47 protein-coding genes and 2 pseudogenes are annotated in these 57,671 nt (G+C 64.5%); 18 read left to right on the top strand and 31 right to left on the bottom strand.

What is annotated here, in order from left to right:
- Positions 1–206: 206 nt before the first annotated feature.
- Positions 207–443 (bottom strand): sigma factor-like helix-turn-helix DNA-binding protein, encoded by a 237-nt coding sequence (locus PMI02_RS04460; RefSeq protein ID WP_157222369.1) that lies wholly within the window; start codon positions 441–443, stop codon positions 207–209.
- On the bottom strand, positions 412–1,314 hold the full coding sequence (locus tag PMI02_RS04455; RefSeq protein WP_007679341.1) for an ArdC family protein: 903 nt from the start codon (positions 1,312–1,314) through the stop codon (positions 412–414). The genes PMI02_RS04460 and PMI02_RS04455 overlap by 32 nt, the downstream gene beginning before the upstream one ends.
- Before the next feature lie 418 nt (positions 1,315–1,732).
- Between PMI02_RS04455 and PMI02_RS04450 the strand changes: the two genes are divergently transcribed.
- Positions 1,733–1,990, top strand: coding sequence for a hypothetical protein (locus PMI02_RS04450; RefSeq protein ID WP_007679340.1), 258 nt, complete (start codon positions 1,733–1,735; stop codon positions 1,988–1,990).
- 142 nt (positions 1,991–2,132) lie between these two features.
- Positions 2,133–2,423, top strand: coding sequence for a hypothetical protein (locus PMI02_RS26920; protein WP_007679339.1), 291 nt, complete (start codon positions 2,133–2,135; stop codon positions 2,421–2,423).
- Between the two features lie 56 nt (positions 2,424–2,479).
- Here the strand turns inward: PMI02_RS26920 and arfB are convergent, their stop codons facing one another.
- From arfB to pabB, 4 genes are all read right to left on the bottom strand, one after another.
- Positions 2,480–2,887, bottom strand: a complete 408-nt coding sequence (arfB, locus tag PMI02_RS04440) for an alternative ribosome rescue aminoacyl-tRNA hydrolase ArfB (RefSeq protein WP_007679338.1) — start codon at positions 2,885–2,887, stop codon at positions 2,480–2,482.
- Positions 2,880–3,593 (bottom strand): RluA family pseudouridine synthase, encoded by a 714-nt coding sequence (locus tag PMI02_RS04435; RefSeq protein ID WP_007679337.1) that lies wholly within the window; start codon positions 3,591–3,593, stop codon positions 2,880–2,882. Before PMI02_RS04435 ends, arfB begins: the two co-directional genes overlap by 8 nt.
- Before the next feature lie 125 nt (positions 3,594–3,718).
- Positions 3,719–4,885, bottom strand: coding sequence for a pyridoxal phosphate-dependent aminotransferase (locus PMI02_RS04430; RefSeq protein ID WP_007679335.1), 1,167 nt, complete (start codon positions 4,883–4,885; stop codon positions 3,719–3,721).
- The gene (pabB, locus tag PMI02_RS04425) at positions 4,885–6,729 is read right to left on the bottom strand and encodes an aminodeoxychorismate synthase component I (protein WP_007679333.1); all 1,845 of its coding nucleotides are present in this window, start codon (positions 6,727–6,729) and stop codon (positions 4,885–4,887) included. Before pabB ends, PMI02_RS04430 begins: the two co-directional genes overlap by 1 nt.
- A gap of 123 nt (positions 6,730–6,852) precedes the next feature.
- On the opposite strand from pabB, the gene PMI02_RS04420 reads away from it, so the two are divergent.
- Positions 6,853–8,451: a helicase HerA-like domain-containing protein gene (locus tag PMI02_RS04420; protein WP_036502203.1), complete on the top strand. Its 1,599-nt coding sequence runs from the start codon at positions 6,853–6,855 to the stop codon at positions 8,449–8,451.
- A gap of 154 nt (positions 8,452–8,605) precedes the next feature.
- A complete protein-coding gene (locus tag PMI02_RS04415) occupies positions 8,606–11,251 on the top strand; it encodes a M1 family metallopeptidase (protein ID WP_007679329.1) in 2,646 nt (881 codons plus the stop codon).
- Positions 11,252–11,255: 4 nt separating this feature from the next.
- Here the strand turns inward: PMI02_RS04415 and PMI02_RS04410 are convergent, their stop codons facing one another.
- From PMI02_RS04410 to PMI02_RS04390, 5 genes are all read right to left on the bottom strand, one after another.
- The gene (locus PMI02_RS04410) at positions 11,256–12,695 is read right to left on the bottom strand and encodes a HAMP domain-containing sensor histidine kinase (protein WP_007679327.1); all 1,440 of its coding nucleotides are present in this window, start codon (positions 12,693–12,695) and stop codon (positions 11,256–11,258) included.
- On the bottom strand, positions 12,695–13,441 hold the full coding sequence (locus PMI02_RS04405; protein ID WP_007679325.1) for a response regulator: 747 nt from the start codon (positions 13,439–13,441) through the stop codon (positions 12,695–12,697). The genes PMI02_RS04410 and PMI02_RS04405 overlap by 1 nt, the downstream gene beginning before the upstream one ends.
- 32 nt (positions 13,442–13,473) lie before the next feature.
- Positions 13,474–14,178 carry an EF-hand domain-containing protein gene (locus tag PMI02_RS04400; RefSeq protein WP_007679323.1) on the bottom strand — a complete coding sequence of 235 codons (705 nt, stop codon included), beginning with the start codon at positions 14,176–14,178 and terminating at the stop codon, positions 13,474–13,476.
- A gap of 209 nt (positions 14,179–14,387) precedes the next feature.
- A complete protein-coding gene (locus PMI02_RS04395; RefSeq protein WP_007679321.1) occupies positions 14,388–14,789 on the bottom strand; it encodes a cupin domain-containing protein in 402 nt (133 codons plus the stop codon).
- Positions 14,790–14,804: 15 nt separating this feature from the next.
- The gene (locus PMI02_RS04390; protein ID WP_007679320.1) at positions 14,805–16,625 is read right to left on the bottom strand and encodes an aminopeptidase P family protein; all 1,821 of its coding nucleotides are present in this window, start codon (positions 16,623–16,625) and stop codon (positions 14,805–14,807) included.
- Positions 16,626–16,676: 51 nt separating this feature from the next.
- On the opposite strand from PMI02_RS04390, the gene PMI02_RS04385 reads away from it, so the two are divergent.
- Together PMI02_RS04385 and PMI02_RS04380 are read left to right on the top strand one after the other, a co-directional pair.
- Complete coding sequence (locus PMI02_RS04385; protein ID WP_007679318.1) at positions 16,677–18,758, top strand: S9 family peptidase; 2,082 nt, start codon at positions 16,677–16,679, stop codon at positions 18,756–18,758.
- 7 nt (positions 18,759–18,765) lie between these two features.
- Positions 18,766–19,167: a thioesterase family protein gene (locus PMI02_RS04380; protein WP_007679316.1), complete on the top strand. Its 402-nt coding sequence runs from the start codon at positions 18,766–18,768 to the stop codon at positions 19,165–19,167.
- On the opposite strand, the gene ald is transcribed toward PMI02_RS04380, so the two are convergent.
- The 5 genes from ald to PMI02_RS04355 form a co-directional block, all read right to left on the bottom strand.
- A complete protein-coding gene (ald, locus tag PMI02_RS04375) occupies positions 19,164–20,279 on the bottom strand; it encodes an alanine dehydrogenase (RefSeq protein ID WP_007679314.1) in 1,116 nt (371 codons plus the stop codon). The genes PMI02_RS04380 and ald overlap by 4 nt on opposite strands.
- A gap of 93 nt (positions 20,280–20,372) precedes the next feature.
- Complete coding sequence (locus PMI02_RS04370) at positions 20,373–22,142, bottom strand: cation:proton antiporter (protein ID WP_007679312.1); 1,770 nt, start codon at positions 22,140–22,142, stop codon at positions 20,373–20,375.
- Positions 22,143–22,247: 105 nt separating this feature from the next.
- Positions 22,248–22,682, bottom strand: coding sequence for a hypothetical protein (locus tag PMI02_RS04365; protein WP_007679310.1), 435 nt, complete (start codon positions 22,680–22,682; stop codon positions 22,248–22,250).
- Positions 22,679–25,063: a DNA translocase FtsK gene (locus PMI02_RS04360; RefSeq protein ID WP_007679308.1), complete on the bottom strand. Its 2,385-nt coding sequence runs from the start codon at positions 25,061–25,063 to the stop codon at positions 22,679–22,681. Before PMI02_RS04360 ends, PMI02_RS04365 begins: the two co-directional genes overlap by 4 nt.
- Before the next feature lie 93 nt (positions 25,064–25,156).
- Positions 25,157–25,717: a thiamine phosphate synthase gene (locus PMI02_RS04355; protein ID WP_007679305.1), complete on the bottom strand. Its 561-nt coding sequence runs from the start codon at positions 25,715–25,717 to the stop codon at positions 25,157–25,159.
- Here PMI02_RS04355 and PMI02_RS04350 point away from each other — a divergent pair.
- Complete coding sequence (locus PMI02_RS04350) at positions 25,716–26,378, top strand: YggS family pyridoxal phosphate-dependent enzyme (RefSeq protein WP_036502199.1); 663 nt, start codon at positions 25,716–25,718, stop codon at positions 26,376–26,378. The genes PMI02_RS04355 and PMI02_RS04350 overlap by 2 nt on opposite strands.
- Positions 26,378–26,926 (top strand): sugar O-acetyltransferase, encoded by a 549-nt coding sequence (locus PMI02_RS04345; RefSeq protein WP_007679299.1) that lies wholly within the window; start codon positions 26,378–26,380, stop codon positions 26,924–26,926. Before PMI02_RS04350 ends, PMI02_RS04345 begins: the two co-directional genes overlap by 1 nt.
- 161 nt (positions 26,927–27,087) lie before the next feature.
- Here the strand turns inward: PMI02_RS04345 and pyk are convergent, their stop codons facing one another.
- Positions 27,088–28,518: a pyruvate kinase gene (pyk, locus tag PMI02_RS04340; protein WP_052025426.1), complete on the bottom strand. Its 1,431-nt coding sequence runs from the start codon at positions 28,516–28,518 to the stop codon at positions 27,088–27,090.
- Between the two features lie 151 nt (positions 28,519–28,669).
- On the opposite strand from pyk, the gene PMI02_RS04335 reads away from it, so the two are divergent.
- On the top strand, positions 28,670–29,005 hold the full coding sequence (locus tag PMI02_RS04335) for a DUF1244 domain-containing protein (RefSeq protein WP_007679295.1): 336 nt from the start codon (positions 28,670–28,672) through the stop codon (positions 29,003–29,005).
- A gap of 184 nt (positions 29,006–29,189) precedes the next feature.
- Here the strand turns inward: PMI02_RS04335 and PMI02_RS04325 are convergent.
- The 3 genes and pseudogenes from PMI02_RS04325 to PMI02_RS04315 form a co-directional block, all read right to left on the bottom strand.
- A pseudogene (locus PMI02_RS04325) lies at positions 29,190–29,411 on the bottom strand (DDE-type integrase/transposase/recombinase); the annotation flags it as partial.
- Between the two features lie 96 nt (positions 29,412–29,507).
- Positions 29,508–29,909 carry a type II toxin-antitoxin system VapC family toxin gene (locus PMI02_RS04320; RefSeq protein WP_007679293.1) on the bottom strand — a complete coding sequence of 134 codons (402 nt, stop codon included), beginning with the start codon at positions 29,907–29,909 and terminating at the stop codon, positions 29,508–29,510.
- Positions 29,906–30,250, bottom strand: coding sequence for a type II toxin-antitoxin system Phd/YefM family antitoxin (locus PMI02_RS04315; RefSeq protein ID WP_238538983.1), 345 nt, complete (start codon positions 30,248–30,250; stop codon positions 29,906–29,908). The genes PMI02_RS04320 and PMI02_RS04315 overlap by 4 nt, the downstream gene beginning before the upstream one ends.
- A gap of 564 nt (positions 30,251–30,814) precedes the next feature.
- On the opposite strand from PMI02_RS04315, the gene PMI02_RS04310 reads away from it, so the two are divergent.
- Entirely contained in the window at positions 30,815–31,051 is a 237-nt protein-coding gene (locus tag PMI02_RS04310; protein ID WP_007679276.1) for a DUF2312 domain-containing protein, read from the top strand.
- Positions 31,052–31,090: 39 nt separating this feature from the next.
- On the opposite strand, the gene PMI02_RS04305 is transcribed toward PMI02_RS04310, so the two are convergent.
- From PMI02_RS04305 to PMI02_RS04290, 4 genes are all read right to left on the bottom strand, one after another.
- Positions 31,091–31,807: a CPBP family glutamic-type intramembrane protease gene (locus PMI02_RS04305; protein WP_007679274.1), complete on the bottom strand. Its 717-nt coding sequence runs from the start codon at positions 31,805–31,807 to the stop codon at positions 31,091–31,093.
- Between the two features lie 1,158 nt (positions 31,808–32,965).
- Positions 32,966–33,799, bottom strand: coding sequence for an FkbM family methyltransferase (locus PMI02_RS04300; RefSeq protein WP_007679271.1), 834 nt, complete (start codon positions 33,797–33,799; stop codon positions 32,966–32,968).
- A gap of 298 nt (positions 33,800–34,097) precedes the next feature.
- The gene (locus PMI02_RS04295; protein ID WP_007679268.1) at positions 34,098–37,103 is read right to left on the bottom strand and encodes a glycosyltransferase; all 3,006 of its coding nucleotides are present in this window, start codon (positions 37,101–37,103) and stop codon (positions 34,098–34,100) included.
- Positions 37,104–37,160: 57 nt separating this feature from the next.
- Positions 37,161–37,823, bottom strand: coding sequence for an ABC transporter ATP-binding protein (locus PMI02_RS04290; protein ID WP_007679264.1), 663 nt, complete (start codon positions 37,821–37,823; stop codon positions 37,161–37,163).
- A gap of 256 nt (positions 37,824–38,079) precedes the next feature.
- Between PMI02_RS04290 and PMI02_RS04285 the strand changes: the two genes are divergently transcribed.
- The 5 genes from PMI02_RS04285 (at position 38,080) to PMI02_RS04265 (ending at position 44,096) form a co-directional block, all read left to right on the top strand.
- Positions 38,080–38,913 (top strand): FkbM family methyltransferase, encoded by an 834-nt coding sequence (locus tag PMI02_RS04285; RefSeq protein ID WP_238538982.1) that lies wholly within the window; start codon positions 38,080–38,082, stop codon positions 38,911–38,913.
- Positions 38,914–38,918: 5 nt separating this feature from the next.
- Positions 38,919–40,016 carry a hypothetical protein gene (locus tag PMI02_RS04280; protein WP_007679251.1) on the top strand — a complete coding sequence of 366 codons (1,098 nt, stop codon included), beginning with the start codon at positions 38,919–38,921 and terminating at the stop codon, positions 40,014–40,016.
- Between the two features lie 2 nt (positions 40,017–40,018).
- Positions 40,019–40,858 (top strand): ABC transporter permease, encoded by an 840-nt coding sequence (locus PMI02_RS04275; protein ID WP_007679235.1) that lies wholly within the window; start codon positions 40,019–40,021, stop codon positions 40,856–40,858.
- A gap of 36 nt (positions 40,859–40,894) precedes the next feature.
- On the top strand, positions 40,895–42,058 hold the full coding sequence (locus PMI02_RS04270; protein ID WP_007679221.1) for a capsule polysaccharide export protein: 1,164 nt from the start codon (positions 40,895–40,897) through the stop codon (positions 42,056–42,058).
- Between the two features lie 79 nt (positions 42,059–42,137).
- On the top strand, positions 42,138–44,096 hold the full coding sequence (locus PMI02_RS04265; protein ID WP_007679218.1) for a glycoside hydrolase family 66 protein: 1,959 nt from the start codon (positions 42,138–42,140) through the stop codon (positions 44,094–44,096).
- Here PMI02_RS04265 and PMI02_RS04260 read toward each other — a convergent pair.
- From PMI02_RS04260 to PMI02_RS25740, 7 genes are all read right to left on the bottom strand, one after another.
- Positions 44,054–44,884, bottom strand: a complete 831-nt coding sequence (locus tag PMI02_RS04260) for an SPASM domain-containing protein (RefSeq protein ID WP_007679215.1) — start codon at positions 44,882–44,884, stop codon at positions 44,054–44,056. The genes PMI02_RS04265 and PMI02_RS04260 overlap by 43 nt on opposite strands.
- Positions 44,885–45,320: 436 nt before the next feature.
- Positions 45,321–46,613: a glycosyltransferase family 1 protein gene (locus PMI02_RS04255; protein ID WP_007679212.1), complete on the bottom strand. Its 1,293-nt coding sequence runs from the start codon at positions 46,611–46,613 to the stop codon at positions 45,321–45,323.
- An 11-nt stretch (positions 46,614–46,624) separates the two neighbouring features.
- Complete coding sequence (locus PMI02_RS04250; protein ID WP_007679207.1) at positions 46,625–47,857, bottom strand: polysaccharide biosynthesis/export family protein; 1,233 nt, start codon at positions 47,855–47,857, stop codon at positions 46,625–46,627.
- A gap of 244 nt (positions 47,858–48,101) precedes the next feature.
- Positions 48,102–49,355, bottom strand: a complete 1,254-nt coding sequence (locus PMI02_RS04245) for a hypothetical protein (protein WP_036502192.1) — start codon at positions 49,353–49,355, stop codon at positions 48,102–48,104.
- A gap of 14 nt (positions 49,356–49,369) precedes the next feature.
- Complete coding sequence (locus tag PMI02_RS04240; RefSeq protein WP_157222366.1) at positions 49,370–50,116, bottom strand: hypothetical protein; 747 nt, start codon at positions 50,114–50,116, stop codon at positions 49,370–49,372.
- Between the two features lie 52 nt (positions 50,117–50,168).
- Positions 50,169–51,110, bottom strand: a complete 942-nt coding sequence (locus PMI02_RS04235) for a hypothetical protein (RefSeq protein ID WP_036502188.1) — start codon at positions 51,108–51,110, stop codon at positions 50,169–50,171.
- Between the two features lie 37 nt (positions 51,111–51,147).
- Positions 51,148–55,359, bottom strand: coding sequence for a glycosyltransferase (locus PMI02_RS25740; protein ID WP_007679196.1), 4,212 nt, complete (start codon positions 55,357–55,359; stop codon positions 51,148–51,150).
- Positions 55,360–55,887: 528 nt separating this feature from the next.
- Between PMI02_RS25740 and PMI02_RS26915 the strand changes: the two are divergent.
- The 3 genes and pseudogenes from PMI02_RS26915 to ruvC form a co-directional block, all read left to right on the top strand.
- Positions 55,888–56,018: pseudogene (locus PMI02_RS26915) on the top strand (transposase); the annotation flags it as partial.
- Positions 56,019–56,249: 231 nt separating this feature from the next.
- Positions 56,250–57,014, top strand: coding sequence for a YebC/PmpR family DNA-binding transcriptional regulator (locus tag PMI02_RS04225; protein ID WP_007679195.1), 765 nt, complete (start codon positions 56,250–56,252; stop codon positions 57,012–57,014).
- Positions 57,015–57,024: 10 nt separating this feature from the next.
- Complete coding sequence (gene ruvC, locus PMI02_RS04220) at positions 57,025–57,501, top strand: crossover junction endodeoxyribonuclease RuvC (protein ID WP_007679194.1); 477 nt, start codon at positions 57,025–57,027, stop codon at positions 57,499–57,501.
- Positions 57,502–57,671 lie beyond the last annotated feature (170 nt).

The raw sequence follows: 57,671 nt of genomic DNA, 5'->3' as shown, positions 1-57,671 counted from the left end.
CGCTGCGGGCCTTATCCGGTGCCCGGCGGCGCCTGCGACGGAACGACGGGGCGGCTCGATATTCTCGTGCTGGATCGAGCCGCCGGTTTAGGAGGTGCTATCCGTAAGCCAGTGTCAGACCGCTTGGATTGCAAGATCCCGCCGCAGGAGGGCATCGGCGCAGGCGTCCGAAGCCCGGTGGAAGATACGGCCCGAGAGACCGCGTCTCACGGCCCGTCCTCCAATTCGCGTGCGACGATGCGGATGACACGGCAGAGCCGCCGCTTGACCCGCCTTTGGGACAGGCAGGCATGCCGGGCAATTTCGCGCACGCTCATGTCATCGAAGTGCAGCGCGAGGAATATCTGCCAGTCCAAGTCGGAAAGCTTGAGCAGTGCCGTCTCGATCCGGGCCAGCCGTTCGGACTCGCGATCAGACAGTGCCATTTTTGCCTCGCGTGCCACTGGCGCAGGCAAAGAGAAAATCCACCGCCTTGCCGGCGGCGCTGGCGGCCCGGAAGATCGCCTTCTCGTCGGCCCGCAGCACGCCGAGCCAGGCACCAATGTAATCGGAATGGCGGACTGTCGGCTCAATGCCGAGCGAGGCGCAGGCAAAGGCGCTGGCCAGTTCGGCGCAGAGCTCTTCGCGAGCATAGGCAGCGCCCCCGAACACCCCCGACTGGTCGCGAGCTAGCCGGCTGGAATGGCCCGTCCAGTGGCCGCCCAGTTCATGCAGCACTGTACGGTACCAGTTGATTGGCTGGCGAAATGCGGCCTGGGGCGGCACCTGCACGAAGTCCGGACCCGGCGCGTAGAAGGCCTCGCTGCCGCCGATCCGTAAATCGGCGCCCGAGGCAGCGATGATCCGGTCGGCCTCGGCGATCGCCAGGACCGGGTCGACAGGAGGTGGCGCCCGCCCAAAATCTTCCGGGAGCCCCTCGCACTGGTCGAGATTGAACACAGTGTAGCGCTTGAGGAAGGCAATGCCCCGCGCCTCGCGGTTTTCGTTGCGGGCCCGTTCGGCTTCCTCTCTGGGCGTGAAACGATCGGCGTAGCAGACGACCGCGCCTGTCTCCCCGCGGCGGACATGACCGCCGGCCTGCGCGGCTTGCCGGTAGGTCAGCCAGCGCTGCGAAGCGAACCCCTGGCCTGCACCCAAGGCCCACAGGATGAGCACATTGATACCCGAGTACGGCCGCCCCGACACGGCGTTCTCGGGCATCGCGCACGGGCAGCGCGCAGCATCCCAGGGCTGCACCCAGGGAAAGCGTCCTTCTTCCAGCTCGGCAATGATCCGGCAGGTAACCTCGCGATAGAGGCTGAGACGTTCGGTCATGTCCTTCACTCCTTTCCTCAACCGCCATTGACCGGCGCCAGGGTGGCGGGGGGCGGCAGGAGCGAGCCAGGACACCCCGCCGGCTGAGGCGGGGCGCACCCGAAGGGCCGCAATGGACATGGAGGACTGGAGCGCAGCGCCGGTTGCGCGCCGCCGAGGCGGGGTTACAGGGTAGCGACGCCCCCCGCCACGCTAGCGCCGAAGGCCCGCGCCGCCGCCTGCGCGGCGTCCGTATCCGGGATGCCAATCTGCATCCCGGTTCTGCCAGCGATCGTAACGGCCATGCCGACGAGACGGCGGCGCAGCTGGCGGCTCGGCCGAGCGCAGCGAGGTAGAGCGCGCCCGCGCGGCCACCGTGCGGGGCAGCAGTTGTCCCTGAAGAAACGTGGCCGCTCCCATCCACCATCGCAGATATGCGATGGAGTTGGCGCGGCGCGACGGTTGGAACGCCGTGCCGGGATTGCCTGGACGCCGTCGGGCCTACATCCACAAGCGGCTAGGTCTCTCAGGCGGCGGTGCGATCTATTTGGATGAAACCGCCGATGGGGTGGTCCTGCGGACTGCGGCGCAGGCGGTGGCAAGCGCACAGGCGTTGGCCAAACGCTACACCGACGACGGGCCAGAAAGTTCGGTCGATTCGTTTCTCGCCACCCGCCGCGAGGACAGCGGCGAATGAGCGAGATCGTGCTCGACGCCTCTGCGCTGCTGGCCATGCTCAAGGCCGAGCGCGGCGCTGCGAAGGTAGCCAGTGCGATCGCCGGCGCGCGGATCAGCGCGGTGAACTATGCCGCGGCGAGCGTGACCAGTTCTTTCTTGAGATGCTCAAGCCGCTCGGGATCGAGAGAGGCGAGCCCTTCGTCCCCGACGGACAGCAGAAGGAGCTGCTCGAACAGGGCGCGCTGGTCGGGGAGGCAATGGCTAAGGCGAATACCTACGATCGCCGCTTCCCGAACGTGAAATACCGCGAGGGCACGCACTGGGATCATGCGCTCAACCTCGATGCAGATGACCCGGCGGAATATTGGGCCCGGCTCGACGAGCGTGCCTCCTGGTTCTACGAGGCGTGGGGATCGCCCGAACTGGCGGATACGATCACGTTGCGCGCGTAATGCGATGACACCGTGGATGCCGCCTAAGGGCGTCCTAAGTCCCCGTGGCGGGGGATTTAGTCCAAGCTCACCTTGCCGCGGCCGGCCTTGACGTTGCCGCGCAGTTTCTTGCCCTTGATGCGCTGTTCCTTGCCGACGCGGTTGAGGCGGCTCTTGGCGCGCTTTTCGGGAAATTTCTGCGCCTGTTCGAGCAGCTCGGCCATGCGTTCGCGGGCGTCGGCGCGGTTGGCTTCCTGGGTGCGAAAGCGGCGCGCGCTGATCACCAGTTCGCCGCGCAGGGTCATGCGGCTGCCAGCCAGTTCCTTGAGGCGCGCGAAGACTTCGGGGCTGAGGCGCAGGGCATAGCAGTCCAGCCGCAGCTGGCAGGCACTCGCCACCTTGTTGACGTTCTGCCCGCCCGGCCCGGTCGAGGCCAGGAACGTTTCGGTCGCCAGCGCCTGCGCGCGTTCGACTATCTCATTCATCGGTCGCTTCGGGCGGCGCTTCGGGAGCCACGTCCTGCAACGCATCGGGCGTGATGAAGCCGAGCGCGCGGAAGTCCGCCGGCATCGGGCTCACGGCGACGATCGGCGCCTTCTCGCCGCGCGGCACGGTGAGCCCGGCGGCGTGGAGCATGGTCCGACGCACGCCGGCCCGGTCGGGACCGTCGCCGTAGACCGGGTCGCCCAGCAGCGGCAGGCCAAGGCCCGAAGCGGCGTGGACGCGGATCTGGTGGGTGCGGCCGGTCTCGGGGCGGAACTCCACGAGGGTCAGGCCATCGACGACCTCCAGCTTGCGCCAGTGCGTGACCGAGGGCTTGCCCTTGCGCGCCGGGATCATGCGCCAGCCGTCCTTCACGGTGCTGACCTTGGACAGCGCCAGTTCGATGGTCCCGCTCTCGCCCTCGAACTCGCCCGCCACCACGCCGAGGTAGATCTTGGCGACCGTTCGCTCCTCGAAGGCGGCGGAGAATCGCTTGAGCGACTTGGGATTGCGCGCCAGCAGCAGGCAGCCGGAGGTATCTCGGTCGAGGCGGTGGACCGGGAACGGCTCGCGCTGGAAGCCCAGCTTCAGTTCGTCGAGCCGGTCCTCAAGGCTCGGCCCGCCGGCGCGCGGGCGGTCGAGCGGGAGGCCAGCGGGCTTGTCGATGACGAGCGCTTCGCCGTCCTCGAAGAGGATTTCCAGTTCCATGGTGTTCTTTTTTCCAAATCTCGTCGGTCCCGCGCAGGCGGGAGAATGAGCGGTCCTTAGCGCACGATCGCCGTTTTACCGAACCCTCTCGTCATTGCGGGCGCAGCGGCTCCCTTTCGGGCTCGTTACGCGACTGCTTCGGCAATCCTGCGGCACGCCTCGACCAGCTTCGCTTCGTCCGCCGCGAAGCTGATGCGGAAGCCGTCCTTGCCACCGAAAGCCGAGGCGGGGACGATGGCGACACCGTGGTCGAGCAGGTGCAGCGCGAGCGCGGCGTCGTCGCCGAAGCGTTCCATCAGCGGGGCGGCATTGACCATGCAGTAGAACGCGCCGTCGGGCACGGGGGTGGAGAGGCCGGGAATGGCGTTGATCGCGCCGACCACTAGGTCGCGCCGGGCGCGGAAGCGCTCGCACCACTGGGCGAGGAAATCCTGCGGGCCTTCGAACGCGGCGACGGCGGCGGCCTGGCTGATCGAGCAGGGGTTGCCCGAGGAGTGCGACTGCAGCCGCTCCATCGCCTTGATGAGCCACTCCGGCCCGGCGGCGACGCCGATGCGGAAGCCGGTCATCGCGTGGCTCTTGGAGACGCCCGAGATCGTCAGGATGCGGTCGGCAAGGTCGGGGCAGAGGTTCGCGAGGGTGGCGTGGGCGCCGCCGGTGTAGTTGATAGGCGCGTAGATATCGTCCGAGAGCACCATGACGCGCGGGTGATGGCGCAGCACCTCGCCGATGCCGAGCAGCGTTTCTGCAGGCAGGCAGGCGCCGGTGGGGTTGCCGGGGCTGTTGAGCAGCAGCCAGAGCGTGCGCGGGCCGATCTGGGCTTCGAGGTCGGCGGGGGTGAAGCGGAAGTTGTGGTCGGCGTGGGTGTGCAGTGGCACGACCTTGCCGCCCGCGAAGCGCACGATCTCGGGATAGCTGACCCACCAGGGGGCGGGGACTATGACCTCGTCGCCCTCGCTTATGGTGGCGAGCATGGCGTGGAAGATCGCCTGCTTGCCGCCCGCGCTGACGGTGACCTGCGATGTGGGGACCTCGATCCCGAGGTCGCGCGCGAAGTGCAGCGCGGCGGCCTGCTTGAGCCGCGAGGTACCGCCGACCGGCGTGTACTTGGTGTCGCCCCGGTCGAGCGCGGCCTTGGCGGCTTCGACGACGTGCGGCGGGGTGGCGAAGTCGGGCTCGCCCACCGAGAGCGAGATCACGTCGCGCCCGGCCTCGCGCAGCTGGGTGGCGCGGTCGGTCATCGCGGTGGTCTGCGAGGGGGCGATGCGGGAGAGGGCGGCGGAGACGTGCATCAGGCCAGCAACCCCGCCGGGATCAGCCCGCGCAGGGCGTTGCCGATGAAGAACCCGTCCGCGAGATCGTCCAGCGCAAGGTTGGCTTCCACCGCGCGGCCGGATTCCAGCAGCGAGCGGCGCAGCACGCCGGGCAGCAGGCCGAGGCTCGCGGGCGGGGTCAGCAGCTTGCCGTCACGCTCGACGAACAGGTTGGTGAAGCAGCCCTCGGTGATGAGCCCGTCGTCGCGCAGCAGGATCGCCTCGTCGGCGCCGGCGCTCCTGGCCAGCGCGAGGCCCTTTTCGTAGAAGCCGCGGTCGCTGGTCTTGTGGCGCAGGCGCCAGTCGCCCTCGTCGACCGGCAGGCGCAGGACGGCGACAGGCGCGGGCTCGGGCAGCAGGGGCGGCAGCGCGGCGAGTTCCAGCGCGAATGCGCCGGTACGGCCAACCACGAGGCGAAGCTTGGAAGGCGCGTCGGCGTCGAAGCACAGCGCCTGGATGGCGTTGCGCACGGCATGGCGGTCAAACCCGAAGCCGAGTATCGCGGCGCTGGCACCGATCCGCTCGAGGTGGAGTTCGAGGAGCGCGATGCCCTCCTCGGGCGTGAAGCGCATCGTCTCGATCAGGTCGAAGCTGGCGGGCGAGGCGATGTTCCCCGCGTTTGCTGGTGTCACTCGTGCTTCCGACTCGCGCACGAAACCCCCTTTGACCAGGCATTCCCGCCATTCGGGAAGCGCTTCAGAATCCGCGACGATCGCCGATCCCACCCCGAGGATTGCACGGCCGCCGCCTTCGCTTCCCCCGTTTCGGTCGGGAACCAGGCGAAGGGTGCGGATTGCCACATTGAACGCGCCGTCGCCAGAGGGTTCGATGCTGCCGATTGCCCCGCAATAGGGGCCGCGCGGCCAGTTCTCCACGGCGGCGATCAGTTCCATTGCCCGGATCTTGGGCGCGCCGGTGATCGATCCGCAGGGGAAAAGGGCGCGCAGCACGTCGAAAGCGGACCTGCCGGGGGCGAGCCGCGCCTCGACCGAGGAGACCATCTGGTGGACGGTGGGATAGCTCTCTACCGCGAAAGGTGCCTCCACCCGGACGCTGCCCGCCTGCGCCACGCGCGAGAGGTCGTTGCGCATGAGGTCGAGGATCATCAGGTTTTCGGCCCGGTCCTTGGGGCTGGCGGCGAGGTCGGCGTGCAGCCGTGCGTCCTCTGCCGCATCGCGGCCGCGAGGACGGGTGCCCTTCATCGGCCGGACGCGGACGGCATCGCCCACAGCCTCGAAGAACAGCTCGGGCGAGAAGCTGAGGTGCCAGTGCGCGCCGTCGTGGACCACGCCGCCGTGCCCCGCCGCCGCGCGCCGGCGCAGCGCGGCGTAGAGGGCGAGCGGATCGCCGCGCCAAGGTCCGGCCAGCGGGAAGGTGAGATTCGCCTGGTAGATGTCGCCGGCCTCGATCGCGGCGTGGAGAGAGCCGAAGGCGCGCTGGTAGGCGGCGAATTCGATTTGCGGTTCGAGCGGGCCGATCGCCGGGGTCCCGGGGCCGGCGGCCTCGTCCAGCCAGCGCGGGACCTCGGTGGCGGGGATGGTCTCGCAGCTCTGGAAGGCGCCGAACCAGACCAGCGGCCCCGAAGCTCCGGTGCGTTCCGGCAGAAGGTGGGCGAGGCGCTCCTCGAGGGCAAGGCCAGCCTCGTAGGCCATGTAGCCCGCCAGGTGCAGGCCCTTTGCCGAGAGCGTCTCGATGCGATCCAGCGCGCCTTGGACCTCGTCGCCCCGTATCGCCACGACGGTTTCAACCGGGTCGCGGTAGAGCCGGGCGTCGGCGGCGCCCTCGTCGCGGGCGTCATCGAGGAGGACGAAGGGTTCTGGCATGAGCTTGGCCCGGCCTTTAGCGGTGTTGCGCCCCGGTGGCAAAGACGAGGAGGACGTGTTGCCAACAAGGCCGATCGCGCTACACCCATGGAGGGCAATGGGGCAGGGCTTGGAGACGCGGACTTGAGCGAGATCTTTCTGGGACTGGGCGCCAATGGCGACCGGCAGGTGCTGCGCCTCGGCCGGGCCAACCGCCACGGGCTGATCGCGGGCGCCACCGGCACCGGCAAGACCGTGACGCTCCAGACCATCGCCGAGCAGTTCTCGGCCGCCGGGGTGCCGGTGTTCCTCGCCGACGTGAAGGGCGATCTTTCGGGCATTGCTATGCCCGGCAGCCCGCAGTTCAAGAACGCCGCGATCCTTGAGGAGCGCGCGAAGGAACTGGGCATGACCGACTATGCCTATTCCGATAATCCGGCGGTGTTCTGGGACATTTACGGCGAGCAGGGCCACCCGGTGCGCACCACCATTTCGGAGATGGGCCCGCTGCTGCTCTCGCGCCTGATGGACCTCAACGACACGCAGGAAGGCGTGCTTAACGTGGTCTTCCGCTTCGCCGACGAACAGGGCCTGCTGCTGCTCGACCTCGAGGACCTGCAGGCGATGTTGGCCTTTACCGCCGAGCACGCTTCGGAGCTTTCGACCAAGTACGGCAACGTCACCAAGGCCAGCGTCGGCACCATCCAGCGCCAGCTCCTGGCGCTCGACAGCCAGGGGGCAGCGCAGTTCTTCGGCGAACCGGCGCTGGAGATCGCGGACTTCATCACGTGCGACGAGCAGGGCCGCGGCTACATCAACGTGCTCGCCGCCGACAAGCTGATGCGCAGCCCCAAGCTCTACGCGACGTTCCTGCTCTGGCTGCTGTCCGAGCTGTTCGAGGCGCTGCCCGAAGTGGGCGACCCCGACAAGCCCCGCCTCGTGTTCTTCTTCGACGAGGCCCACCTGCTGTTCGACGATGCACCGGGGGCGCTGCAGGACAAGGTGGAGCAGGTGGTGCGGCTGGTCCGCTCCAAGGGCGTGGGCGTGTACTTCGTCACCCAGAACCCGATCGACATTCCCGAGAAGATCGCCGGCCAGCTCGGCAACCGCGTCCAGCACGCGCTGCGCGCTTTCACGCCCCGCGACAAGCGGGCGATCAAGGCGGCGGCGGAGACCTTCCGCATCAACCCCGAGCTCGATGTCGAGGCCGCAATCACTGAGCTGAAGGTGGGCGAGGCGCTGGTCTCCACCCTCAATGACGACGGCTCGCCGAGCGTGGTCCAGCGGACGCTGGTGGCGCCGCCGCGCTCGCGTCTCGGTCCGGTGACGCCCAAGGAGCGCGCCATCGTCCAGTCGATCAGCCCGGTGGAGGGCAAGTACGACAACCGCGTCGACCGCGAGAGCGCCGAGGAGGTGCTCGCCGCCAAGGCCGCCGATGCGGCGGCTACGGCGCAGGAAGTCGCGGAAAAGGGCGAGGAAACGGTTCGTAAGGAAGCGCGCAAGAGCCCGGGCCTGTGGGACGGCATCGGCGGCAAGGTCGCCAAGGCCGCCGCCGGGGCAGCGGCGGGCAGCGCCGGGGCCATCCTCGCGCAGACGATGCAGGGAAAGAAAAGCCGCGCTAATCCCCAGGCCTCGGCTGCCAGCGCGGCCGCCGGGACCGTGGGCGACGCGCTGGGCCGGGCGATCGGCTTCCCCGGCCTCGGCCGCTTCGCGCGCAACCTCATCGGGGGGCTGATGCGCTGAGGGGAGGGGCAGGCTTCGAGAATGACGTCGTCCCGGACTTGATCCGCGATCGCTGGTCGGGCCGCGCCGACTTCTCGGTCCAAGCCGCTGAGAGGGCTCGCCTCAAGAGTACACAGGGGTCCCGGGTCAAGTCCGAGACGACGATTTTCACTGGATGAAGCTGCTTTGGAGCCTTCTTGCGGCGGTGATGCTGGCCGGGACTGCCCATGCCCAGGACGCGATCGTCGTCACGCCTGCCGCCGAGGGCGTTCCGCTCGGGCGGCTGAGTGAAGCCGTCAAGCCTGCCGCCTACCGGCTGGACCTCACCGTCGACCCCGCGAAACCGCGCTTCTCGGGCCATGTCGAAATCGACGCGACGCTCGCCGCGCCGGCCTCGACCATCGATCTGCACGGGCGCGGGCTCGCGGTTTCGCGCTTGGTGGCCAGCGCCGGCGGGCGCTCGTTTCCTGGCCAATGGCGCGAGGTCGATCCCGGCGGCGTCGCCCGCGTGACCTTCGCGCAAGACCTCCCCGCAGGCCCGGTCACGCTGGCGTTCGATTACGACGCCGCCTTCGCCGACGGCCCTTCCGGCATGTTCCGGCTGGAGGTGGAGAGCGGCTGGTACAGCTGGACGCACTTCCAGCCCATCAATGCTCGCGCAGTGTTCCCCTGCTTCGACCAGCCGGGCTTCAAGACGCCGTTCACGCTGACATTACGAACTCCTCAAGGTCTCACCGCGATCGGCAACGCTCCGGAAGCGGGGGTGCCGGGGATCGAGAACGGCCTCGCCGTCCACCGCTTCGCCCCGACCGCGCCGCTGCCGACGTATCTGGTGGCGATGATGGTCGGGCCTTTCGCCACGCTCTCGGGCGACGCCGCCCCGAACGCCGAGCGCAGTCCGCCGCTGCCAGTGCGGATCGCCTCAACCTCGCCGAACGCGGGCGAACTGGCCTTCGCGCTGGACGGATCACAGCGGATCACCGCGCTGCTCGAGGACTATTTCGGCGAGCCGTTCCCGTTTCCCAAGCTCGACCAGATCACTACCCCGATCCTGCCCGGCGCGATGGAAAACGCCGCCGCCAGCCTCTACCGTGACGACCTGGTGGTGATGGACGGGCAGGCCCCCGTCGTGCAGCAGCGCAGCTTCGGCACGGTCGTCGCGCATGAACTTGGCCACCAGTGGTTCGGTGACCTCGTCACGCCCGCCTGGTGGGACGATCTCTGGCTGAACGAGAGTTTCGCTAACTGGATCGGTTACCGCGTCGGCGAACAGTGGCGGCCGGACCTCGGTATCGCGGGAGACGCGCTGGGTGCGGGCTACGAGGCGATGGAGACCGACGCGCTTCTGGCCGGGCGGCCGATCCGCCAGCCGATCGCGCGCAGCAGCGACATCGATTCGGCCTTCGACGCCATCACTTACGGCAAAGGCGGCCACGTCGTCGGCATGATCGCGGCGTGGCTGGGTGATGAAAAGTTCCGCGAGGGCGTGCGCCGCCACATCGCCGCGCACCGCTTCGGCAGCGCGACGAGCGAGGACTTCTTCGCCGCGCTGGCCGAAGTCGCGGGCAATCCCAAGCTGGTTCCCGCCATGCGCAGCTTCGTCGAGCAGCAGGGCGTTCCACTGCTGGCGATGAAGCAGAGCGGCGACCGGGTGGCGGTGACGCAACTGCGCTACACCACGGCGGGGGTGGCGCCGCCGGAATCGGACTGGACGATCCCGCTCTGCCTGCGGCGAGGGGCGAACCGCCAGTGCTTCATCATGGACCAGCACACCCAGAGCTTCGTCATGGCGGGTAAGGGGCCGGTGTTTCCAAACGCCGGCGGCACCGGCTACTACCGGTTCGAGCTGACTGCGAAGCACTGGCAGGACCTCATCGCTAGCGCGGACACCCTGCCTGGCGGCGAGGCGCTGGCGCTGGTCGATTCGCTCTGGGCCTCGATCCGGGGCGGGCGCGGCACGATCGGGGAGATGGCGCGGCTGGCGAAGAAGCTGATCCACCACCCCGACCCCCACGCCGCTGACGCGCCCGACAAGGCGCTGAGCCGGCTGGTGCGCGAGAACATCGTCGGCGCGCAGGGGCGGCGCGGCTTTAGGCTGCTGCGCGAGAAGCTCTACCTGCCGCTGCTGAAGACTTACGGCTTCGACCCTCATGCCGGCATCTATGCGCAGGAGACTTCGGCGCGGGCGCAGCGGCGGGTGCAGGTAATCAATGCGCTGGTGGGCACTGAGAGCGGCAAGAACATCCGCCGCAAGCTGCAGGACGCCGTGGCCGCCTACCTTGCCGGAGACAGGACGGCGCTCGATCCGGCGTGGTTCGACCATGCGCTCGACATCCACCTGTTCGGGCAGGATGCGGCAGCGGTTCACAAGCTAGTTGACCAGGCGCTGTCGTCGCAAGACCCGGTGTTCCGCCCCGCCGCGCTGGGCGCCGCCGCGCGCTTCGGCGATCCCGCGGTCGCGGCCTGGCTGCTGTCGCTCGACGATCCGCGCCTGCGCGACGGGGAGAAGCGCGATTTCCTCGATGGGGTGATGTCGCGCAGCACGACGCGCGAATACGGCTATGCCTGGGCACTGGCGCAGGTGGACGTGCTGCTGGCGGGCAGCAACGGGGCGTCCTTCGCCCGGCGCCTGCCGCAGATGCTGGGGCGGTTCTGCTCGGTCGCCTGGGGCGCGCGCATCGAGCGAGATTTCGGCCCCAAGTTGGCGGGCACGCCCGGCGCACTGGAACTGGCGCGGGCGAGCGAGCGGGTGCGCAACTGCGGCCTCCTCGATGACATGATGGGCCCGCAGATCGACGCCGAGTTCGCAGCGATGCGGTGAGGCGTCAGCCCACCGGGATTTCTAGCCGCGCCGTCAGTCCCTCGACGATACCAGTCGCCGACAGCCGGTTCGACAGGATCAGCGCGCCGCCGTGCTGGTCGGCGATGGCGCGGGCGAGCGCGAGGCCAAGGCCGGCGCCGCCGGTGGTCGAATTGCGCGAGGGGTCGCCGCGCACGAAGGGGTTCATCATGTCCTCGATCGTATCGTCGGGGATGCCCGGGCCGTCGTCCTCGATGCGGATGACGGCCTTGTTGCCTTCGCGCACCAGCGTCACGCGGGCGCGGTGGCCATAGCGCAGGGCGTTGCCGATGAGGTTGCGCAGCGCGCGCCGCAGCCATGTCGAGCGCGCCTCGAGGACGATGCGCCGGGTGTCGCCCAGCTCCACGGGGTCGCCCATGTCCTCGTATTCCTCGACCACCGAAGCCACCAGGGCGGACAGTTCGGTGCGCTCGCGCGGGTCGCTCGGACGCCCGACGCGGGCGAGCGAGAGGATGTCGTCGAGGGTACGCACGATGTCCTCGATGGTGCCGGCCATGCGGCCGCGCTCGACGTCGTTCTCGACCGATTCGATGCGGACGCGCAGCGCCGACAGCGGGGTCTTGAGGTCGTGGCCAATCGCGCCGAGCATCACGTCCTTCTCATCCAGCATGGCGACGATGCGCGCTTCCATGGCGTTGTGCGCAACGATCAGGTGCTGCATATCCTCGGGCCCGCTCGGCTCTAGCTGTCCGGCCGAGCCTGGCGCGACGGCGAACTGCTCGACCCGGCGGGTCAGCGCCGCCAGCGGCCGGGTAATCCGCCGCAGGATCAGCGCCACCGCGCCCACCAGCACGAGGTAGATGATCAGCGTCTGGACCAGCAGCGGCTGCAGCAGCACGTTCATGGCGCGGGGGCTGCGCACCCGCGCAATCAGCCAGGTATCCTTGGCGGGCTGGCGCACGGCGACGACGAGCAGGTTGTCGTCCATCATGTCGGCCAGCTTGCGACCGTCCGTCCCTCGGCGCGCTGCGCGCTTTTGGACCGTGCTGCTGGCGACGGGGTCGCTGCGCACGGTGCGATGGACGACGGCGATGTCGGTGGCGGGGAATTCCTGTTCGTCCAGGATGCGGGCGAGGCGGGCCTGCGCACGGGTGTCGCGCGTCTCGTCCGCTCCGACCGGCGAGGCGGTGCCGAACTCGACCGGGAAGCCGCGCGGCTGGGCGCCGCCGAAGGGGCCGCCGCGGTCGCGGTCAGGACGATCGCCGCGCTTCATGCGGTCGAGCCCGCCGAAACCGCGTGTTTCCGCGATCAGGCGGAAGGCGGCGGCGTTGACCATGCCGACCTCGAGGCTCTCGCGCTGTGCTCGGTAGACGAGGATCGCGCCGATGCCCTGGACGAGCAGCAGCGCGGCTGCGACGGCCATCAGCATCTGGCCCATCAGGCTTTTCGGGCGGGGAAAATGCATCAGTCTTCCAGCGCTACCCGGCGCACGTCGGTGGCGAGCATGTAGCCGCCGCCCCAGACGGTCTGGATGAGCTGCGGGTTGCGGCTGTCCACTTCGACCTTGCGGCGCAGGCGGCTGACCTGGTTGTCGACCGCGCGGTCGAACAGGTGCGCCTCGCGGCCCTGCACCATGTCGAGCAGGCGGTCGCGGTTGAGGACCTGGCGGGGATGTTCGAGGAAGGCCATGAGCAGCCGGAATTCGACCGAGGAGATTGCGACGATGGCGCCCTCGGCGTCGATCAGGCGGCGCTTGAGGGGGTCGAGGCGCCAGCCCTCGAATTCGAAGGCCTCGTTCTCTGCCTCGTTCACCGCTGTGCTGCGCGAGGCGCGGCGCAGGACGCTGCGGATGCGGGCGACCAGTTCGCGCGGCTCGAACGGCTTCACGACGTAGTCGTCCGCACCGATCTCGAGACCGACGATGCGGTCGGTCGCCTCGCCGCGCGCTGTGAGGAAGATCACCGGCACGTCCTGCGTTTCGACGAGGTGGCGGCACAGCGACAGCCCGTCCTCGCCCGGCATCATGATGTCGAGCAGGACGAGGTCGAAGCGGGCGTCGCTCGGCACGTCGCGCAGGCGCGCGCGGGCTTCCGCCGCGCTCGAGCACTGGACGACGGCGAACCCCTGCCGCGAGAGATACTCGCCCAGGGGTTCGCGCAGCGCCGCTTCGTCATCGACGAGCAGGAGTTTGGAAGGCGCGGTGTCGTTCATCGGCAATCCTTGTACTAACCCGCGCCGTCCTGTCAGTTCGCAGCCTTGTTGTCAGCTTTCTTGTCGCCGCGCTTGGCCTGCCATTCGGCCTTCTTAGCCTCGCGGCCAGCCTGACGCTCTTCCTTGGTCACCTTGCCGTCCTTGTTGGCGTCTTCGGCATCGAAGCGCTTGGTTGCCGCAGCCATGAATTCGGCTTGGCTGATCGCGCCGTCGTTGTTGGTATCGGCCTGCTTGGCCATCCACATCATGCCGCCGCCGTGACCGCGCATGCCGCCGTGGCCGCCGCGATGACCGCGACCGTCCTTGCCTCCGCGCATGCCTGCGGCATCCTTGCCTGGGCCATCAGGACCACCCATGCCGGGACCACCCGGAGGGGGCGGCGGACCTTCGCCGTCGGGACCGCGCTGCGGACCGCGATCAGCCGAGAACTCGGCCTTCGAGATCGAGCCGTCGCTATTGGTGTCGAGCCTGGCGAACCGGGCGTCGGTCCTCTGCTGGCGGGCCAGTTCACGGTCGGCCTGGTCGAGCTTGCCGTCCTTGTTGACGTCCATCTTCGCGAACATCGCGGTCGCGGCGGCCTGCGCCTCAGCGCGGGTCACCGCGCCGTCGCCATTGGCGTCGATCTTGGGGCGTTCCATCTTGGGCGGGTTGGCGGGGGCCTGGGCGCAGGCGATACCGCCGATAGTGAGTGCTGCGGCTGAAATGCCGAGCGTCAGCTTCTTGAAGTGGGTGATCATGGCGTTTCTCTCATCCGTTCAGAATAGGATGAGAACCGCAGGGCGGGGCAGGGAGGGGAGCCCCGCGGCTCTCTGAGGCCTGTTCTATGACTGTCTTGTCGCGCATTTATGCCGGGACAGGGGTTTATTGTCGCCAATTGTCACATCTGCGCGGGTCTGTTCATGAACGCGCAAAGCCGATGAATGGTTTTAAAGAAACGCAGGCAGATCTAGCGCGGACGGCTGGTGGTCCCTTCACCGGCAGTGATGAACAGCGCGGTGGCGGCCTCGGAGATGTTGGCGGTGTGCCACGTCCCCGCCGGATTGATGAGGTATTGACCAGCACTGAGAGGTTCGGAATGCAGGCTGCCGTCGGGGCGCTCCTGGATCAGCGTCATCTCGCCGGAGAGGCATATCACCACTTCGTCGCCGGCGGGGTGCATCTCCCACGAGTCCCAGTCCGAGGTGAAGTCGAACAGGCTGACGAGGCGGCCCTCGGCGCCGTCCGCCTCGGTGCGCTGGGCATAGGCCTCGTACCATTCCATGCCGGTGAAGGCGGGCTGGGCCGAGGCGCCGGCGCCGAGGCCGAGGTGGATCGGGAAGGTGCGGAGGTCGCGGCCCAGCGTCGTCATGTCAGGGTTTCCTTGTCAGAGAGGCGCGCACTGCGCCTCGAGCCATGCCTTGGCCGGACCATCGAGCTGCGGGCCAACGATTTCCAGCACGCGGGCGTGGTAGGCGTTCCACCATGCGAGTTCGGCGGGCGAGAGCAGCGACATGTCGACCAGTCGCCGCTCGATCGGAACGTGGGTCAGCGTCTCGAAGCCGTAAAACTCGCCTTCAGCGCCCTCGATCGCGCGCGGCTCGACCAGCACGAGGTTCTCGATGCGGATGCCGTATTCGCCGGTCTTGTAGTAGCCCGGCTCGTTCGAGAGGAACATGCCGGGCAGCAGCGGCTGGTCGACGCCGGCCTGCCCGCCCGCCGACTTGGCGATGCGCTGCGGCCCTTCGTGGACCGAGAGGAAGCTGCCGACGCCGTGGCCGGTGCCGTGCGCGTAGTCGAGGCCCACCTGCCACAGCGCGTGGCGCGCCAGGATATCGAGCTGGCTGCCGGCCGTGCCCTGCGGGAAGACCGCGAGGGCAAGCGCGATGTGGCCCTTGAGTACGCGGGTGAAGCGGTCCTTCAACTCGGGCCAGGGCTCACCTGGGCCGACCCAGACGGTGCGGGTGATGTCGGTTGTGCCGTCGGGGTACTGGCCGCCCGAATCGACGAGGTAGACCGAGCCGGGCTCCAGCGTGCGGTTGGTCTCCTCCGAGACGCGGTAGTGCACGATGGCGCCGTTGGGCCCGGCGCCCGAGATCGTGTCGAACGACAGGTCGCGTAGATCGCCCGCTTCCTGGCGGCAGGCCTGGAGCTTGTCGGCGGCTGTGATCTCGGTGACCTCGCCCTTGGGGCCTTCGACCGCGAGCCAGTGCAGGAAGCGCGAGACGGCCGCGCCGTCTCGGGCCTGCGCGGCGCGGTGGCCCGCCTGCTCGACCAGGTTCTTGACCGCCTTGGGCAGCACGGTGGGATCACGCTCCTCGACCACGGTGGCATGAGCCTTGCGCAGTTCCTCGAAGATCGCACTGACCGCCCGCTCGGGATCGACGGCGACACGCTTGCCGGCAAGGTCGCGCAGGGCGCCGACGAAGCCGTCGCGAGGCTTGATGCTGACGGCATTGCCAAGGTGGCGGCGCAGGTCTTCGGTCACCTTTTCGGGCGCGATGAACAGGTCGGCGGTGCCGTCGGCCCGGGCGATGACATAGGACAGGGCGACCGGCGTACGCTCCACGTCGGTGCCGCGGATGTTGAGCAGCCAGGCGATCGAATCGAGCGCGGTGATGACCGCGGCATCGAGGTTTTGGGCCTCAAGCCATTCGGAAACGGCGCCGCGCTTGGCCTCGCTGGTCTCGCCGGTGAACTCGTCGGGGTGGACGAGGGCGGAGGCGGGCGAGGGGGCGGGTTGGTCGTCCCACACCGCATCGACCGGGTTGCCGTCCACCGCGACAAGGGCGGCGCCCTTGGCGCCGAGCGCCTTGGCCACGCCCAGCGCCCACTTGGAACCGTGCAGCCAGGCGTCGTACCCGATCTTCGCGCCCGCCGGCGCGTGCTTGGCCAGCCAGCCCGCGATGCTGGTCTGCGGCACGCTTTCATAGGCGTAGAGCCGCCCGTCGACCTGGTCGCGCACCTGGAGCGTGTAGCGCCCGTCCACGAACATCGCCGCCGAGGGCACCAGCGCCGGGTCGGTCAGCACCACCGCCGTCCCCGCCGAGCCGCCAAAGCCGGTCAGCCATTCGAGACGCTGGGCATAGCCGCCCACGTACTCGCTCATGTGCTCGTCCGAAATCGGGATCACGAAGCCGTCGAGGCCACGTGTTTTCAGTTCCTTGCGGAGGGCTTCGAGGCGCGGTTCGTGGGTATTCATCAGCATGTAGGGGGTATCCGGCTTGCGGGTGTCATGCAGCGAACATAGATGGGACCGATGGCAGATTCCACCCAGACCCTCATCGGTCCTCCGCTGGCGGCAAAAAAGCCGCATTCCGTCACCCACCACGGCGTGACCGTGACCGACGACTACGCCTGGCTGCGGGATGCCGGCTATCCCGAAGTGACCGACAAGGACGTGCTCGCCCACCTCGAGGCCGAGAACGGCTGGTTCGAGGCACGCATGGCCCCGCACAAGGGCCGGATCGACGCGCTGTTCACTGAAATGCGCGGCCGCATCAAGGAAGCAGACGCCTCGGTTCCGCAAAAGGACGGCGACTGGCTCTACTGGATCGATTTCGACGAGGGCGCCGAGTACAAGAAGTGGTGGCGCCGCCCTGTCGCAGGCGGGCCCGACGAGCTGATCCTCGATGAAGTCGCGTTGGCGCAGGGCAAGGAATACTTCCGTCTCGGCGCGATCTCGACCAGCGCCAATGGCAAGCTGCTGGCCTATGCCATCGACGACAACGGCTCCGAGCGCTTCACCGCGCGGATCAAGAACCTCGAGACCGGCGAACTCCTGCCCGACGAAATTCCGGGCACCCTCTCGGGCCTGATCTGGGTCGCGAACGACACCGGCCTCGTCTACTCGCTCGCCAACGAGCAGTGGCGCACCGACAATGCCCGCCTGCACTGGCTGGGCCAGCCGCTGGAAAGCGATGTCGAACTCTACCACGAGGACGACGAGGGCTTCCGCGTCGGCTCCACGCTCTCGGCCAACGAGAAGTGGCTGTTGATCGGCACCAGCGACCACGAGACCAGCGAATGCCGCATGGTCCCCGCCGACGATCCGCTGGGGACGCAGATCCTGGTGAAGGCGCGCGCCAAGGGTGTCGAGTACGACGTGGATGAGCGCGAGGGCGTGCTCTACATCCACACCAACGACACCCACGAGAACTTCCGCCTCGCCACCGCGCCGCTGGACAACCCTGGCGAGTGGACGACACTGATCGAGGGCTCGGACGCGTTCTACCTGCTGGGCGCCGATCTGTTCCGCGACTTCTACGTGATCGAGGGCCGCCTTGCCGGCCTCGACCAGATCCAGGTGCGTTACTACGACGATCCCTCCCGCGTGGAGGCGATAACCTTCCCGGAGGCGAGCTATTCCGCCGGGCTGTCGAACAATCCCGAATGGCACATGACGACGCTGCGGCTCTCTTACGAGTCGATGGTCGCGCCGTCCTCGGTGCTCGACTACGACGTGGCCGCGCGCACGCTCGAGACGCTCAAGGTCCAGGAAATCCCCTCGGGCTACGACGCCTCGCTCTACGCCACCGAGCGGCTGGAGATCACCGCCCGCGACGGCACCGCGATCCCCGTCTCGATCATGTACCGCAAGGACCGGGCCGAGAAGTTCGACGCCGCAGGCCCGCTGCACCTTTACGGTTACGGCGCCTACGGCATCAGCATCGACCCCGGCTTCTCGACCTCGCGCCTCAGCCTCGTCGATCGCGGTTTCGCCTATGCCATCGCGCATATCCGCGGCGGCGACGACATGGGGCGCGCCTGGTACAAGGCCGGCAAGCTGGAGCGCCGCAACAACACCTTCAACGACTTCGTCGACGTTGCGAAGGGCCTGATCGAGCGCGGCTTCACCTCGGAAGGCAAGATCAGCATCTCGGGCGGCTCGGCCGGCGGCGAGTTGATGGGCGCGGTGATCAACTCCGATCCCGAGCTGTTCGGCGCGGTGGTGGCGCACGTTCCCTTCGTCGACGTGCTGCACACAATGCTTGACGAGACGCTGCCGCTCACCCCGGGCGAGTGGCCTGAATGGGGCAATCCGATCGAGGACAAGGCCGCCTTCGACCTGATCCTGAGCTACAGCCCCTACGACCAGGTGAAGGCGCAAGGCTATCCGCCACTCATGGTCACCGCCGGCCTCAACGACCCGCGCGTGACTTACTGGGAGCCCGCCAAGTGGGTAGCAAAGCTGCGGGAAGTCAAGACCGACGGCAACGAGCTGATCCTCAAGACCAACATGGGCGCGGGCCACGGCGGCAAGTCGGGCCGCTTCGAAAGCCTGAAGGAAACGGCGGAGGAATTCGCCTTCATCCTGTGGCAGCTCGGCGTCGAGGGGTGAGCGCCAAGTGACCGCGGCGCGCTTCACCCTGCTTTTCACCGCGCAGGCCCATGACATCGACATCATGGGCCACGTCAACAACGCGGTCTGGGTGCAGTGGATGGAAGCGATGGCGGGCGCGCATTGGGCCGCGCTCGCTCCGCCCGAGCACCAGGCGAAATACGCCTGGCTCGTGACCCGCCACGAGATCGACTACCGCGGCAACATCCGCGAGGGCGAGAGCGTGACCGGCGAGACTTTCATTCCCGACGGTCCGAGCGGGGCAAGGTTCGATCGCCGGGTGGATTTCCGCAATGCGGCGGGCAAGGTCATCGTCTCCGCCAGGACTACCTGGGCGATGATCGACATCGCCTCGGGCCGCCTCATGCGGGTGCCGCCGGAAGTGGCGGCACCGTTCGTGGGCGCCTAGCCCAGCACGTCCGCTACCGGCACGTAGTCATACCCCAGTTCGCGTGCGACGGCCTCATATGTCACCTTGCCTGCGTGCACGTTCAGCCCATCCGCCAGATAGGGATCGGCCTTCAGCGCCGCCTTCCAGCCCAGGTCGGCGATCGCCAGCGCGTGCGGCAGCGTCACGTTGTTGAGCGCGTAAGTGCTGGTGCGGGCCACGCCGCCGGGCATGTTGGCGACGCAGTAGTGGACGATGCCGTCGACCACGAAGGTCGGATTGTCGTGGGTGGTCGGACGGCTGGTCTCGAAGCAGCCGCCCTGGTCGATGGCGACGTCCACCAGCACCGCGCCGGGCTTCATGCAGGACAGCATCTCACGCGTGATGAGCTTGGGCGCGGCGGCACCGGGCACGAGCACGGCGCCGATCACCAGCTCGGCCTCGCAGAGCATCTGGCGGATGTTGCTGGAATTGGCGAAGCGCGTCTTGGCCCGGCTCTCGAAGTGGATGCCGAGGCGTTCGAGCACTTCGGGACTGCGGTCGAGGATGGTGACGTCGGCGCCGAGGCCCACCGCCATCTGCGCCGCGTTGAAGCCGACCACGCCGCCACCCAGCACCATGACACGCGCTGGCAGTACGCCGGGCACGCCGCCCAGGAGCACGCCGCGCCCGCCGTGCGCCTTTTCCAGCGCCGTGGCGCCGGCCTGGATCGACATCCGGCCCGCGACCTGGCTCATCGGCTTCAGCAGCGGCAGCGAGCTGCCAGGACCGGTAACCGTCTCATATGCGATCGCGGTAACGCCCGAGGCGACGAGGTCGGCGGTCTGTTCGGGATCGGGGGCAAGGTGAAGGTAGGTGTAGAGGATCTGCCCCTCGCGCAGCATCGCGCGTTCGACGGGCTGCGGCTCCTTGACCTTCACCACCATCTCGCACGCGCCAAATATCTCGGGTGCGGCAGCGACGAGTTTGGCGCCGGCGGCGGCATAGTCGTTGTCCGAAGCGCCGATACCGAGCCCCGCGCCGGTTTCCACCCAGACCTCGTGCCCGTGCGAGACCAGTTCGCGGGCGCTCTCGGGCGTCAGGCCGACGCGATATTCGTGGTTCTTGATTTCCTTGACGGTGCCGACGCGCATGGTTGCTCTCTCCGCTGGCCTAAAGGGTTGTGGGGGGAACTACACCCGAAGCGCCGCAATGTTGCAGGTAAAAAGGGGCCGCGCGCCCAGCATTCACATCGCCCCGCCTTCGCGCGGCTCGCGGGCGCGCTGGGTTATGATGCGGTCGCGGGCGGTCCGCAGGTCGCCCGATTCGTATTGGGCTGAGAGCCGCTCTTTGTCGCGCAGGCGGTAGGTGTCCTCGGCCTTTGCAATCTCCTCGCGCGAGATGCCGAGGCCGCCCAGCGCATTGCGCGCCAGCAGCACCGCCGATTCGCGGACCTCCCGGGCGATCGACTTGACCGGCGAATCCTTGAGCCGCAGCAGGGCGCGGCGGTCGAACACGCGGGCGTGGATTTCGGCGCGGGGGAAGGCGTCGTGGACGGCGTGGAGGAACGCCTCGGTCAGCTGGTCGCCGTCGATGCAGAACACGATCAGCTCGGCCTCGGCGGCGCCCGCTTGGCGCAGCAAGTCGATGCGGGTGCCGTCGCCGAAGTAGACCTTCGCGCCGAAGCCGCCGGCGACGTCGATCATCTCGATGTCGGTGTCGATCAGCGTCACTTCGATGTCGGCGGCGATCAGCATCTGCGCCACGGTCTGCCCGAAGCGGCCGTAGCCGACGACGAGCGCGTTGGCGCCGTCGTCCTGCGGTTCCTCCCGGCTCTCGGTGCTGGCGGGGCGTTCGCGGATGCGGCGGGTGGCCATCATCAGGAACGGCGTGGTGACCATCGAGAGGGTGACGATGGCGCTGAACAGGCTGGTCGCCCCGCTGTCCACCAGCATCGAGTTGCTGGCCTGCGCGAATAGCACGAAAGCGAATTCGCCGCCCTGGCTCAGCAGCAGCCCGAGCGCCAGCGCACTGCGCCATTCCATGCGGAAGGCGAGGCCGAGCAGGAAGATGATGGTCGACTTCACCGCGATCAGGGCGAGTGCCATCGAGATCACGAACAGCGGCCGCTCGGCAATGGCCGAGAGGTCGAGCAGCATGCCCACAGACATGAAGAACAGGCCGAGCAGGATCGAGCGGAAGGGCTCGACGTCGGCTTCCAGCTCGTGGCGATAGGGGCTGTCGGCGAGCATGACGCCGGCGATGAAGGCGCCCAGCGCGGTGGAGAGGCCCAGCGCCTGCATAAGCGCGGCGCTGGCGATGACGGTGAACAGAGCGGCGAAGACGAACATCTCGCGTTCGCCGAGATTGCCGATCAGGCGGAACAGCGGGCGGATCGCGAAGCGGCCCGCGAGGATCAGGCCCGCGATCGCGGCCGCCGTCTCCAGCGCAAGCACCCAGCCCGGAGGCCCCGCGGGGAGCGCAGGATTGCGGTTCATGGCGGCGATGATCGTGATGAGCGGGATGATCGACAGGTCCTGGAACAGCAGGATCGCGAAGGAGCGCTCACCAAAGGGCGTGTGCAGGCGGCCCGCGCTCTGGAGCATCGGCAGGACCTGCGCGGTCGAGGAGAGGCCGAGCGGCAGCCCCAACGCCAGCGAGGCCTGGAGGCTGAAGCCGGTGAACAGGTAGATGATCCCCGTCACCGCCAAGCCGCACAGCACGACCTGCAGCAGCCCGAGCCCGAAGATCTCGTGCCGCATCCGCCAGAGCCGCGGCGGCGCAAGTTCGAGGCCGACGATGAACAGCAGCAGGGTGATGCCCAGTTCGGCGATGCCCAGCTTGCTTTCGGGATCGCCGATCAGGTCGAGGACATAGGGCCCCAGCACCGCGCCCGAAAGCAGGAAGCCCAGCGTGGCGCCCAGGCCCAGTCTCCGGAACAGCAGCACGAAGATGAGTGCCGTGCCCAGCAGCAGGAACCCGTCCCGCAGCAGGAAATCCTGTGCATGTTCTTCCATCGATACCCTTCGGCAATGCGTGTGAAATGGCGTCCGCGACGCCACCTTAGAGGGGCGGGGCGGTGAGACCAACCATACATTGGTAGATGGGTGCAGGCGGAAAGGTCAGCGCGGCAGGATGCCCTGGCAGATGTAGCGCAGGACCTTGCCGTCCTCGCTGTCCCAGTTGACCCGGACGACCGTGCTCGCACCTGCCGACGTGCCCAGCGCGGTGCCGGTCGGGCCGACGACCTGCCACGCCGAGGTGACGACACGGCCGCCGGTGCAGTCGACGCTGCGCAGTGCGAAGCGGGTGGTGCCGCGCGGATAGGCGCGGCTCGCGCGGTTCATGACCTCCGCCTGGCGGAAAGTGCGGCCGAGACCTCCGGGGACGATGCTTGCTGTGTCCACGCGCACGCTGCGGCCGAGGGTACGCTCCACGTCCAGCGCGAAGACCTTGACCCAGCTGCCGGCCGTGGTGGCTAGCGTCTGGGCTGCCGCCGGCGCGGCGGCGAGGGCGCAGAGAGCCAGGGCCGCGCCGCCCAGAATGCCACGCCTCACAGCGGGTTGCCGTTCTCGTCGCGGTAGATGTCGCGGCGGCCGACGTGGTTGGCGGGGCCTACGAAGCCGTCGTTCTCCATGCGCTCCACCCACTTGGCGGCGGTGTTGTACCCGACGCCCATCTGACGCTGCAGCCACGAGACCGAGACCTTCTGGTTCTCGAACACGAGGTGGCAGACCTGGCGGTACTTGCGCTCGTCCGGCGCGTCCGAGGCGGTGGCGTCGAGGTCGTCGAAGCCGAAGCTGCCTTCTTCGGGCTCCTCGGTGACGGCATCGACATAGTCGGGCTTGCCCTGGGTCCGCCAGTAGATCGCCACCCGCTCCACTTCCTCGTCCGAGACGAAGGGGCCGTGAACGCGCTTGATCGGGTCAGAACTGGGCTTGTAGAGCATGTCGCCCTTGCCCAGCAGCTGCTCGGCGCCCTGCTCGCCCAGGATCGTGCGGCTGTCGATGCGGCTGGTCACGGCAAAGGATACGCGGGTCGGCAGGTTGGCCTTGATGACGCCGGTGATGACGTCGACCGAGGGGCGCTGCGTCGCCATGATGAGGTGGATGCCCGCCGCGCGGCTCTTCTGCGAGAGGCGCTGGATGAGCACTTCGATTTCCTTGCCCACGGTAACCATGAGGTCGGCCAGTTCGTCGACGATGAGGACGATCTGCGGCAGCGCCTCGTAGTCGAGCTGGCGGTCTTCGTAGAGTTCCTCGCCGGTGTCGGGGTCGAAGCCGATCTGGATGCGGCGGCCAAGTGGCTTGCCCTTGGCGGCTGCGGTTCGGACCTTCTCGTTGAAGCTGGCGAGGTTGCGGACCGAAATCTCGCTCATCTGGCGGTAGCGGCGCTCCATTTCCTCGACCGCCCACTTCAGTGCGCGGATGGCCTTGGGCGGCTCGGTGACGACGGGTGAGAGCAGGTGCGGGATGTCGTCGTAGCTTTTGAGTTCGAGCACCTTGGGATCGACGAGGATCAGGCGGCACTGCGCCGGGGTGAGCCGGTAGAGCAGCGAGAGCAGGATGGCGTTGAGGCCGACCGACTTGCCCGAGCCGGTCGTACCCGCGACGAGCAGGTGAGGCATCGTCGCTAGGTCGGCGACCACGGGCTCGCCCGCGATGTCCTTGCCCAGGATGATCGGCAGCATGCCCTTGTGGCTCATGAACGCCTCGGAGGCGACCATCTCCTTAAACGAAACCATCTGGCGGTCCGCGTTCGGCAGTTCGATGCCCATGACCGTGCGGCCCGGGATCGAGGACACGCGCGCCGAGATCGCCGACATGTTGCGGGCGATGTCGTCGGCCAGGCCGATCACGCGGCTGGCCTTGATGCCGGGGGCAGGTTCCAGCTCGTACATGGTGACGACGGGGCCGGTGCGCACGGCGGTGATCTCGCCTTTGACGTTGAAGTCGTCGAGCACGGTTTCCAGCAGGCGCGCGTTGCGTTCGAGGCTGAGCTTGTCAATCTTGGGCTGCGAATTGGGCTGCGGATCCTCGAGCAGGTCGAGGCCGGGCAACGCGTACTTGTCGAACATGTCCTTCTGCCGGTTGCCGAAGCCGACCTGCGCAGGCGTGGCGGAAACCTTGGGGTCGGCGATCTCGGGCGCTTTGCGCGGCTTATCGGCCAGGGCGGCAGCGGCGGCGGGGCTTTCGGCGATGCGCGGGGCGGCCTCGGGCCTGGGGGCCTGCTTTTCCTTGGCGGCCTTGAATGGAACCTCGTCGGGGGCGGGCAGTGCGCGCGGCAGGCGGCCGATGCGGCCCGGCAGCGTGAGCAGACGCACCCAGTCGAGCGCGAAGACGCGGCCTGCCAGCAGCACACCGGCACCGAGGCACATGAGCGCAAGGGCGAGCTTGATCCAGTTCTGGACAATCGGCGGCGAGAGTTCGGCGAGCGAGGTGATCGCCTTGGCGCCCAGCAGCCCAGTGATCCCGCCCATCGAGGCGGGCAGCGAGCCGCCGGGCTGGGTGAACCACAGCGACAGCACGGTCGCGATCAGCAGCATTGCCACGGCCAGCACGCCGACGGGACGCCACCAGCGCTGGTCGGAATGCTCGATCTCGCCGTCGTCCTCCTCGACCAGCAGCCAGAGCTTGCGGCCGAACACGTAGAGCAGGGGAATGAACAGCGCCGCGACCGGCCCGAACAGGATCAGCACGCTGTCGGCCACCCAGGCGCCGACCGGACCCATCCAGTTCTGCACCGTGCCGCCGGCGGCGGTAGAGGTGGACGGGTCGGTCTGGTGATAGCTCAGCAGCGCGAGGCCGAGGAACACCATCCCTGCAAACAGCGCGACTGCGCCCGACAGCTCGCTGGCGCGGCGCAGCGAGCGTTTCAGGATGGCGCGCCAGTCCGGCTTGGCGATGCGCCGACCGGGCGCGATGGGCCGAGTAGCCATTTCAAAAATTCCCCAGGGTTCAGGTCCGATTATGCGGCGGGCCGGGAGTCCGCGTCAAGAATGGATCGGGAACGCGGCTGTGGAGGGCTCCGCTCAGGACAGTCCGTCGATCGCCGCCCAGCGTGCGAGGCGATGGGCGCGGGCGCGGTGTCCGGTCATGCCGCCCAGCGCGATCACAGGTATCTGCGCATGGGCCGCGATCAGCCGGAACCGGACCGGGCCGAGGGCCTTGCCGCCGGGGTGCGACGCAGTCGGGAACACCGGTGACAGCAGCACTGCGTCTGCGCCCGCGCGCTGCGCCTTCGCCAATTCGCGCAAGGTGTGTGCCGTCGCCAAGCGCAGCACCTGCGGCCATGCGGTCAGTCGCTCCGCAGCGCCGTAGGCACCGTCCGCACCCCACCGGCGCGCCGTTCGGGCGTCACCTGAAAGCACCACGACGTGTCCGAACCGGCGCGCCGCTCCCGCCAGTCTGTCGAACCGCGCCCGACGCTCGGCGGGCGGCAGGTGGTAGTGCCGGTAAATCAGTCCCGAGCCGGGGGGCAATCGCGGCAGAACGCGCTCGATCACCGCATCGTTGCGGGCATCGCTCACGAGCCAGAGCAGGGGAATCGACGGCTGGCGGATCTTCACGGGGACGCTATAGCAGCGCGCCATGGATCAGCCAGCATCTCCCCTCGAAGCCGTCCGCGCCCGTATCGCCCAGTCCGCCCGCATCGCGGGACGCGAGCCCGAGGCGGTGGAACTCGTCGCCATTTCCAAGACCCACGACGCCGCCGCGATCGAGCCTTTGCTCGAGGCCGGTCAGCGCGTGTTCGGCGAGAACCGCGTGCAGGAGGCGCAGGCCAAGTGGCCCGACCTGCGCGGCACCTACCCCGACGTGAAGCTCCACCTCGTCGGCCAGCTGCAGTCGAACAAGGCTGACGATGCGGTGGCGCTGTTCGACTGCATCCATTCCCTCGACCGGCCCTCGCTGGTCACCGCACTCGGCAAGGCGATGGAGAAGGCCGGGCGCCAGGTCCCCTGCTTCATCCAGGTCGACATCGGCGAGGAGGAGCAGAAGGGCGGCTGCCCGATCGCCGAAGTGCCCGCGCTGCTGGCCTCGGCGCACGGGGCGGGCATCCCGGTCGTGGGCCTGATGTGCGTACCGCCCGCCGGGATCGAGGCCGCGCCGTTCTTCGCGCTGCTCGCCAAGATCGCCGCCGACAATGGTCTAGAACAGCTCAGCATGGGCATGAGCGAGGACTTCGAAACCGCTGTCCTGCTCGGTGCGACGCATGTCCGGGTCGGTAGCGCGCTGTTCGGCAGCCGCACCTGATGGCGCAGCGCACCGAAAAGCAGAAGATGCTGGCCGGTGAACCCTACCGCGCTTCCTGCCCTGAGATCGCCGCTGACCAGCGCGCCGCGGCCGAATGGATGGTGCGCTTCAATTGTACCATCGACCCCGACGAGCGCGAGGCGCTTCTGCGCGAACGCTTTGCCGCCGTGGGCGAGGGCGCGGCGATCCGGCCGCCTTTCCACTGCGACTACGGCTGCAACATTAGCCTTGGACGCGGCGTATTCCTCAACTTCAACTGCGTCATCCTCGACGTGGTGGAAGTGGTAATCGGCGATGGCGCGCAGATCGGCCCCGGCGTCCAGATACTGACCGCCGACCATCCGCGAGATCCGGTGGAGCGGGCCAGCGGCCTTGAATGGGGCAGGCCGATCCGCATCGGGCGCAATGTCTGGATCGGCGCCGGAGCGCTCATCATGCCTGGCGTGACGATTTCAAATGATGCGATCGTCGGCGCGGGAAGCGTGGTGACGCGCGATGTTCCGGTCGGCGCTACTGTTGTCGGCAGTCCGGCCAGAGTGAAGACTTAAGGGAAGACGCAGCGGCCATCGCCCCTGCATCCCATTATCGTCGAGGTAGCGCGCGCCGCATCGCCTAGCGCCCATTTCGAGCCAGGAGACAGCCGCCGCGCGCACGGCGACGACATTGGAGGGGTCTGGGGCGATGGCCCCAGAACTTCCCTCTTTTCCTCTTACTTCGGCGTATCCAGCTCGTTGCCCGTGAGCGTCACGATGTGAAGCAGGTTCGTCGACCCCGGCACGCCGAACGGCACGCCCGCCAGCGTCACCAGCCGCGAGCCGGCGGCGCCGAAGCCATGGCGCAGGGCCATGCGCTTGCCCTTGGCGATCATCTCCTCGAAGCTGCCGATGTCCCGCGTGATGACGCAGTGCGTACCCCACAACAGGGCAAGGCGGCGCGCGGTCTTCTGCAGCGGCGTCAGCACCAGCATGGGAGCTGCGGGACGCTCGCGCGCCACGCGGCGGGCCGAGATGCCTGAGCCCGTGAAGACGATGATGCCCTCGATCGTTAGGGTGTCTGCGATCTGGGCGCAGGATTCGGACAGCGCGTCGGCCGAGGTCGCGTCGGGCGGGGTCTGGGCAATGTGGATGCGCTGGCGGTAGGTCGGGTCGCTTTCGACCTTGGCGGCGATGCGGTCCATGATGGTCACCGCCTCGACCGGCCACTGGCCCGCCGCCGTCTCGGCCGAGAGCATGACCGCGTCGGCGCCGTCGTAGACCGCGTTGGCGACGTCGGACACCTCGGCGCGGGTGGGCGAAGGGCTGGTGATCATCGATTCGAGCATCTGCGTTGCCACGACGACAGGCTTGCCCTGGGCGCGGGTCTTCTCGACGATGTGCTTCTGGATCGGCGGTACTTCCTCGGGCAGCAGTTCGACGCCGAGATCGCCGCGGGCGACCATGATACCGTCCGACAGCTCGATGATCTCGTCTAGACTTTCGACTGCCGCCGGCTTTTCGATCTTGGACATGATCGCGCCGTGGCCACCGGTGAGGCGGCGCGCTTCAGCGACGTCCTCGGGGCGCTGGACGAAGGAGAGGCCGATCCAGTCGGCCCCCATCTCAACCGCGAAGGCGAGGTCGCGGCGGTCCTTTTCGGTCAGCGCCGGGATCGGCACGAGCGCGTCGGGGATGTTGACGCCCTTGCGGTCCGAGATCGGGCCGCCGACTTCGGCGCTGCACAGGATTGCGTCGGGCTCGGCGCGGATGACGACGAGGCGCAGCTTGCCGTCGTCTATCAGAAGGCGCTGGCCCTTCTGGAGGATACCGAAGAGCTCGGGGTGCGGCAGGCAGACGCGCTCGTCGTTGCCCGGTGTGGGATCACGGTCGAGCGTGAAGTGCGCGCTGTGGCGGATGAAGGCCTTGCCCCCCTCGAACGTGCCGACGCGCAGCTTGGGGCCCTGGAGGTCGCACAGGATCGCGACGGGACGCTCGAGGTCCTTTTCCACCGCGCGGATATTGGCGATGGTTTCGCGGTGCGTTTCGTGGTCGCCGTGGCTCATGTTGACGCGGAAGGCGTCGGCGCCGGCCTTGAGCAGCTTGGCGATCATCTCCTTGTCACGGCTGGCGGGGCCGAGCGTCGCCAGGATCTTCACCTTGCGCATGCGCTTGATGCCGCGGTGATGCGGCGAGCGGCGGTAGGGGACGGTCGCGGAGGGAGGGATGCTGGCCAAGGTGCTGTGCCTCTTTCGGAAAGGGGGCTCTTTCAGGAACGGGGGCTCATATGGCAAAGGCAGCATTAGAAACCAAGAACCAATGGCCAAGGACGATTGCGACATTATGAACCAAAGTGACCGAATGAATGCGCTGGATGATGCCACGGCGGCCGCTGCGTTCCGCCGCCTCGTGCGCCACCTGCAGCACCGCACCGACGCCGAGAACATCGAGTTGATGGGCCTTGCGGGCTTCTGCCGCAACTGCCTAGCCGACTGGATTCGGGATGCCGGCTATGAAGGTGACAAGGCCGACGCCCGCGCGCTCATCCACGGGATGCCCTTCGGCGAGTGGAAGGATAAGTACCAGAGCGAGGCGACGCCGGAGCAGTTGGCGCGCATGGACGAGAGCATGAAGAAAAACGCTCCGGGGCATTGAGCGATTAGGGCGTCGCAACCTTCATCAGCACGAGTCCCGAGAGAATCAGTCCGGCGGCGAGGAGCCTTGCCGGGCTGGGCGCCTCGCCGAGGAAGATGATGCTGACCGCAAAGGCTCCCACCGCGCCGATGGGTTCTGTCGCAAATTTCTACGCGGGGCGAAACAGGCCCATTCGTATGGTGATTTATGCGGCCAACAGGTTGAACAGCTCTGCAAGAGACGGATTTGGGGCGTCGATCGCATGGATCATCTGGCCCTTGCGGATCATGTGGACGAGTTCGATGCCGCCGAGAATGACCGCGGCGGTGTGCTCGGATTGAAAGCCGAGCATTGGGCGGATACGGCGCTTGACGCGTCGATGGTCCTTCTCGGTCCGGTTGTTCATGTACCGGTTCTGCCGGACCTTAAGTAGCTTTGTGTCCGGTCATCATCAAAGCCGGGAGAAATTGAGCCAGGCGGTTGGGAATTAGCTCAATGGCACAGCACCGGGCGCCACGCTGCGTCACCACACCAGTCCCGGCCACTTCTGCATTACCGCCAATGCAGCGAAACCGGAATCCGTGGAGATCAGCTGCAGTCCCCTCGTGATCGCCGTCGCGGCAATGATCCGGTCAAATGGGTCGCGATGGTCCCATGCCAGCGTAGCAGCCAGCAGGCTGGTCTCAAGCGACACCTCGAGCAAGCGCCCGCCCTGCTCTTTCGCCAGAGGGATTAACTGATCGAGGAAAGGAGCCATCTCCGGCCATTTGCCAAAGCGGACTTTTTGGCCAATCTCGAACAGGCTTATCGCGCTGATCGAAACCGTTTCTGCTTGCTCAATCGCGGCTATGGCGGTTGCGGACAAGCGGATATCCGCCGTCATGGACCATGCCCAGGCGTGAGTGTCGAGCAGAAGATGCCTCACTCGCCGCCACCCTCCCAGAGGGCCAGTTCCTCGTTATCCATAGGCTCGAAGAAATCCGGCCCTGGTCCCGCGATCTTGTCCTTGAGAATACCGATCTTGAACCGGCTGCGCGGGAAGGGGACGATCTTAACCATAGGCTGCTTATCCTTAGCGATGACAACCTCCTCTCCTGCGAGAGCTGCCTCTATCAACTTGGAGAGATTGGTTTTCGCCGCATGGACCGTAACCTGCATACAGACATCCTTAGCTAATTTAGCCATTTTTACTGTATCTAGCCGTTTGTGCGTAGTCGTTTCCACGCGGCTCATCGCAGAATCCGGGGCTTCACGCTCGGCGATCATCGCCCCCGAGGTCCCGCAAGCTCAAGGCGTAGCTCAGGTACCAGCGCACAGCAGGATCACGGATCGGTCAAAATGGCGGCCCTTTGAACACTCTACCTCTGCGCGAAAATGCCAACAAACGCCTCATCTACCGCCACCCGCCGATATTTGCGGCAGAACGCTTCGAGCAGGCCGGCGACGACAAGCAGGATCCAGGTCATGAACAAAACTCCGTGCGCCGGGCAGTCCCGGTCCCGAACTCCGCACAGGAGGCACGAACGTGGTCGGCTCGAGAGTTGAAACAGCGAGGAAAAAGCCCTGAGGCAACACGGCTGCGCCGCACGCGAGTTGATGAAAGGCATGCGTGAAGCGTGCTCGTAAGGGAGCGCGAGAGAGGCCGGGACCGACGGTGAGAAAGAACCTGCGCGAAGGTAGCGCAGGTTCGTGGTGGAAAAAAAGCAGGCGGGCGAGACGCCAATCAGATCGCTCCACACGATTTCCACAGGGCGGTGCTTTGCCCCAGCCCCCGCGGCTCGCTATCAGCCCGGCCAACGATTCTCAGCTTTCACCGGAGCACATATCCCAATGGCCGAAACCACCGACGATCGCCTGCGCCTGCTGATCGAGCGCGTCGAGCGCCTCGAAGAGGAAAAGAAGGGCATCTCGGACGACATCCGCGACGTCTACAACGAGGCCAAGGCGGTTGGCTACGACGTCAAGATCATGCGCCAGATCGTCCGCATCCGTAAGATGAAGCCCGACGATCGCCGCGAAATGGACATGCTGCTCGACACCTACAAGTCGGCGCTCGGCATCGACTGACGCCTCCATCGTCCCCGGCCCGGCCGGGGACGAGGTTTCTCAAACGCCTGCCATCGCGAAGGCCATGCTTGCCGCATTGGCGGCGGCGTGCTGGAGCATCGCGGCAGGCAGGCCGAGGCGCTGGCGCGTGAAGCCCAGCATCATCGCCGCCCAGAGCTGAGGCAGGACCATCGGCAGCGACAGCAAAGAGGTCGCCGGGTAGTTCATCAGGTGAATACCCGCGAACACCAGCGCTACCACCCAGAAGATCCACGGATAGACCGTGCGGTAGACCGCCGGCGCCGTTCGGCGGTTCAGCCACAGCCAGCCGCCCAGAGCCGCGGCGACGAGCGCCACCAGCAAACCCAGCAATACCAGCGGTGCGATCGCCTGCGCCGCCATCACCAGCGCGGCAAGCCCTGCGAAGCAGACGAGCAGCCACAGCGCGCGCGGCCGCCCCGTCTGCCAGCCGCGGAAGATTATCTCCTCCAGCACCGGCGCGACGAGAACCGTGGTCGGCAGCAGCCACCCGCCCGGCAGCTTGCCGAAGGCGTCGGGCATCGGCAGCGCGAAACGGCTCTGCCAGGCGGCGATCAGCGGCAGGATTACCACCATCATCCCGGCGATGTGCACCGCGATCAGCACGGCCAGCGGAGCCCACGTCTCGCGGCGGCGCAGGCCCCAGGGCTCCAGCACCGCTGGGCGTTTCAGGAAGGCGGCAAGTTCGCGCCAGATGGTGCGGATGGCAGGCGGCGGTGCCCCGATATGCGTTGTCATGCCTGCTGCTACCTGCCTTTCGCGCCGGGATCGACCATTAGGAGACCGGGTCTCAAAATCATCTGCAACCCCTACCTGATCCAGAATCTTCAGGAAAAACAAGATGTTTTGGCCTTATAGACCAACACTATATTGCCTGACGGCGGAGGCACCGATGACAAAACAGCGCGATAGAACACTAAGAACCATCGGTAAGGTTTGGGGCGGCGTTACGCGCCGCAGATGCCCTCAAGGGAGCCGGTTGAGGGGCAGCGCGGGCAAACCGGCGCAGCGTCACGGGAGAACGTGAAAGCAAGGGCTGATGGCTATCAACCGGCTATCCGATGCACATAGGATATATTGTGCTAATCATGACGTCTGCGGACGTGGTGCATTCGGGATGGCCGGCGTGCGTTGAACCGGCAATAATCTCCATCGATCATACCGCCGCCGCCCGGCTCTTTCAGTGATCATGCGCCTGGCCAACGACAACTGGTAGGCAGGCAAGGGGCTGGCAACAGGTAGGCGCGGTAGGGCGAGACGCTTTCGTCGGGCCTGGTGCGCCGCATGCGTCCGCCCTCTACCTCAATCTCAAGCTTGCTGTTCGGATCTCGCGCAGGCGCTCAATTATCTCGGCGGCAGATTGTTCGGCATTGGCCTGTGCCTTAACGACGTTAGATATCTCGCGCGGCTCGCCTGCACCGGGCCAAGCTGGGTGCCCTGCATCGGTATCACCACGAGATCGCCCTGGCTGACGGCCAGAAGTACGATCCTGGCGGCCGTGCCTTCGAGATCGACAACCGCGAAGGGCGTTCTCGCAGCAGCGTCTTCGATGCGGCGACCATCGAAACTTCATCGCCTCCGCTAGCATCGACAAGCTTTCGGCGCGGCCGGCACCTTTGGCCCAAGCGGCTATCGGGCGGTTCGGATCGGCATCGACCACGATTACCGCCCCAGCCTACGCAAGCTATGACGCAAGCAGCAGTGCGGCGGTGTTTTGCCCACTCCACCCTGGAGCTAACAAAACCACTCAACACCTCAGGAGACCTTATAATGGATTCGATTTTGCCACTAGGTAGCCCTCGAATACATCACAAGTATCCCCTCAGGATTGCTAGAGACGGCACGGTAAAATTAGAACTAATAGGAACAATATAAATATTTGGGGTCGGCGCATGCCTAGCCCGGCTCAATCCGCAAACTCAGCTTGTGGCAAAGTCGAAATATCTGTGGAAGCTTTTCTGCGGGGACGAGTAAATGGTTCCATGCGTCAGGAAAGAACATCATGCGCTCACGCTGTCGCAGGGCATCGTGGGCCATGGCAAAGGCCACGTAGTTAGCATCGAGCAAAAATTCATCGATCGGCCTGCTTTCTGCCGCGCCCAAGAGTTCTATCGTGAAGATCGGACGGTGTTCTGCCAGGAACCGACGGCCGCCCGTAACTACCGCGTGCTCGTGCCCTTCAACATCGATCTTCATGAAGGAAACACGCTGTTCTCCTAGGCTCTGAGCGAAGCTGTCGAGAGTAACAGTGCGAATTACGCGCTCGACGTATGCGTCGCCAACCATCTTCACATGCTGAGGTTCGAACGAGGAACTGGTGGAGATATAACCGCGATCATTGATGGTTTCGTAAAAACTGAAACTCCCCGCTTCGCTTGACAAGCCAACAGGTTCGACCGTGATCCGATGCGCAAGGCTGGGGTTAAGCCCGATGTTGTGCTGCAAGAGATTGCGAACGGGTTCTAAGGGTTCGAAAGCGATGACGTGCGCGGTCGGATTGGCAGCAGCGGCGGCCAAAGTATACAACCCTGTATTCGCTCCGATATCGAACATTAACCCAGCCGACGATTTTACGATTTCAATTAATATGTCGCTGACTGGTGGTTCGTAGGCGGCCAATCCATGTGTTCTGACTGTGATGCCGACCGTGTCGAGCTCGTTAGAGCTACTAAAGGAAAACGCGGTTGTCAGACCGGGATGGCCAATTTGGAAGTTGTCGGACAGCGGCATTTGCAAAAATTCCTCTCGATTGCTCTAGGCTTCTTTATCGGTTGTTTCGAAAGGACAGCTCGGCGAGTACGCACGCCATTGATTTTGGGCATATATGCGGTGACGAGCGCCTGACGAGAGCCAAGGCTAAGCGCCTCTAGTGGCATTGTCACATGCGTTTTGATCCGCGTTAGCACTAGTGAGGCGGCAATCTGAATGAAACGAAGACAGAAAACCCGTCACAAGCGTGGCTTGCAACGGGTTATGAGTGGCGCAATTATTATTAAAGGTTAGCAGCGCTTTCCGGCGGCTCAATCGCTTACGCCTGCGGGCTCTGTTCATCCAGCAAGTAAAAAGCAATGACCCGTTTCAACTCCGAGGAGCTGAGCAATTCACATGCAGAGCGCCGCGCTTCGTGGCCCAGGCGTAAACGCAGATCAGGCTCGTCGACGAGGCGCCTAGCCAAGCGTACAGCTTCCTCAGAGGTGTCGAACAAGAGCCCGTTCACCTCGTGCTTCACCGCCTGGACATACCCCCCGGCAGAATGGACCAAGACTGGCAAGCCGCAGGCCATCGCTTCAATCACCACACGGCCCCATGGCTCGATCCAGGTGGAAGTGCGATAGAAGTAGGCATCGAGCCCGCGCAAAAAGTCCGGTATCCCGGCGCTGCGTGCCTTGAGCAGTTGCATGCCACGAATTGCAGGGAACGCACCGGCCATGCATGCGCCGCCCAGCACGACGCTTTCACCGCCGAGGTTTGCCACTTCCTGATATATCTTCCAGTCGTCACGACCGTGCTTTTCAGGGACGTCACGACTGTGGCGGCCAAGCGTGAAGGGTCGTGCTGCCGGACGCAGATCCAAAGGCGGGCTGAACAATTCAAGGTCGGTAGGAGAGGGCTCGAACCGGCCGGGCAATCCCGTTTCTTGACCCATCATATCGGAGCAGTAGAGCAGCTCGGGACGTATACCAGTATACCGGAAGGCTTCTTCGATCCGTTCGAACAAGGACGGCGCTTCAAACGTGTTATAAAGGAAGATGATCCGGTCCGGCCGCACATGACGGATCCAGCGTGCGATATCAAAATATATACCTACAAGAACGAGAACCCCGCCGCGCGGGAAAACTCCGGTCGCGGGATCGATATGCCTGACGTCGTGCCGAGCCGTAAATTCGGGATGCGGCATTTCCGGCGCCCAGATCTGGGTCTTGGTGTAGCGTCCAATTTGCTCGGCGAGGTCAAGCGCGTGGAGCTCGCTACCGCCGCGCGGCTGCTCGAACTTGTTGATGATATGCACGGTGGGCTGGGTTCTGGCCGGACGGTTGAGCAACGCTTCCACGCTCGCATCGGACATCGCATCAAGACGCTTCGAGAAGTCCGAACGCGTCATGTCCGCCACTGTGTTCCATCGGTTTTCGGCGCGCGTGAATCGCATGTCCGGCGCAGCCGGCGCTGGAAGATTCTTCACCGCTTCACGCAGGTAAGGAGCCGTCCAGGGCAGTTGGTCTACCGGGAAGTCCTGACCCAGCAGCGTCCTATAAGCGAGGTCGTGTCGCTCAACCGCCATGAGAATGCGGATCACATGGTAGAAGCGCGATGTCGCCTCGCCCGAATCAGAGGACGGCATCATTGCAGTGATTTTGTCCCAGTCCTGGTCGAGTCGACCTAACTGGCTGCTGCAGATGATATGGAGGTCGACCGCCTGCCAGTTAGGACCGGAATTGGCCAAGATGGTGGCAATAGCGGGCAGGGCCTCTTCGTAGCGGCCGTTCATAGTCAGCAGCCAAGCGTAGAATTCGCCCATACCGATGTCATTGCCATAATCTTGCAGATGAGCGTGGCAGATCCGGATCGCACTTTCGATATCGCCCATGTCGTAAGCGCAGCGAGCTCGCTCGACATTTGCGTTAGCAGCACCTGGATGGACGATGGCGATGTCGCACCAACGTTCCAAAGCAATCGCCAAATCGCGCTTGCGCATCGCCATGTGGGCCGTGCCCACCATGGCACTGACCGGCTGCATCTCGCGTGCTGCGAGGTCGCGGAAGTACGCGCTGGCGTCCTCCAGGCCAACCGAGTTGGCGATCGCGTACCCCAGTAGCACCTCGGTATCGTGGTCGGTATGGCGCTTCAGGTAATGCCCCAGGCGGAGCCGCGCCTCGTCGTAATGCCCGGCGGCGAAAGCTGCCCGGCAATAGGCCTGTTCCAGTTCCTGGTCGCGGGGGCCCTCCATAAGCTCGCGCTGGATGAGTTGATCGGCCAGAGGAAGCGAGCGGGTAGCAGCAGTGAGCAAGACATATTTGCAGATATGCCAGCGGCTATGCGGCCAGCGACGCTTTAGAAAGCGCAGAAGCAGACGTGCTCGAGCAGGCTGGCGCGCGTTTTCGTACAGTTCGGCCAACTGGTGGATTAAAATCAGATCTCCGGTCTGGCGCGCGTGGCGGCACGCCAGGCGCCTGGCATCGGATAGTCTACGCCCGGCCGAGGCAGCCCGGAAGGCGCGTGCGATGTACTCGGCATTGTCGGGATCGGCTTCGGCCTGCCATTCGGCCAGGCGCACCGCCTCGCGCCAAAGGCGACCGTTCTCGTATAAATCTACCGCAATCCGCAGAAAGTCGGGGTCGGACTTGCCCGCTTCCAGGTGCGGGGCGATCTCCACCAAGGCCTGAAACAGGTCGCCGCTGCGCACTCCAGGCTTAGCCTTGATGGTTTCGCGATCAATCGAGGACAGCAGGGCCAGGAAGTCGTGCAGGAACGCTGCGCTGGCTGCGGACTGGCCAGGAGGCAGCAGCTTGGCGCGGATGGCCAGATTGTCGGGATGTTTCACCAGATCAGGAAAGTTTTCGATGGCGCCCTCGAGAATGTGTTGTGCCTTGCTAGAAGACCCGCTGTTGCGTGCTGCCATTGCCGCATGGGCAAAGGCATGGGCCAATTCGTCATCCGCCTTGCGGCCTCGCGCGCCGTCGCGCGAAAGCAGCTCGATCGCCTGGATCCAGGACTCGCCCGCTTCGCTCCAGCGGCCAGCCCGCTCGTGCACGCCTGCGATCCCAGCCGGCGCATGTGCCAGATCGGGATCAATCTGTCCGGCATGGCGAAACGCTTCGATCGCTTCGGAGTAGTGGCCAAGCTCATTGAGCATGTTGCCCAGCTGGACCCAGGCCCCGCTGTCGCGCGGGGCGTGACCCACGATCTCGCGCCACAGCCTTGCGGCTTCCGTCCAGTTCCGGCGTCGCTGCGCTTCTCGTGCACGGCGGATCAGCAGCCGTGTCCGCCCGTCGGTTAACCGCAGGAGCAATTTCGGGCTTAGAACACTTCTAACCACACGATCCTCGCGATTGTTTTACCAGATGTTCAATGGAGATAGCTGGGCACCCAGCGCTCATGCCTGCCGCATCTGCAGGGCATGATGCACTTCGCAGGCCTCTGCGACCGTGTCGAAAAAGACCAATGCTCCACTATAAAGTACGGCGCCGCGCGTGCAGTACTGCTCGAGCATATACGGGTCGTGGGAGGTCATGATGAGCGTGCCTTTGTCGCGCCTAGCCATGAGCTCTTCTTCCGAACGGCGTCGGAACCTCACGTCGCCCGCCGCGGCTACCTCGTCCACCAGATAGCAGTCGAACGAGATCGCTAGCGATATGCCGAAAGCAAGACGCGAGATCATGCCCGACGAATAGGTTTTGACGGGCTGGTCGATGTAGACGCCCAGCTGCGCGAAATCTTCAACATAGTCGAGCACCTCCCGCTCATCGCGCTGGTAAATGCGTGCGATGAACCGGGCATTGTCGGCGCCGGTCATGGTCATCTGGAAGGCGCTGGAAAATCCGATCGGCCACGACGTGCTCATACCGCGCTCGACGCGTCCTTCGGTGGGGAACTCGACGCCCGAGATCAGCCGAAGCAATGTCGATTTGCCGGCACCATTGGCCCCGCAGATCGCCAGACTTTCCCCCGCTTCGATCCGGAAGGACAGATCGCTGAACACCCGCCGCTTCAGACCACGCGTCTTATAGTCTTTTGAGACGTTGTGAAATTCGATCATGGAGCGGACATATCTCGATAGGGGCGGGCGATATCGCACATGCGTAGGCGATCCCGATTGTGGCTGAGAGCTAGACGCTTGGGCACAGGCAGGCAACACGCTTTTCGACGTGTTAACTCTGACGAGGCGTTTACGCTTCTGGGGATGCCTGCTAGAGGCTCCAACGCTTATGTCCCATTTTTTGTCGTCCCCCTTCGCAAAGTTCAAAAGCTCGCTGCGAGCGCAAGGCGGGGGGAATGTCGAAAAATTCCCCAGCATGCGCCTCTTCGAGCTGCCCATGCTCGCACGCAGCCGCCGGGTGGCCAACGAGAGCGCCATCCGCGCGGCGTGCAAGGTTGCTTACTTAGGCAACAATGCCGCGCTGTGCCGCGTCTTGGGTCGATACAAGGCCTATGTCGACACCACCGATATCGGACTTTCCAGCCATCTCATGCTTGATGGCTACTGGGAAATGTGGGTCACCGAGACGCTGGCCAGCCTTATCCGGCCGGGCATGGTGGTAGCCGATATTGGGGCGAACATCGGCTATTTCACGCTGTTGATGGCTGAGCTTGTCGGCCCTGCTGGAAGGGTTCACGCCTTCGAGCCTAACCCCCGGCTCGTGGAGCTGCTTAACAAGAGCCTGATGGTCAACGGCTTCGCTCGCTGGGCAAGCGTGCACCAGACCGCTCTTGGCGACAAAGGCGATCATTCGGTCACGCTCGTCGTGCCGCCGAACACGCCGATGAACGCCTATATCCTGCCACCCGGCGCTGAGGCTCCGCCCGAAGGCGTTGAAGTGCCGGTTGCGCGCCTCGACAGCCGACAGGACTGGCAGGACATCGAACTCGCCAAGATCGATGTTGAAGGCGCCGAGGAATTGATTTGGGCCGGAGCGCAAGGGTTGCTGGATAGCGGCAAGCTGCGCACTGTGGTCATCGAGTTCAATCCGCACCGCTACGGCGATCCGGGCGCCTTCCTGGAACGGTTGAGCGCACATGGCTTCGCCCTCAACCACTTGACCCTGGACGCGGGCGTAGTCCCCACCGACATGGACTACATCCTGAGCCGGTCGGGTCCCGAGGACATCATGCTGGTGCTGAAGCGTTAGACATCATGCGCGAAGTCGATCCGTTTGATTATTGGGAAAGTCATTCCAGCGCAATCGAAGGGCTGGGCGGTCTCGAGCGTTCGCCCGATCCGCGCTACTGCTTCCACACCCGCTACCATGAAGTGCGCGAGGGGCGTGCACGCTTCGTGCTTGAGCTGAACGGCGTGCGCGCCAGCTTTGGCGAACTGTCGATGCGGGTTCATGCCTGGAAGCCTGAATCCGACAGTAACATCAGCTTGGTTTCAGGCGCGCGCACGATGCTCCATGCCGAGGAGGGGGCTGACCTTACGGTGCCCGTGCACTTCGCCTCGCAAAAGGGCGTCTTGTATGCGCTCTACGGATATCTGTCAGAAGATTCCGATGTTACCGCGCAGACGCTGAAGGTGGCTATCGACGAGCCCGAAGACACGGGCGAGCACTACCCCGAGCCGCCACGCTCGATTCTGGCGATGGATCAGCAGGCACAAGAAACTCGCCCTGCCAACGCCTTGCTGCATTACGGCCGCGTGCGGATGGAGCACCCTGTTTCGCAAAGCTGCACGTACGAGCAGATCGCCGAGCTGGGCCTGCGTGCACGTGCGGAGGGCGAGTTAGTAATTTCACGGTGGAGCGAGGCGGCATGCCTGAATGCCCTGAGTACGTACGGCGCCACGTATAGCGGGCTTGAAGGGCTGATCGTTGGTGGGGTCGCGGCTGACTATGCGGAGGATCTCTCGGCATCGACGTCGATAGTGCGCCAGGCCGATGGGCCGCCGCCCTCGCGCATGAACGCCGATTTCTATGATTTTTTGCTGATGCCGGCCGGCTTCGAGACTGGCAACGAGGCGCGCGAGCGCTGGGAAGCAGTCGAGGACTGGCTCGCCCGGCTCAAGATCGGGGGCTTGGCGATGTTAGGCCTGCGCTATCGACCGGACAGCGATCTGGTCAGCAGTGCCGACACATCCAACGCGCAGGTCCTCTCCCGTAACGAAATCGGGCAATGGGCCCTGCGGCTGATTGGTAAAGGCTATTCGATAGCACCACTGGCCTTCGCGCCAGTTTCGGACCTCGTCGTTGATAGCCAGGGCCTTGCAGGGTTCGTCATGATTGTACAAAGGCTGTGAGCATGGACAAAAGCGGTTCCAAGCAGCCTTACCGCTCGTCTGGCGAGCATCGGTCGCGCCTCGACATCTTCCTTTCGGGGATTGCGCGCCAGGGATCGGTGATCCACGCGCTTGCCTTGCGCGAACTGCAGCAGCGATACGGACGGGCGAACATCGGTTACCTGTGGGTGATTGTTGAACCGCTGATGCTAGCTTCGGTTGTGACGGCGATCCATTCGTTCGTGGGTCATGGCACCAGTAACGGCATTAGCCCCTTTACCTTCACGCTGACAGGCTACACGATCTTCATTATTTTCCGCAACTCATTCACGCGGTCTGATGGGGTGCTGCACCAATACTCCAACCTGTTGTATCACAACATGATAACGCCCTTTGACATCATGCTGGGCAAGTCAATTGTCGAGACTCTGGGGTGCATTTCGGCGCTGGCCGTGCTTCAAACGCTGGGGGTGATCCTGGGTTTGGCGGAGTTCCCGGCACGGCCGATCTACTTGATCGAGGCGATCGTGCTGTTCTCCTGGTTCTCGTTTGCGTGGTGCCTTCTCGCGGGCGCCTATACCTTCCACTCGCCCTTTTTGGAGCGTCTGGTCCATCCGGCGTCCTACTTCGCTATGCCGCTGAGCGGGGCGTTCTTCACCGTCTCGGTCCTGCCAGCATGGGCGCGGCCCTACGTCGCCTGGAACCCCATGGTCCCAGTGTTTGAACTGGCCCGTTACGGCCAGTTCACTGCCTCAAGCGACCGCTATGCCCAGATCGGCTTCGTGGTAGCGGCAAATTGCTTTTTCACGTATTGGGGCCTGCTCGCGATCAGACGGGTGCGCAAGGACATCCACGTCTCATGACGCGGCCCATATCTCATTGAAGCGGAGCATCCTTTCTTGCACGGCGTAATCCAACCCAAACACAGTGGGATACAGGCTGACGCCGGCGGGCTCGCCGCGCGGCTCAAGACCTTGGCCTTCGCCAATCGCTTCTTCTTGGCCATCGTGATCCTGCCGACTCTGTTGGCAGCTGCCTATCTCTACCTGATTGCATCCGATCAGTATGAATCGAGCACCGATTTCGTCATCCGACATGCCGAAGCGCCGGCAAGTGGCGGCGGCGTCGGCCAGATTTTCGGGCTTAGCCTAGGTACCTCATCGACCGCGTCGGAGGCGTTCATCGTCCAGGAGTACCTGCTCTCCCACGATGCCGTCGCTAAACTGCGCCGCGAGGATGACCTGGTTAACCGTTTCCGTCCCGAGGGTGCGGACTGGTTCAGCCGCCTGTGGAGCGCCGATCCCACGCCCGAGCGCCTGCAAAAGTACTATGAAGGGCAAGTGGCAATCGAACAGGACGAGACCAGCGGCATCACCCACCTGACCGTCCACACCTTCCGGCCCAAGGATTCCTATGCCTTGACCGCAAAGCTGCTCGAGATGGGTGAGCAGCAGATCAACGCAATTAACCAGCAGACCTATCGGGATCAGGTGACATCAGCTAAGCGCGAACTGGACGCCGCTGCAGGGCAGCTGAGCGGGGTCCAGCAGCGGCTCACCGGTTTTCGCAGGGGGCACGCGGATGTCGATCCCGAAGGCACCGGACGGGCGCAGCTCACAATGGTAACCAACCTGACTGCAAGCTTGGTGCAGGCGCGTGCCCAGCTTGCGGCCATGGGGCAGGCAGTCAGCCGCAGCAGCCCACAATATATCGCGCTCCAGCGGCAGGTGCGGGCGCTGGAGGCGCAAGTCGCGGGACAGTCCTCGCAGATCGCGGGCGACGGCCACTCGGTCGCCAATCGGCTTGGCGATTACGAGCAGCTCGTGATTGAGCGTGACGAGGCCGCCAAGCTCCATGCTGCTACCGCTGCCCAATATGCACAGGCCGTTGCCGAGGCCAAGCGCAAGCAACTCTATCTCGTGCGTGTGGTCGAGCCAAATCATCCGGTGAAGTCGCTGTTCCCCGAACGGGGCAAGATCGTACTTACGGTGTTCGCCTTGCTGTTCTTCGCCTACGCCATTGGCTGGCTGCTATGGGCTGGCGTGAAGGAACACAGCATCTGAGGCATGTGAATGGGTCCATGGCTCGCTCTTGCGGCCATGGACTTATCGTTTGCACCGGTAGGTAACTGAGGGATCTTCCATGAAACGGCTGTTCCCGCTGTTATGCGCATTGCTGGTCCTGCTGCTGGTAGCAGCCGGCTTCGTGTTCATCCCGGGTCTGCGACCCGATCCTGGCCATGCCGCGGTAATGCCGCGCCTCGACCCGGCCACGCATCCCCATATCCAGCTAATCACCACCGACAAGGCGGTTTACGTGCCGGGAGAACGCGGCACGGTGCTGGTAACCTTGCGCAATTCAGGCGCGTCTAAGCTGAACGCGCTTGTGGAGACGACAATCTATTTCAATGCGGCGAAGCTGCTTGAAACTACCACCTATGCGCGCATTGAGGCATTTGGCAGCACTCCCCTCATGGTGCCGTTTACCGCGCCGGACAAAGGCGAGCGCGGTTATCGCATAGCTGTTACCGTCAAGAACGCGCGTGGGACACCCCTCGATACCGCGGCAGGCGCTCTCGACGTGCAGAAGTCCGAGTTGCATGCGCGTTTTCCCCGACAGTGCTGGATTTCGCATTGGGACGGGAAGGTGGATGCGGTATCGCTGATTGCGGCGCAGGTCGCCTGGCACTGCAACACGATCCAAAGCTATGCCAGCTACTACCGCCCCGAACTGGCTCCGCCGTCCTCGCTGGATTCTTGGCGCTCGCTGTCAGGCCTGACGGTCAGCCGCGCGGCAATTCGCGCCCTGATCGGCGCCGCGCACGATGCTGCTATGCCGGTGGGCTTCTTCCAGGCAACCGGTGAAGCCTATTCCAATTGGCCTTCGCAGTCGATTAGGCCCTCTTTGGCATGGGGGTCGTTTCGCAACCGCTGCGGGCTCGCAGGCAAATGCACCGCGGACGACATGGACCAGTCACCCAAGCAGCCCGACAACTGGACCAAGTACGGGTGGCAGGCCGATCATCTCGATTTTTTCGACCCCTGCAGCAAGGGATGGCAGGATTTCCTGCTGTTTCACTCGATCAAACCCATGATGGAGCAGTTTGACTTCGACTTCTGGCAGGCCGACACCGTCGGTGCGCCTGTACAGCCGACCTTTGACGCACAGGGGCGGCCACTCGACACCGTGCGCTGCCTGGCGGATTTCACTACCGCCGCACAGGCGCGTCTGGGCAGGCCGGCGATCCTCAATACGGTATCGGGCTGGGGTTTGGATGATGCGGCCGGTAAAGGTGGTCAACCTTACCTCTATCGCGAGACCTGGGATTTCGACACGCCCTATTATCCTGGGCTCAACGGCGTCGTCGCGGGGGCAGCGGAGACGATGCGTAAGGGTGGACGTGGCCGGGCAGGGCGTGCGATCGTCCAGCCCGCATACATCAACCGCACCTTGGCGGAAAACTGTTCGACACATGAGCGGACTGCTGGATGTGTCGTCAATCCGCCTGCAGCGCTGCTGGCCACGGCAATGTTTGCCATCGCTGGATCTACTTGGATGAACCATCCTGACCAGGGTTGCATCATGACCAACGTTTTTGTTGAGGGGTATCATCTGCCCTGCTCACCTGGGCTGGTTGATGCGCTGCTCTCGTACAAGGCATTTGAGGTGGGCTATCAGACGCTGTTGCGTGACGGGACGCGCGACAGCACGCTGCCTTGCACCATCACTCGGGGTGCAAAGGGCGGCGCTGTGGGTTCGGCAGGCGAAGTGTACCTGCTCGGCAAGGCCCGAGCAGGTTTCCAGATCTGCCATCTGCTAAACCTGACGGGGGTCTCTTCCAACGTCTGGGCCGACCTTGACGGGACCAAGGAAAAACCCACGCAGCTGGGCGCGGTCGCGATGAAACTCTACTATTCCGGCAGCCAGGTGCAGAACGCGCGCAATCCGCTGTGGTGGGCATCCCCCGACCATGCCGCCGGGGCCGCGCAGCTGCTAGCCTACACGACCGGAGCGGATGGCGGGGGCAATTACGTAGCCTTTACCCTGCCGGTACTGGGCTACTGGGATATGGTGGTGCTGGAGACGGGCGGGGGCGGATGAGACCCGGCCTTTAGCTCACCCGGCGTGGCCAGATCGAAAGGAAAGTTGGGCGTGCGCACGTCTGCGGCACAACGGCGGCATGTCTCGATCTCGCCATGGCTGCCAGCCGCGAGCCTGCCATGAAAAACAGCACGCCTGGTATCCTGAAGGGCGGATAGCAGGCCATCCGCAGCCACGTTCCCGATCGGTTCGCGCCGTTCGAAGTCTTGGCAACACGACAGCACTAGCCCGTCGCAGTCTATAATTACGTCGTCCAGGATATCAGGATTGCACCGGATCTCGACCGGTGTGAAAGCGATCCGGCGAAACAGGCTTTGATCGTCCGTGCAGCGACTTGCTAGTGGATCGAATACGACCTCCTTGGCACCACGCTCCAAAAACCAGTCGCGGGTTTCCTCGATGTCATCGCGGTTCATGCGGCTGACCGGTACGCTGACCCGTACCTTGCCCGGAAAGCTATCCAGAATGGGCTCATATTTTGGGAAAACGTTCTTCGCACGCAGCGGCGTCATGATTTGGTCGTACGTGTCTGGCCTGATCGACTCACAGTGTAGCGTCAGCAATGTCAGGTCACGATCGAGGGACCCATGGCGTTTGCGGTCGAAAGCGGCACCGTTGGTGTTCACGTCCAGCATGATCTCGGGCAAACGCTCACGCGCGTAACGCGCGCGTTCGACGACGTGCGGGTCGACCAGCCCGTCTCCGAACAGGCCGAAGTGGATGCCCAGCAGAGACCATCCTTGATCAAAAATTTGATCAACCACGCCTTTAAAGAGCGCAAGGTCCATCGTGGAACGCGGTACGTGGGAAGTGATCGTCTTACCAGTAGGGCAATGGATGCACGAAGCATTGCACAGGCCAGTCGTGCCAAACACCACGTAGCGCAGACTCGATCGCTCGCTGGGGTCACGCCGGCGCAGCAAGCGGACCTGCCGGCGCGCGACCCGATTCTTGGAATCAATCCGGAGAGTGGCAAGGTAACAGAGGCGGGCAACAGGACGCGCCCTGCAGATTTTGGCCCAGCGGGCTAGGGTGTTGGTCGCTCGGGCGAGCCCGGTTCCGCCCGCATGAACCGGCTCGCCTTGTGTGGTCCGAGCATCTGTTACTAGCGCCGGTATCATCCCGTGACCCCGCATCTCATTGGCACATTCATCGATACGTCAGAGCCAAAGTCAAGCGAGGCAGTATAGTACACGTTCAGCCGGGCCTACAGAAGCGTAAGCGTTAGCCCAGTCCCAGCTTGGTGTAGACCGCCTGCACGCGGGCAAGGAAGGCATCGTCCGTGAAGCGGGCAGCCTGCGCAGGGGCGGCGGCGCACAGCCGCTCGTAGAGCACCTCGTCGTTATCGAGACGGCGGATGGCCTGGGCGATCTCGTCGGTGCTGTACGGATCGACCTGAAGCCCGGCTTCACCTACGACCTCAGGTAGTGAGGAGCTATTCGAAGAGATTATCGGCGTTCCCAGCTGGATCCCCTCTAGCGCCGGTAAGCCGAACCCTTCGTAAATCGAAGGGAACAACACTGCACGCGCCGCCCGGATCAGACGGAACAGCATCTCGCGTGGCAGGTATTGCAACATGACGATCGGACGTTCGGGCTTGCGACCGTAGATAGTGCCGTCGGCGGCCAGCGCACCCATCGTGCCGTCCATGCCCCAATCGCGGGAGGTGACGACTACCAGCGGACGCTCGCTGCCCGACATGAGGTAGCCATCGATGATCCGGGCGATGTTCTTCTTGGGGTCCTGGGCACCGAAGAAAAGGTAAAAGCCCTTCGGCGGCAGGCCGAACAAGCGCTCCACCATGGCGCAGTCCTCCTGCGTGGAGGATGCCGCGATCGAGGGGGGAAGGGGACTAGACTGATAGGTGTTGGTCACCTTGTCCTCCGGCACGTCGAACATCTCGATGATGTCGCGCCGGCTCGCTTCCGAAACCGTCAGCACATGATCGCCCGTCGCGATGCAGCCGGCGATCAAGCGGTGGTAGTAGCGCTTGTTGTCGAGGGTCGTATGCGGCAACTTCAGCGGGACCAGGTCATGCAGCGTGTAGACGTTCCGGCAGCCAGCCACGCGCAGCGGTACCGGATAGGTCCAGTGCATGACTGCAGGTGGCCTAGGCATCGTCACAGTGGTGAAGCGACGCAAATGCATAAAGCGCGCCCGGGCTACTTCAAACATCAACGGGCTGGTCCACAAGGCGGAAAAATCCGGCCAGCGCTGGGCGAAGCCGCGCTTATCGACATGTTCGGTCAACGGCACTTGAATAAGCGGCCGTGTCCCGTGGTTCCAGATCACCGAGCGCGTGGTCTGCTTGCGCACGTTGCCCATCTGGTGGCCATGACCAAACTGGTCGAAGAAAAGCGTCTCGCGGGTAGCGGGGTCGCGGCCCGGATCGATACCAAATACGCCCTCCACCTGATGGCCAGCCTTCGTCAAAACGTTGACCAGCGAGGAGCCGTAGGTGGCTACCCCGGTCCCCTTGGGGATGACCAGGTTGTGGCCGTCAATGCCTATGCGCATGTTCGTGGCCTTTACTGGGTAGCGTAGCGGATGCCCAATGCCGGGCTAAACAGCATGTTGAGCATACCCACGAACTTCTGAGTGAGGTTCGACGAGCTGTTGGAATAAAGGATGACGTCCTTGTCCTGCATCTGGAACATCTGCGTTAAGAAGTAGGTTTGCGGGTTCATCATATCAATGTGATAGATCACCGGCTGTAGGACGTCGCCGCTGCTATCTCGCTCGAGACGGAAGAGGTAGACACCGCGTGCGTTGGCGCGGCTGTCGGCCGGGCCGGTTGAGCGAGCCAGCGCTTCTGCCAGCGACAGATTGGGCGCCTCGAATCCGATTTCCGAGACCCGATCAGTGGCGCCGAACACGGTGATGCTTTTCCGCTGCTTGCGGATCTCGATTCGGTCGCCGGGCAGCACCTGGATATTGGCACGATCTTCCGCACGCAAATCCGCTAGGCGCAGTGTCGCGGACTCTCCTCGCCGGGTGAAGTGCAGTTCTGCATCATTGACGTCGATCGCCGATCCGCCCGCTAGGGCTATTACATCGAGCAGGCGTTCATGCGCGCTGGTCAGCGGATAGCGGCCAGACTTGGCGACCGCGCCGTTGACGTAGGCAGCGTTACCCACGCTTTGCGAGATTGCCACCTGCACTTGGGGCGATTGCGAATAGGGGGCAAGACGTGTTCCGATCTGCTCGGCCAGTTCTTCAGGATAAAAACCGTTAGCCTTGAGCGTGCCGATGTAAGGCAGGCTGATATTGCCGTCTTCGCGTACGGTAACAGGGATGTTATGTGCAGCGGCCGAGGGAGGCAGGCCGGGGGCGGTAGGCGTGGCGGCGGAGGTGGGCGCCGGACCGCCAAACAGGCTCACGCCAACTTCGTAAACCGAGACAAGCAGGATATCGCCAGGGAGGACCATATCAGATCGATTCGGGGCAGGTATGTTGGCGAAGCTGGCCATCTTCACCAGGCCCAGCTCATTGCGCTGCGGCGGAGTGGAAGCCAGCGCTGCGTCGAGTTCGACGATCTTGTAATTGAGCGTGTTGGCCGGGCTCTGGCTGGCCTTGACGATGTTGCGGCTCGTCGGCGCGTTCTGCGGCAACGAACTACATCCGGCCAGCATGGTGCCGGCCATCATCAGGGCAGAGGCGATTTGAAAAGACTTCCTGCCTGGGCCGAACCCGGGCAGACGCAGACTTGCCGTGACAGGAGCCTTGAGCAATGTGGGTTCACGGTGATCTTTGCTGGACATCCGCGGGCTCTGCCAACGACGGCGGCCAAGAGCAAGTGCTATCGGTACAGCGCAGTGCAGTGAAGGCCAAGTGAGCCGCAAACCCTTAGGCAGACCGTCGGGCGTCGATTGAAAATGCCTGACCATCAATCAGCTGTGCCTGGGAGTGCGCATGGCCGCATCGGATCGCGACGACCGCCGGCAAACATTGGTCGGGACCTTCTCTGCCCCGTATCCGACCGGAAGGTCGAACACGGAGGATGGTTCAGCACTGCATTATGGAGCAGTCACTGCGTTCGCGTCCGGCAAGGGAGGCTGTGCTGAAAAGCAGTTCGAAACGATCATCGGTCAACGATCTGTTGCGCGCGGCATCAACTAGGAATCCATGTAGCCCCGTCACGTCGAGGGCTGGGGCGATTGCGAAGGAGCGTTCGCGTACGCGGTATTGCTTATCAGGATCTGCAATTCGATTGATCGCGGCGATAATCGCCTCCTGATCATATGCGGCGACTTCGCCAAGGTCGAACGTGCGAACGTAGTCTGCCGCGCCGCTCTCGCCGTTTGTGAGCACCAGGAATGGCGTACCTGCTGTCGCGGTGACGAAGGGCATCTTGGAGGGAAGCGACAGTCGCCCGATGGCTGCGGCGTGTCCGTCGGTTTCGGTTCCGCTGAAGGATGGGACGAGAATGAAGGCGGACCGCTCGACGCGAACTGCAATCTCGTCATGCGTAAGGTCGTTCTTGATAACGATCCCGGCGCGCGCGAGGTCCGCATCTGTGTATTTCAGGAAGTGCAGGTCGTTGCTGCTGGTGTACCATTCGATAGGAACTTCGACGCCGCTCAGCGCTTCGATCGCATCCTCCAGCCAAGCCTGATGCCAGATGTTGCCCACGATGGCACCACGTAGCGGTTCTTCCTGGGGCGGGGGCAGGCAGGGCTCAGTGCGGATGAAGCGGCGGGCAACTAGCGGAGGCAGCACCCAGAAGGGCAGGCCGAAATGCGCCTCGTAGGTAGCACGCATTACGTCCGAGATGACGAAGCGTGCGTCGGCCGCAAGCACCAGTTCACGCATAAGCGCAAGCGGAATGCCTTCGTTGGACAGGCAGTTATCGTCCATTACCCAGATCACCAGCGGCGCCCCGGTCATTGCCTTGGCAGTTAGTGCCATGACCACATCCTCTCGTGTGTAAGGAACACTGAAGATCGACCGCGGCGCGTAAGGCGGCAGCCGCGAGGCCACGAAACCGGCGATAGTCTGGCGATCCTGCGAGTAACGGTGCAGCACAAAGTCCGCCGTTGGTTCGACGACCTGCATGCCGCCCCAATGATCGAAGGCGCGGAACAGTACATAGGAAGGCAGTTCGGCCAAGATCCGGCTCATAAGGATGCCGGTTCCATGCGCGAAGTTGATTTCGTTGGCCATTATCACCAAGTCCACGTCCTGGCGATCCTGTGCGGCAGCGATCAGGCGCCGGCGAACTTGCGCGCCCAGACTGTCTTCGGGAAGTTCATTTTCCATGGCTAATTTCGGAATCATACCACCTTATCACGTAGCGTCGACGAGGCGGTGAGCGCATCGATCTGATCGGAGAGGGAAACCAGGACGTCTTCGAAGGCCGCTTGTCGCGATTCAAAGCGTTCGACGCCATTCGCCGCACGGCGCACGCCATCTAACCCGGAAGCAACAAGTCCCAGGTTGCGTTGTTCGGCCAGGCTGCGCTCGTCCAGGATCGCGAATTTGGCAGAGAGCGCGTCGAGATGGCTCCGCAGGGCCTGCACGATCTCGGAAAACGCGCGCACTTCGTCGAAGGCATCGCCGGCCTGTTCGGCCAGACGCCCCGTATCGACTCGGATCTCATGCACGGCATTGGCGATGTTGCCCAGGTTGACCTGCTCATTGTCGATAATGCCGCGGATGTCGACCATCCCGCTTGCCACTAGGCTGAGGTTATGGCGCTCCTCGTTGACGAGGTGCTTGAGAGCCCTGATCTCGTGCGTGTTGGCGTCAATCTCGGCAAGGCGGCGTTGGATCTGCTCCAAGCGCAAGGTGGCTCCGCGCATCTGCTGAACAACCGGTTCCCAGGCGGAAAGGCGACCACGTAAGTCTTCACGCTGCGACCAGTCGAAAACCACGAACGCACCAAGCAGGCACACGAGCCCAAAGCTGGAGCACATCAACGCTATACCCGCCGAAACATTATCGACTGCGGCACCGATCACGAGTGGCACCACAACACCCAGCGCTGCCAGACCGCCCGCGACCAGACGCCCGCGTTCCATCCCTAATTGCCGCAAAGAAACCGCTCCCCGTGGTCGTCGCATTTTCAGCGTCCTAATGATCCTGCGCCGTCTCTAGCGACATCGGTGAGGGAGAGGCAAGGAGATCGGGCATCGCTGCCAGCCAGTGGCGCCACGGCCCGCCTTGAAAACCAGTTAGCGCAGACATTGCAGGATTCCCAGTCATGTCACGCGAGACTTGCCGCGCCACGGCCCGCACGATCCGTAGGGCCTGGTCTGCTTGTGCTTCACCTTCAAAAGTGGTGCCTGCACCACCGCGGTCGATGGTGAAGCGCAGCAGAGGGCCCAGATCATCTTCGATGCACGCAGGAACAATTGCGGCTGGTAGAAGGTCTCCGTCAAGGGCTCGAAATTCGATCCCGAAAGACCGCTCGCTTTGGAACAGCCGCAGCGAGCAGCCCGCCGTCAGCCATCCTCCCACACGGGGCATCCGGTACGTCAGGCGTACATGACGGCGCAGGGTGCCGGCATTGTGATCGTCAACCAGCAAAGGCAAGGAAGCGGGCCAGAAAAGTTCAGGCCAGTCAGCCGGGGCTGGAACTCCACCTTGCGCTTCGCACGCCAGCGCCAGCGCCATGCCGCGACAGGTTTGGACGGCTTGACGCTGCTCTTCCGACGGGTTCATGTCGGCGGCGTCAATAGCATCGGCCAGGCCAACCAAGAAAGCAGCTATGGGCTCACGTGTCCGGGCGCCGCGCATATCCAAAGCCCAGAAGCTTTCAGTCCCGCGTTCGGCCTGCCGGTGGGGGTCAAGCCAAATACCCGCCTCACCGCCGGCCTCGCCGAAATGCGTGATCGCGCGCAACCAGGCAGGCCAGTGTGCGACGGCGACGGTCGGCCCGAAGCCAAGCGCGACACCGGCGTGCCCACTGGTAAGCGTGCCGCCGATCGCCAGGTCGTTCTCGGGTTGCCATGAAAAGTCGAAGGCGAGAGCGTCGCCGCGGGTCTCGATCCCGGTAACAGAAATCAAAGGCATGTAGACGACCGGTGCAAGAAGGCTCCAGCGAGACTAGTCACGAGTTGAAGCCCTTGTCGCTTTCGAAATAGCGCCTGACGCGGCCAATGGGCCTTTCCACTTCCAGAAGCTCGACGTTATCGACTGCGACAAGCAGTTCACGCTCATCCTTGGAGAAGCCCGAATGACCTACCTTGATGGCGATCAAGTTCCATCCTCGAACCACGGCTACCGGTAGCAGGATTTCGTAAAGTTCGATGAAGGCAGCATTCTCGAACCGGACGGTGCCTACCGTTGCCCCGTTGACGGCGATCTCGATCCACTGTCCCGCAAAGTGATTGCGGCACACGATGCGCAGCTGGGTCTTAAGCGATTTGCCGGAATAGACCCGCAGCCGCGCCGTCGGTTTTTCAATCCAGCGGAAGGGCCGGGTGATGTTGTGCTCGAGATAAGGCCCTTCCAACTGGCCGAAACCAGAAAGGGGCTGCCAGCTGCTGGCATGCTCCGCATCCCGATCTCCCACATCGATGCCTTCGAGGCGGAAGGTTAGTGCGCGCGGCTCGTGTTCGAACCCGCCGGCGATGGCGAACTCGAAGTCGACGCGGTTCATGCCGGGGACCAGGGCGGCACGAACTTGCCGGGTCTCCCGCACGCGTGCATCGTTCTGGTCGTAGAAAAGGGTGGCGGCAAGCTCCCCGTTAACCCGGACCGTGACCTCTTGGCCAGGGATGGACGACCGGCCATGGATATGCAGCGTTTGAACCCCGAACTGCTGCGCGCGCACGAAGACACGGGAAGTGGGGTGCAACAGCCAGGCATAGCCTGGCTCAAGGTTGAGTTCAGGCAAGCCATCCTTCTCACGCAACAGGCCTGCACCGGTTTCCCAGCCATCATCCGGGGGAGGTGTCGCGCGTTCACCGGTGAGATACGCGAGGAACGGAGCATGCGTATCGTCAGTTGAAAGCACAAGGTTAGGTGCCATCGGCACACTGCGGAAAACGGCGAGCCCCTCGAGAACAGTCAAGAACGACCAAGCGCACGCTTCAAGCGAGTAGCGTGTACGAGCATGGAGAACCCCGTTGAGGCCGAGTCGCTCGCGCAGCGATGGATCGTCATGCAGGCGTTGAAGAGCGCGCGCCAGAGCCGCAGGTGCATGCGTGCGTATCAGAACACCGGTTTGTCCATCAGAGACCGCCTCGGCCACCCCGCCCACATCCAAGGCGATGGTCGGGCACCCGGAGGCCGCAGCCTCAATCAGCACCTGTCCGAAAGCCTCTTGGTTGCTGGCCGAAATCAGCACGTCGGCTGCGGCATAGTGAAGCGCAGCAAGCTGCTCGTCCGCGACGTGGCCTGAGTACAGGACAGCGCCGTGAATATGCGGGCGGTTCGGCATGAGACCCATCACCAGTAGTAGCTTGTCCGCGGATGTGAGCGCCTCAAATGCCGATATAGCACGAGCAAAGCCCTTCCGCTCGTCCGACAAATCCGCCGCGGCGGTTAGCACGATGAAAGCGTCTTCCGGCAAGCCCAGGCGTCGACGGGCTAGGATGCGACTTTGCGGGCGGAAGATCGCGCAGTCTACACCAAGCCTCACGTCGCGGATGGGCGGAGCGGCCGATACGCCCAGTAGGCGCTCGATCCGTGAGCTCATGAATTGGCTGTTGGTGAAGATTGCGAATGGGATGTCGAGCGACGCCCTGGCCAGAAGGGCGCGTTTGCGCTCGAAGGCCGGGCTTACGAGGGGCGGGGCAAGCGCCGGATACGCGCTGGCAGTGGGACAGGCGTCGTCGCAGGCGCTTTCCAGGCGGGTGCAACTGCCAGGATAGCCACAGCGCCCCGTGACGATCCACTCATCATGCGCGAAGAATACTGTCGGTACCCCACGCGCGACGAGAATTTCCAGAACGTCGAGAAAGTCTGCGCCGATCGCGTGCTGGTTTCCCAGAATCACAAGGTCGGGGTCCTCTGCCAGCAGCGTGTCAACGATGGCTTCGCCAGTCAGCACCCGATCGACCGGGCTAAGGTCGAAATCGGCATAGGCGAAGGGAACGACGCGGTGGCCGAACCCCGTGAGCGCAGTGGCCAGACGACGATGAGCCGTGCCTGCACCATACTTATAGCCATAGTCGTTGAACATCGCGATTGTGAGGATCGACTGTATGGCGGCGCGCGTGGGTTCGGCTGGGGTAGTGGCGAGGGTGTCAGCCAGGTGACGAGCATGAGCGCGCAGTTCCGGCGAGTAGACCTCGGGCGAAGAGGTCTTCTGTGCGGCATGCAGGCGGAACTTGGCGATCTCGATGCCAATGACCTGGATGCGTGCGCCAGCCATGGCAAACCGCGCCCATAGATCGTAGTCCATGCTGTAATGAAGCTGTTCCTCCACGTGCGCGCCGGCACTTTGCCAGATCTCTCTCGAGAAAAACACTTCGGGTTGGTGGAAGAAGCGACCCTGTAGCCAGGAGCCCTCGATATCGAGGATCTGCGCGAGTGGCAGCGGCCCATTCGCCAGACATGGCAGGTGGCGGCGCACCGGGCCGCTCTTGTCGAAGCTGGTGCATACACCGGCGACGATGTCTGGAGCATCCTTGCTGCCAAAAGCAAAAGCAACTGCGAACAGCGCGTCATGGGCCAGCAGGTCGTCGCTGTTCAGCCAGCCTAGGATATCGCCGGTGGCGTACGAGAACCCGGCGTTGATTGCCGCGCTTTGCCCGCCGTCAGGGGCCGAGCGGTGGTAGACGAGGTGATCCGCATAGTGTGCCAGGATGTCGCGGGTCGCATCGCTAGACCCGCCGTCCATGACAATGATCTCAAGGTCAGGATAGTTCTGGTCGATGAGTGAGCGCAGCGTCTCCTCGATGAAGTGACCTTGGTTAAAAGTAGGCACCACGATTGAGATGCGCGGCCAGGCAAAGCCGCTACGCGTGATTCTGCGTGCGAAGGCGTTACCCGGCACGCGCAGATGTCTGTCTGCCTCGAGATGGACGTACCAGTCCAGGATGATGAACAGCCAGGTCCCGACCTCGCCGACTTCGCCCGAGGAATCGATAGACAGGATATTGCGCCCCGCCTCCAGCCAGACAGAAGCGCGAATTTCATTTTCGGCATGTTCCTCGCCGGCGCTCAGTACGTCATCGTAGCAGATCGCTTCGCCTCGGGAAATTCGCAGCTTTAGGCGAGGGCGCCAGTTGCGCATGCGCAGCGTCATCGTCCAGCGCCCGGCCGAGGGCACGAACACCTCCGCAGTCATGCGTGTGTCGTCGACCCAACGCATGCCGGCAGGAAGACCGCCTTCAGGATAGGGGCCTTCGCTACGCCGAACGCCCGTCAACGGGGTGACCCGCACGGTTTGCTCGCGGTCGCCGTTGGCATCCTGCAGTAGAGGCATGTCCAAGCGGCGACCGTAATTGGGGTAAAGGATCCAGCGCTGCTTGCCCAAATCGAAGCGGATCATGCCAACATCTTGTTCGTCAGGGACAACTACGCCTCCGACTTGAGGCAGCGCAGCGTCCACTTCCTCGTAGTAGCGGTCCATGTCAGCCGAAAGTTGTCCCGGCCGGCGGCGGTGGAAGCCGATCAGAGTATCGATCGTGTAAAGCGGGGCGTGTTCGCCAAAACGGCGCCACAGGTCCCAGTCGCCCGCCAGGCGGAAGCGTTCGTCCAGGCCCCCGACGGCATCCCACAGATCAGAACGCCAGAATGTCCCCTCCTGCATTACGAAATTTCGGGTCCGTCCGTCATGGTCACCGCGCGCAAGGGCGACGCGATTGTAATCGATGGGCAGGTTGACGCCCATCAACGAGCCTCGGTTGTCGATCATGGCCACGCGTGCTGTTGTGAAGCGCACGTCGGGGAATGTGTGGTAAACCACTTCCAGTGTTGCAAGCGCACCGGGCGCCAGTCGATCGTCGGAGTTGACCCACCCCATCAGGAAAAGGCCTTCGGGTCGGGCCGCGGCGATCCCGCGATTGATGGCCTGATACATGCCTGCATCCCGCTCGCTCGCGAATGAGAAACGCAGCCCGTTGCAGTTGATCGGGAAATCGCCGCTGTCGATCAGGCGCTTCCATCGACGTAAAATAGCAAGAGTGCGGTCAGTCGAGCCACCATCCTGAACGTGGTATATTATCTCAAACGGCCCAGACTGGGATACCACCGAGATGATAGTCTCATCCAGATAATGTTCTGAGTTGAATGTAGGGGTTACGATAAGAAAGGGCGTATTAAAGCCAATTTCGCCCGTTTTTTCTTCGAGCTTCAGTTCCTGGTTCATTTTTCTGTGCCAACCCCTTCAGGCTAGTCTTGCCGCAAGAATGAGGATCGGCGGCCGGAATTATGATCCGATGCCAAAGCTTTCCCGTTTCAACAACGCCTTGACTATCAACAAAAATTTACGGCTTCGCAATGGGCTGTGCGCAGCTGTAGGCCGTTGCAATCGCAGCCATACGAGCGAGAAGAGCCTTGCGGCGGTTTATGTGATCCGCATTGTAAAGCAAGAGGGCTACGTGGCAGTTTCGACGGCTTTTCGTTGCTCATCAGGCTGGTATAACCCTCGCGCTTCCCTCACGCCCCGTCACTAGGCTATGAAAACCCACGTTCTCTGGGTCCCTCGAGTTCAATCGCCTCGATCAAGGCGTGAAAGGGATCCTTCATGGGTTAATGGCGGGTGGTCACACGGCGAGCCGCGCCCGAGGTCCACTATCCTCCCAACCTCGTCATAGCTCTTGCGCCGGACGAGCCCGAAAGCTGTCACCGGATCACTGAACGGGCGCCTGCTTCGAGTGCGTCCTAATCCGCGGCACTGCGGATTCCAAAGCTGCGCAAAGCGACTTTCCTTGGTGTCTGGAACCGCACCGAATGACGGCGAAGGCGCTGACCGCTGTTACCGTGGAAGCCTATATCCAAGGAATTTCGCCACGGTCAGTCCCTGACCGACTGCTACGCTGGATGCGCCCCGTAAAACAGGCGCAGTGACCGGAACGAACAGCCCGAAGCTGATCGCGGGCTGCCCGGGCAGTGCCGCGACGCTGCAGCCCGGCGATCTGCGCATCGGGGCGGTTGCCCTTGCCCCCCCCCGTGTTGTAAGGGCCGCGCCTCCTTATTCATCGACACCCGCGGCGTCCTCAATGACTAACAGGCGGCGGGCAGGCAGCGAGCGGACTCATGGCAGGCCATTCCAAATTCAAGAACATCATGCATCGCAAGGGTGCGCAGGACAAGAAGCGCTCGGCGCAGTTCAGCAAGCTCAGTCGCGAAATCACGGTCGCGGCCAAGATGGGCATGCCCGACCCGGACATGAACCCGCGCCTGCGCGCCGCCGTCAACGCCGCGAAGGCGCAGTCGATGCCCAAGGACAACATCCAGCGCGCGATCGACAAGGCGACCAAGGGCGACGCCGAGAACTATGAGGAAGTGCGCTACGAGGGCTACGGCCCCAGCGGCATCGCCATCATCGTCGAGGCGCTGACCGACAACCGCAACCGCACCGCCACCAACGTGCGCACCGCCTTCGCCAAGAACGGCGGCAACCTCGGCGCGAGCGGCGCGGTCAGCCACGGCTTCGAGCGTCTCGGCCTGATTGAGTATCCCGCCAGCGTGGGTGACGAGGACAAGGTTCTTGTAGCCGCGATCGAGGCGGGCGCCGAGGACGTACAGAGCGACATGGGCGACGGCGACGAGAACCCCGGCAGCCACCAGATCTGGGTCTCTGTCGATGCACTGCACGAAGTCGCGCGCGAACTCGAAAAGACGCTCGGCGAGGCCGAGGGCGTGAAGCTCGCGTGGAAGCCCAACCTCACCGTCGATGTCGACGCCGATACCGTCAGCACCCTGATGAAGCTGGTCGACACCCTCGAGGAGGACGACGACGTCCAGACCGTCTGGGGCAACTACGAAATCTCCGACGAAGTGATGGAGACGCTGGGCTAAGCGCCCCCACATGATCATCATCGGCATCGACCCCGGCCTGACCTGCACCGGCTGGGGCATCGTCGCCAAGAGCGGCAGCCGCCTCAGCCACGTCGCCAACGGTCAAATCCGCACCGATGCCAAGGCCGGAATGGCGGAGCGGCTGGTTGAGCTCGATGCCGGCCTGACCGACGTCATCCTCCTTCACCGCCCCGATGCGGGCGCGGTGGAGGAAGTCTTCGTCAACGTGAACCCGCAGTCGACGCTCAAGCTAGGCCAGGCGCGCGGCGTCGCCATGCTCAGCCTCGCGCGCACCGGAATGCCGGTGGCGGAATATTCTACCAAGGTCATCAAGAAGGCGCTCGTCGGCACCGGCGGCGCGGACAAGAAGCAGATCCAGGCGATGCTCAAGGTGCTGCTGCCCGGCGTGAAGCTGGCCGGCGAGGACGCCTCGGATGCATTGGCCGTGGCGATCACCCATGCGAACATGATGGGCAGCCACCGCTGAGCCCGCCGCGCGCGGGAAGCCTAAAGCCCCGCGCGTTCGAGCGACGCCTGCAGATCGTAGCGGGGATCGGGAGCGCAGGCGCCGGGCCGGACGTAAAGGCACGCCGTTTCTCCGGAAAGGCGGGTACACGCCGCGCGGCGGTAGCCGGCGGCTCCGCGCGGCGCAGCCTC

Source organism: Novosphingobium sp. AP12, from assembly GCF_000281975.1.
Classification (GTDB): Bacteria; Pseudomonadota; Alphaproteobacteria; order Sphingomonadales; family Sphingomonadaceae; genus Novosphingobium.
The sequence above is the reverse complement of the archived record's forward strand: the minus strand, read 5'-3'. Positions and strand labels throughout refer to the sequence as shown.

Excerpts from the sequence above, each read along its gene's own strand:
- ruvC (WP_007679194.1), top strand. The coding sequence starts at position 57,025 with ATGATCATCATCGGCATCGACCCCGGCCTGACCTGCACCGGCTGGGGC.
- PMI02_RS04265 (WP_007679218.1), top strand. The coding sequence starts at position 42,138 with ATGAAACGGCTGTTCCCGCTGTTATGCGCATTGCTGGTCCTGCTGCTG.
- ald (WP_007679314.1), bottom strand. The coding sequence starts at position 20,279 with ATGCGCGTCGGCACCGTCAAGGAAATCAAGAACCACGAATATCGCGTC.
- PMI02_RS26920 (WP_007679339.1), top strand. The coding sequence starts at position 2,133 with ATGCTCAAGCCGCTCGGGATCGAGAGAGGCGAGCCCTTCGTCCCCGAC.
- pyk (WP_052025426.1), bottom strand. The coding sequence starts at position 28,518 with ATGCGCAAGGTGAAGATCCTGGCGACGCTCGGCCCCGCCAGCCGTGAC.
- PMI02_RS04385 (WP_007679318.1), top strand. The coding sequence starts at position 16,677 with ATGGCAGATTCCACCCAGACCCTCATCGGTCCTCCGCTGGCGGCAAAA.
- PMI02_RS04450 (WP_007679340.1), top strand. The coding sequence starts at position 1,733 with ATGGAGTTGGCGCGGCGCGACGGTTGGAACGCCGTGCCGGGATTGCCT.
- PMI02_RS04405 (WP_007679325.1), bottom strand. The coding sequence starts at position 13,441 with ATGAACGACACCGCGCCTTCCAAACTCCTGCTCGTCGATGACGAAGCG.
- PMI02_RS25740 (WP_007679196.1), bottom strand. The coding sequence starts at position 55,359 with ATGAACCAGGAACTGAAGCTCGAAGAAAAAACGGGCGAAATTGGCTTT.
- PMI02_RS04305 (WP_007679274.1), bottom strand. The coding sequence starts at position 31,807 with ATGACAACGCATATCGGGGCACCGCCGCCTGCCATCCGCACCATCTGG.
- PMI02_RS04290 (WP_007679264.1), bottom strand. The coding sequence starts at position 37,823 with ATGATCGAATTTCACAACGTCTCAAAAGACTATAAGACGCGTGGTCTG.
- PMI02_RS04345 (WP_007679299.1), top strand. The coding sequence starts at position 26,378 with ATGGCGCAGCGCACCGAAAAGCAGAAGATGCTGGCCGGTGAACCCTAC.
- arfB (WP_007679338.1), bottom strand. The coding sequence starts at position 2,887 with ATGAATGAGATAGTCGAACGCGCGCAGGCGCTGGCGACCGAAACGTTC.
- PMI02_RS04435 (WP_007679337.1), bottom strand. The coding sequence starts at position 3,593 with ATGGAACTGGAAATCCTCTTCGAGGACGGCGAAGCGCTCGTCATCGAC.
- PMI02_RS04335 (WP_007679295.1), top strand. The coding sequence starts at position 28,670 with ATGGCCAAGGACGATTGCGACATTATGAACCAAAGTGACCGAATGAAT.
- PMI02_RS04430 (WP_007679335.1), bottom strand. The coding sequence starts at position 4,885 with ATGCACGTCTCCGCCGCCCTCTCCCGCATCGCCCCCTCGCAGACCACC.
- PMI02_RS04310 (WP_007679276.1), top strand. The coding sequence starts at position 30,815 with ATGGCCGAAACCACCGACGATCGCCTGCGCCTGCTGATCGAGCGCGTC.
- PMI02_RS04255 (WP_007679212.1), bottom strand. The coding sequence starts at position 46,613 with ATGCGCATAGGCATTGACGGCCACAACCTGGTCATCCCCAAGGGGACC.
- PMI02_RS04285 (WP_238538982.1), top strand. The coding sequence starts at position 38,080 with ATGCGCCTCTTCGAGCTGCCCATGCTCGCACGCAGCCGCCGGGTGGCC.
- PMI02_RS04235 (WP_036502188.1), bottom strand. The coding sequence starts at position 51,110 with ATGCCTTTGATTTCTGTTACCGGGATCGAGACCCGCGGCGACGCTCTC.
- PMI02_RS04240 (WP_157222366.1), bottom strand. The coding sequence starts at position 50,116 with ATGGAACGCGGGCGTCTGGTCGCGGGCGGTCTGGCAGCGCTGGGTGTT.
- PMI02_RS04410 (WP_007679327.1), bottom strand. The coding sequence starts at position 12,695 with ATGCATTTTCCCCGCCCGAAAAGCCTGATGGGCCAGATGCTGATGGCC.
- PMI02_RS04395 (WP_007679321.1), bottom strand. The coding sequence starts at position 14,789 with ATGACGACGCTGGGCCGCGACCTCCGCACCTTCCCGATCCACCTCGGC.
- PMI02_RS04260 (WP_007679215.1), bottom strand. The coding sequence starts at position 44,884 with ATGGACCTTGCGCTCTTTAAAGGCGTGGTTGATCAAATTTTTGATCAA.
- pabB (WP_007679333.1), bottom strand. The coding sequence starts at position 6,729 with ATGCCAGAACCCTTCGTCCTCCTCGATGACGCCCGCGACGAGGGCGCC.
- PMI02_RS04250 (WP_007679207.1), bottom strand. The coding sequence starts at position 47,857 with ATGTCCAGCAAAGATCACCGTGAACCCACATTGCTCAAGGCTCCTGTC.
- PMI02_RS04315 (WP_238538983.1), bottom strand. The coding sequence starts at position 30,250 with ATGATCGCCGAGCGTGAAGCCCCGGATTCTGCGATGAGCCGCGTGGAA.
- PMI02_RS04275 (WP_007679235.1), top strand. The coding sequence starts at position 40,019 with ATGGACAAAAGCGGTTCCAAGCAGCCTTACCGCTCGTCTGGCGAGCAT.
- PMI02_RS04225 (WP_007679195.1), top strand. The coding sequence starts at position 56,250 with ATGGCAGGCCATTCCAAATTCAAGAACATCATGCATCGCAAGGGTGCG.
- PMI02_RS04300 (WP_007679271.1), bottom strand. The coding sequence starts at position 33,799 with ATGCCGCTGTCCGACAACTTCCAAATTGGCCATCCCGGTCTGACAACC.
- PMI02_RS04355 (WP_007679305.1), bottom strand. The coding sequence starts at position 25,717 with ATGGCGCGCTGCTATAGCGTCCCCGTGAAGATCCGCCAGCCGTCGATT.
- PMI02_RS04350 (WP_036502199.1), top strand. The coding sequence starts at position 25,716 with ATGGATCAGCCAGCATCTCCCCTCGAAGCCGTCCGCGCCCGTATCGCC.
- PMI02_RS04245 (WP_036502192.1), bottom strand. The coding sequence starts at position 49,355 with ATGGAAAATGAACTTCCCGAAGACAGTCTGGGCGCGCAAGTTCGCCGG.
- PMI02_RS04400 (WP_007679323.1), bottom strand. The coding sequence starts at position 14,178 with ATGATCACCCACTTCAAGAAGCTGACGCTCGGCATTTCAGCCGCAGCA.
- PMI02_RS04390 (WP_007679320.1), bottom strand. The coding sequence starts at position 16,625 with ATGCTGATGAATACCCACGAACCGCGCCTCGAAGCCCTCCGCAAGGAA.
- PMI02_RS04370 (WP_007679312.1), bottom strand. The coding sequence starts at position 22,142 with ATGGAAGAACATGCACAGGATTTCCTGCTGCGGGACGGGTTCCTGCTG.
- PMI02_RS04360 (WP_007679308.1), bottom strand. The coding sequence starts at position 25,063 with ATGGCTACTCGGCCCATCGCGCCCGGTCGGCGCATCGCCAAGCCGGAC.
- PMI02_RS04415 (WP_007679329.1), top strand. The coding sequence starts at position 8,606 with ATGAAGCTGCTTTGGAGCCTTCTTGCGGCGGTGATGCTGGCCGGGACT.
- PMI02_RS04280 (WP_007679251.1), top strand. The coding sequence starts at position 38,919 with ATGCGCGAAGTCGATCCGTTTGATTATTGGGAAAGTCATTCCAGCGCA.
- PMI02_RS04455 (WP_007679341.1), bottom strand. The coding sequence starts at position 1,314 with ATGACCGAACGTCTCAGCCTCTATCGCGAGGTTACCTGCCGGATCATT.